General features: G+C 56.6%; 44 protein-coding genes and 2 pseudogenes (2 of these 46 running past the window's edge). 24 read left to right on the top strand and 22 right to left on the bottom strand.

Annotated elements, in window-relative coordinates:
* The 3 genes in view from I6J23_RS10585 to I6J23_RS10575 are tightly spaced (at most 3 nt apart) and all read right to left on the bottom strand, a layout consistent with a single transcriptional unit that may run on beyond the window.
* A protein-coding gene (locus I6J23_RS10585) for a phage portal protein (protein WP_204582029.1) crosses the window boundary here: on the bottom strand, positions 1-1367 show its 5' portion. The gene continues 112 nt to the left of window position 1, outside the view; 1367 of the gene's 1479 nt are visible here — the first part of the coding sequence; its start codon is at positions 1365-1367; the stop codon falls past the left edge of the window.
* Positions 1364-2980: a hypothetical protein gene (locus tag I6J23_RS10580; RefSeq protein WP_204582028.1), complete on the bottom strand. Its 1617-nt coding sequence runs from the start codon at positions 2978-2980 to the stop codon at positions 1364-1366. Before I6J23_RS10580 ends, I6J23_RS10585 begins: the two co-directional genes overlap by 4 nt.
* A 3-nt stretch (positions 2981-2983) precedes the next feature.
* Positions 2984-3448: a hypothetical protein gene (locus I6J23_RS10575; protein WP_204582027.1), complete on the bottom strand. Its 465-nt coding sequence runs from the start codon at positions 3446-3448 to the stop codon at positions 2984-2986.
* 412 nt (positions 3449-3860) lie between these two features.
* Between I6J23_RS10575 and I6J23_RS10570 the strand changes: the two genes are divergently transcribed.
* The gene (locus tag I6J23_RS10570; protein WP_204582026.1) at positions 3861-4148 is read left to right on the top strand and encodes a hypothetical protein; all 288 of its coding nucleotides are present in this window, start codon (positions 3861-3863) and stop codon (positions 4146-4148) included.
* A gap of 321 nt (positions 4149-4469) precedes the next feature.
* On the opposite strand, the gene I6J23_RS10565 is transcribed toward I6J23_RS10570, so the two are convergent.
* The 3 genes from I6J23_RS10565 to I6J23_RS10555 form a co-directional block, all read right to left on the bottom strand.
* Positions 4470-5591, bottom strand: a complete 1122-nt coding sequence (locus I6J23_RS10565) for a hypothetical protein (RefSeq protein WP_204582025.1) — start codon at positions 5589-5591, stop codon at positions 4470-4472.
* Positions 5592-5872: 281 nt separating this feature from the next.
* Positions 5873-6016, bottom strand: a complete 144-nt coding sequence (locus tag I6J23_RS10560; protein ID WP_204582024.1) for a hypothetical protein — start codon at positions 6014-6016, stop codon at positions 5873-5875.
* A gap of 232 nt (positions 6017-6248) precedes the next feature.
* On the bottom strand, positions 6249-6563 hold the full coding sequence (locus I6J23_RS10555; protein ID WP_204582023.1) for a DMT family transporter: 315 nt from the start codon (positions 6561-6563) through the stop codon (positions 6249-6251).
* A 44-nt stretch (positions 6564-6607) separates the two neighbouring features.
* On the opposite strand from I6J23_RS10555, the gene I6J23_RS10550 reads away from it, so the two are divergent.
* Positions 6608-8398 carry a formate--tetrahydrofolate ligase gene (locus I6J23_RS10550; protein WP_239454918.1) on the top strand — a complete coding sequence of 597 codons (1791 nt, stop codon included), beginning with the start codon at positions 6608-6610 and terminating at the stop codon, positions 8396-8398.
* Positions 8399-8472: 74 nt separating this feature from the next.
* On the opposite strand, the gene I6J23_RS10545 is transcribed toward I6J23_RS10550, so the two are convergent.
* Positions 8473-9252 (bottom strand): HAD hydrolase-like protein, encoded by a 780-nt coding sequence (locus I6J23_RS10545; RefSeq protein ID WP_204582022.1) that lies wholly within the window; start codon positions 9250-9252, stop codon positions 8473-8475.
* An 84-nt stretch (positions 9253-9336) separates the two neighbouring features.
* Between I6J23_RS10545 and I6J23_RS10540 the strand changes: the two genes are divergently transcribed.
* On the top strand, positions 9337-10551 hold the full coding sequence (locus I6J23_RS10540; RefSeq protein ID WP_204583084.1) for a TIGR03364 family FAD-dependent oxidoreductase: 1215 nt from the start codon (positions 9337-9339) through the stop codon (positions 10549-10551).
* Positions 10552-10638: 87 nt separating this feature from the next.
* Here I6J23_RS10540 and I6J23_RS10535 read toward each other — a convergent pair whose 3' ends face one another.
* The 4 genes from I6J23_RS10535 to I6J23_RS10520 form a co-directional block, all read right to left on the bottom strand.
* Entirely contained in the window at positions 10639-11268 is a 630-nt protein-coding gene (locus I6J23_RS10535) for a DUF402 domain-containing protein (RefSeq protein WP_204582021.1), read from the bottom strand.
* A 43-nt stretch (positions 11269-11311) separates the two neighbouring features.
* The gene (locus I6J23_RS10530) at positions 11312-13255 is read right to left on the bottom strand and encodes a VWA domain-containing protein (protein ID WP_204582020.1); all 1944 of its coding nucleotides are present in this window, start codon (positions 13253-13255) and stop codon (positions 11312-11314) included.
* 66 nt (positions 13256-13321) lie between these two features.
* Entirely contained in the window at positions 13322-14257 is a 936-nt protein-coding gene (locus I6J23_RS10525; protein ID WP_204582019.1) for an ATP-binding protein, read from the bottom strand.
* 20 nt (positions 14258-14277) lie between these two features.
* Complete coding sequence (locus tag I6J23_RS10520) at positions 14278-18054, bottom strand: cobaltochelatase subunit CobN (RefSeq protein WP_204582018.1); 3777 nt, start codon at positions 18052-18054, stop codon at positions 14278-14280.
* Positions 18055-18266: 212 nt separating this feature from the next.
* On the opposite strand from I6J23_RS10520, the gene typA reads away from it, so the two are divergent.
* From typA to dapC, 6 genes and pseudogenes are all read left to right on the top strand, one after another.
* Complete coding sequence (gene typA, locus I6J23_RS10515; RefSeq protein WP_204582017.1) at positions 18267-20189, top strand: translational GTPase TypA; 1923 nt, start codon at positions 18267-18269, stop codon at positions 20187-20189.
* 30 nt (positions 20190-20219) lie between these two features.
* Positions 20220-22247, top strand: a complete 2028-nt coding sequence (locus tag I6J23_RS10510) for an ABC transporter family substrate-binding protein (RefSeq protein ID WP_204582016.1) — start codon at positions 20220-20222, stop codon at positions 22245-22247.
* Positions 22240-22728 (top strand): annotated as a pseudogene (locus I6J23_RS10505) (PIG-L family deacetylase); the annotation flags it as partial. The gene I6J23_RS10510 and the pseudogene I6J23_RS10505, both read left to right, overlap by 8 nt.
* 685 nt (positions 22729-23413) lie before the next feature.
* Positions 23414-23971, top strand: coding sequence for a hypothetical protein (locus I6J23_RS10500; RefSeq protein WP_239454917.1), 558 nt, complete (start codon positions 23414-23416; stop codon positions 23969-23971).
* Between the two features lie 244 nt (positions 23972-24215).
* Complete coding sequence (fdxA, locus tag I6J23_RS10495) at positions 24216-24533, top strand: ferredoxin (protein WP_204088261.1); 318 nt, start codon at positions 24216-24218, stop codon at positions 24531-24533.
* A gap of 120 nt (positions 24534-24653) precedes the next feature.
* Positions 24654-25802, top strand: a complete 1149-nt coding sequence (gene dapC, locus I6J23_RS10490) for a succinyldiaminopimelate transaminase (protein WP_204582015.1) — start codon at positions 24654-24656, stop codon at positions 25800-25802.
* A gap of 320 nt (positions 25803-26122) precedes the next feature.
* On the opposite strand, the gene dapD is transcribed toward dapC, so the two are convergent.
* Positions 26123-27112, bottom strand: coding sequence for a 2,3,4,5-tetrahydropyridine-2,6-dicarboxylate N-succinyltransferase (dapD, locus tag I6J23_RS10485; protein WP_204582014.1), 990 nt, complete (start codon positions 27110-27112; stop codon positions 26123-26125).
* A gap of 83 nt (positions 27113-27195) precedes the next feature.
* Positions 27196-28599, bottom strand: a complete 1404-nt coding sequence (locus I6J23_RS10480; RefSeq protein ID WP_204582013.1) for an amino acid permease — start codon at positions 28597-28599, stop codon at positions 27196-27198.
* A gap of 236 nt (positions 28600-28835) precedes the next feature.
* Between I6J23_RS10480 and dapE the strand changes: the two genes are divergently transcribed.
* The 7 genes from dapE (at position 28836) to I6J23_RS10445 (ending at position 35010) form a co-directional block, all read left to right on the top strand.
* Positions 28836-29969: a succinyl-diaminopimelate desuccinylase gene (dapE, locus tag I6J23_RS10475; RefSeq protein ID WP_204582012.1), complete on the top strand. Its 1134-nt coding sequence runs from the start codon at positions 28836-28838 to the stop codon at positions 29967-29969.
* Between the two features lie 37 nt (positions 29970-30006).
* Complete coding sequence (locus I6J23_RS10470) at positions 30007-30942, top strand: TIGR00730 family Rossman fold protein (RefSeq protein WP_412523845.1); 936 nt, start codon at positions 30007-30009, stop codon at positions 30940-30942.
* Positions 30943-31006: 64 nt separating this feature from the next.
* Positions 31007-31879 (top strand): dihydropteroate synthase, encoded by an 873-nt coding sequence (gene folP / locus I6J23_RS10465; protein WP_430516403.1) that lies wholly within the window; start codon positions 31007-31009, stop codon positions 31877-31879.
* A gap of 38 nt (positions 31880-31917) precedes the next feature.
* Positions 31918-32514, top strand: a complete 597-nt coding sequence (locus I6J23_RS10460; RefSeq protein WP_204582011.1) for a DivIVA domain-containing protein — start codon at positions 31918-31920, stop codon at positions 32512-32514.
* A 133-nt stretch (positions 32515-32647) separates the two neighbouring features.
* Positions 32648-32815 carry a DUF3117 domain-containing protein gene (locus I6J23_RS10455; RefSeq protein ID WP_204582010.1) on the top strand — a complete coding sequence of 56 codons (168 nt, stop codon included), beginning with the start codon at positions 32648-32650 and terminating at the stop codon, positions 32813-32815.
* 76 nt (positions 32816-32891) lie between these two features.
* Entirely contained in the window at positions 32892-33764 is an 873-nt protein-coding gene (locus I6J23_RS10450) for a methyltransferase domain-containing protein (protein WP_204582009.1), read from the top strand.
* Between the two features lie 361 nt (positions 33765-34125).
* The gene (locus tag I6J23_RS10445; RefSeq protein ID WP_204582008.1) at positions 34126-35010 is read left to right on the top strand and encodes a MarR family winged helix-turn-helix transcriptional regulator; all 885 of its coding nucleotides are present in this window, start codon (positions 34126-34128) and stop codon (positions 35008-35010) included.
* A 103-nt stretch (positions 35011-35113) separates the two neighbouring features.
* On the opposite strand, the gene glgA is transcribed toward I6J23_RS10445, so the two are convergent.
* Entirely contained in the window at positions 35114-36292 is a 1179-nt protein-coding gene (gene glgA / locus I6J23_RS10440; protein ID WP_204582007.1) for a glycogen synthase, read from the bottom strand.
* 113 nt (positions 36293-36405) lie between these two features.
* Here glgA and glgC point away from each other — a divergent pair, with 113 nt between their 5' ends.
* Positions 36406-37641, top strand: coding sequence for a glucose-1-phosphate adenylyltransferase (gene glgC / locus I6J23_RS10435; protein WP_204582006.1), 1236 nt, complete (start codon positions 36406-36408; stop codon positions 37639-37641).
* A gap of 83 nt (positions 37642-37724) precedes the next feature.
* Here glgC and I6J23_RS10430 read toward each other — a convergent pair whose 3' ends face one another.
* The gene (locus I6J23_RS10430; protein ID WP_204582005.1) at positions 37725-38381 is read right to left on the bottom strand and encodes an O-methyltransferase; all 657 of its coding nucleotides are present in this window, start codon (positions 38379-38381) and stop codon (positions 37725-37727) included.
* A gap of 315 nt (positions 38382-38696) precedes the next feature.
* Between I6J23_RS10430 and sigE the strand changes: the two genes are divergently transcribed.
* The 3 genes from sigE to I6J23_RS10930 all read left to right on the top strand — a co-directional run bounded on the left by sigE (position 38697) and on the right by I6J23_RS10930 (position 40733).
* Positions 38697-39281: an RNA polymerase sigma factor SigE gene (sigE, locus tag I6J23_RS10425; protein ID WP_204582004.1), complete on the top strand. Its 585-nt coding sequence runs from the start codon at positions 38697-38699 to the stop codon at positions 39279-39281.
* A 117-nt stretch (positions 39282-39398) separates the two neighbouring features.
* Positions 39399-39956, top strand: a complete 558-nt coding sequence (locus I6J23_RS10420) for an anti-sigma factor family protein (RefSeq protein ID WP_204582003.1) — start codon at positions 39399-39401, stop codon at positions 39954-39956.
* Positions 39957-40037: 81 nt separating this feature from the next.
* On the top strand, positions 40038-40733 hold the full coding sequence (locus tag I6J23_RS10930) for a twin-arginine translocase TatA/TatE family subunit (protein WP_204582002.1): 696 nt from the start codon (positions 40038-40040) through the stop codon (positions 40731-40733).
* Between the two features lie 208 nt (positions 40734-40941).
* On the opposite strand, the gene I6J23_RS10410 is transcribed toward I6J23_RS10930, so the two are convergent.
* From I6J23_RS10410 to I6J23_RS10400, 3 genes and pseudogenes are all read right to left on the bottom strand, one after another.
* Positions 40942-42078, bottom strand: a complete 1137-nt coding sequence (locus I6J23_RS10410; protein WP_204582001.1) for an Mrp/NBP35 family ATP-binding protein — start codon at positions 42076-42078, stop codon at positions 40942-40944.
* A gap of 12 nt (positions 42079-42090) precedes the next feature.
* Complete coding sequence (locus I6J23_RS10405; protein WP_204582000.1) at positions 42091-42678, bottom strand: DUF1003 domain-containing protein; 588 nt, start codon at positions 42676-42678, stop codon at positions 42091-42093.
* 249 nt (positions 42679-42927) lie between these two features.
* Positions 42928-44196, bottom strand: a pseudogene (locus I6J23_RS10400) (magnesium transporter MgtE N-terminal domain-containing protein); the annotation flags it as partial.
* Positions 44197-44251: 55 nt separating this feature from the next.
* On the opposite strand from I6J23_RS10400, the gene I6J23_RS10395 reads away from it, so the two are divergent.
* Entirely contained in the window at positions 44252-44773 is a 522-nt protein-coding gene (locus I6J23_RS10395; protein WP_204581999.1) for a general stress protein, read from the top strand.
* Between the two features lie 66 nt (positions 44774-44839).
* Here I6J23_RS10395 and corA read toward each other — a convergent pair whose 3' ends face one another.
* Complete coding sequence (gene corA / locus I6J23_RS10390; RefSeq protein WP_204581998.1) at positions 44840-46078, bottom strand: magnesium/cobalt transporter CorA; 1239 nt, start codon at positions 46076-46078, stop codon at positions 44840-44842.
* A 93-nt stretch (positions 46079-46171) separates the two neighbouring features.
* On the opposite strand from corA, the gene I6J23_RS10385 reads away from it, so the two are divergent.
* Together I6J23_RS10385 and I6J23_RS10380 are read left to right on the top strand one after the other, a co-directional pair.
* Positions 46172-46528 carry a hypothetical protein gene (locus I6J23_RS10385; protein WP_204581997.1) on the top strand — a complete coding sequence of 119 codons (357 nt, stop codon included), beginning with the start codon at positions 46172-46174 and terminating at the stop codon, positions 46526-46528.
* A 19-nt stretch (positions 46529-46547) separates the two neighbouring features.
* Positions 46548-47330 carry a hypothetical protein gene (locus I6J23_RS10380; RefSeq protein ID WP_204581996.1) on the top strand — a complete coding sequence of 261 codons (783 nt, stop codon included), beginning with the start codon at positions 46548-46550 and terminating at the stop codon, positions 47328-47330.
* A 107-nt stretch (positions 47331-47437) separates the two neighbouring features.
* On the opposite strand, the gene I6J23_RS10375 is transcribed toward I6J23_RS10380, so the two are convergent.
* The 3 genes from I6J23_RS10375 to I6J23_RS10365 all read right to left on the bottom strand — a co-directional run bounded on the left by I6J23_RS10375 (position 47438) and on the right by I6J23_RS10365 (position 56445).
* Positions 47438-51292, bottom strand: coding sequence for a multifunctional oxoglutarate decarboxylase/oxoglutarate dehydrogenase thiamine pyrophosphate-binding subunit/dihydrolipoyllysine-residue succinyltransferase subunit (locus tag I6J23_RS10375; RefSeq protein ID WP_412523843.1), 3855 nt, complete (start codon positions 51290-51292; stop codon positions 47438-47440).
* A gap of 180 nt (positions 51293-51472) precedes the next feature.
* Complete coding sequence (locus I6J23_RS10370; protein ID WP_412523842.1) at positions 51473-55336, bottom strand: ABC transporter ATP-binding protein; 3864 nt, start codon at positions 55334-55336, stop codon at positions 51473-51475.
* 215 nt (positions 55337-55551) lie between these two features.
* Positions 55552-56445: a hypothetical protein gene (locus I6J23_RS10365; protein WP_204581993.1), complete on the bottom strand. Its 894-nt coding sequence runs from the start codon at positions 56443-56445 to the stop codon at positions 55552-55554.
* A 203-nt stretch (positions 56446-56648) separates the two neighbouring features.
* Here I6J23_RS10365 and I6J23_RS10360 point away from each other — a divergent pair, with 203 nt between their 5' ends.
* On the top strand, positions 56649-57671 hold the 5' portion of the coding sequence (locus tag I6J23_RS10360) for a glycine--tRNA ligase (RefSeq protein ID WP_204583079.1). It continues 360 nt past the right edge of the window; only the first 1023 of its 1383 coding nucleotides appear in the window; it begins with the start codon at positions 56649-56651; the stop codon falls past the right edge of the window.

Here is a 57671-nt window from a genome sequence, read left to right as displayed (position 1 = left end):
GTCTTGGATGCAGCCATGACCTTCGCGAGAGCAGACAGGCGCTTACTCCGGTTTTCCTGCTCAATTCGCAGACGATCAGCAGCAGAGAAATGCAGGTTTTCGAGCAAAACCTGAGAATCAGGGGAGAGGACACCAGCGGAGAGGAGTTTGAGCGCCCAGTCGGCATCTGCGGCTTTCGACGCTGTCGCCGGGTCTCTCCAATCCACCTCGAGGCCATCGGCTAACCGATCCGCATCCACCTCATCATCAAATTCAGTCAGCGAAGCGAGCACCTGAGCGAGCGCAATCAAATCCGGGTTCATCAGCTCGGTTTTGATTTCTGAGGCGCGAATAAGCTGCTCTTTCCACACGCGGATGGAATCACCCGATGGCGGGTTTTGCGTCATGAATCCGAAATACTGAGCCGGGATTTTCGATTCCGAAGAGATGAGCTGAGAATAGGCCCTAACCTGCTCAATAAATGGGGTCGGGGGTGAAGAAGCAAATTGCCCGACACTCGGCTGCTTTTGGTCATCTTCATCGCCATTGAGGACGAGCATCTTGCCGATGGACGTGCGCCACCCCATCTCAACGCGGTCAAATTCAGACATGCCGTCAGGGTCGTAACCAAAGTCTTCGGGTGAGGCCCCCGTAGCCCACCTTTGAGGTGAGGCATAGAACTCGGAATTGTATTCCATGTTTTCCAGGGTGCGGGCGGCGGCGTCGGTGAGATATTGCACGGCTGGCGTGATTTCTGATTGCCCTGACCAGTGGGAGGTGCGTAGCCTGTTGCGCAACCTGAACATGGGGAACCCGTTGTCGGGGATGGGGTATCTCTGGACTGATTGAATCCGGGCCGTATCCTGCAGCACGATGACGATTTGCCCACGTAGGTAGAGGACTTCGCGATAATAGCCTTGTGAATCAACCCCGGACCGTCGGTAGCCAGCCACTGGGCTATTGGTGGCATCATCCCACAACAGTGATCCGGACATGGGGGAGACCGAGCGCAGTCGGAATTGGCCCGTCGTGTCTGGCTCGACAGCAAGTAGGCCTAGCCCAAAGATCAGCATGTCTAAAATGGCTTCTGAGACGCGCAGCGGAACGTTGAACCGGCGGGTGATGGTGCGCATCTGGTCGGGGTAGTCAGGAGAGATAAAGCCGTCCATGCGTAGCAAGTCGCCATAGGTATCGACAATGGTGGCTGGCCAGCCCGACACCACCCCAATGTCCCCGAGGGTGCGTGGCACGGCCACACCGATTCGCCGGACTCGGTGTGTGCCGTCATAGTAGGCAGCCAGCCGATCATTGCTGGCTCGGTGTGATCCGACCTGACTGCTCAGTAGGCTTAGAATGTCGTCTTCCGTTTGCGTTAGTCCACCGGTCATAGGACAAATGACCCCCTCTTCTTTTTCTGTTTCGTTATCCCCCGTGACACAGCGTCGAGATAGCATTTATAGGCCATGACCGCTGCATATGCTGCATCGATTTTATCAGCCGACTCTGGCGATGATTTGTAGAGCAAATATCCGGTTCGTACTTCTCGCCGCCGCGCATTAAGCAAGTGAGCTCTTAGATAGGGGCCTCCGTCGTAGCTGATTTCGCGGTGGACAACGGCTTGTCGGAATTGAGTCAGTGATTGATACACTGAAGCGGTTTTCCCACGTGGCCACGCCATCATGGGGTGATCCGAGGTGGCCCTGACCTTGAGTTTGGGTGAGAATTCCGCCTCCCAGCTTGAGACATGCTCAGTCCACCCTGACGGGTCGCAATACATGCCGACGACCCGGTAGCGGGAAAAGCACCCTCGAATAACAGCGTCGACTTGCTTGGCATCTGGTTCCCAGGTGGGATCACGGGGAGTTGGTGATTGCCACACTGCAATTTCAAAAAGGTGCCCGTCCGAAACGCGCATCCCCACCAGGGCGGTTGCGTCAGCGTTGCCTCGGACACGGCCTCGTGATCCGTCGAAACCGAGCACGACCTTATCGCCTGGCTGGATAGCCTTGTTGCGATCCTCGATGGCGTCTACCTCAAGGTGAGACAGATACGAGTCGGAGGCGGACACTATCTGGTTAAGATAAAACTGTCGGGCATCGGACGGGTCGGTCGACGGGTCCCAAATCTCAGTAATAATCCGTTCAATATCTACCCAGCCTCCCCGATCTCGCGCTGAGTCCCCGTAGGCATAGACCAACCCTTGATAGAGGGAGTCGTGGTCGGAAAGATCAGTGTCGGCGGGGGCTTCCCTGTGGTCAACCAGGATGGTTTCCCGCTTGAGCCGCCCCTGTTTTTCAAGTTCGACAGCCTGGAATGTCTTCTCTGCTACGGAGCCTGATCCGGGGCGGAATGCATTCGGTGTTTCAATGGAGTGTCCTCCCACCTTCCCGAGGTTGCGTCGCAAAGTGTCGGCGAGCGCCACACCACCATTCGACCGTGTCCATGATTCCGTTTGGTCGAGAGCCGCCCACACTGGCCTGCCACCCTCCTTAGATAAAGCGCCGGAGGTGATGAACTCTATACGACCGCGAGGTAGGGCGATGAAGCTTTCCATAGGGTCGATGTCGTAGTTGTTTACTGCTGGCCCGTCACGGAGCATTTTGAGGAGTGGGCCGTAGGCGTTTTTTGACTGGTCTTCGTTAACAGCTGCGAATTGGATGCGTGGTGTGACGTGGTGAGACCAGGGGACACCGACCGGTTGTCCGGCTGCGTCCCACCCGCCGAAACAAACAGGGCCGAGCGCTTCGAGTGCTCCGATAGCGCCCATGAGTGGGGACTTTCCGGAGCCTTTGGGGCGTGAGAAAATCCCGCGCGTGTATATCCGTTGCCCTGTTTCCGGGTCAAGCCGGTAGTAGTGGATGAGGAAGTTGGCTTGGTCTGGGGTGAGGATGAGTGGCCTGTATTCGGCGGAGTCTGGTTGTGCGAGGTTTTCTTCGATCCAGGCTAGACATTCCCATCCGAGGGAGGGGAATTCTCCGGCCTCGCTGGGTTTAAATGGCATGAGTTAGTCAACTGCTTTCAGGCTTCTGTAGCGGCCTCGGACGTCGGCGGCGGCTCGGGAGGCGCGGCGTTTGTCTTCTGCTTCGTCAGCGGTGGCCATGGTGATGCGGTGGCGTGCCAGGCTGTCGGGTGTGATGCCGTACTGGGCGAGTTGTAGTCGTCGTTCTGGGCCTAGCCGGGTGTCGCCTCGGTTGAATGCGTCGTCGATGACCATGGTGCGGGCAAGGTCGAGCCATTGTGTTTGTTGGAGGCCTTGTGTCTTGAGTGGTGGGAAGGTGGCGAGGGTGTCCCAGAATTGGAGTGTTTGGTCTGTCCAGGGTTGTTGGGTTGCTGGGTTGGTGTCTCCGTAGATGTCTTCGAGTGCGGGTTGTGGGACGAAGGAGACGACGATTTCTCGTTGTGGGATGTTTTGTTCGTTTCTTCTCGCACGTGTTTTCGGGTTTTTGGGTGCTGGTCCTCGGCCTGGCATAGGTTTACCTCCATTGTGGGTTATGTCATTCGTATGCGTGTTCGATTATAGTGTGCTATGTTGGTATTGCAGCTGCGCTAGGGGGGAGAGTGGCCTCGGGCTTTTCGGCCCGGGGCCATTTCTTTACATATAGGGGTTTGCGTCGGGGTGGCTGTGCGTACCGGTTCTGTTTTGTGTTTTAGGGCTGTGGCGAGGTGTGAAAAGTCCGCAAAAAGTCCGCACGAGGTCCCGTAGCCACCGTTTTAATGAAAATAATCAGAATTACTATAATCCTCTGACCAGCAACAACGATAAAGTAGCAGGTTAAACGAAAATACGAAAAACATTACGCAGATTTACGAGGGAACGAACCAGATCTGCCGCATGGTCATGGGGCGACAGATATTGAAGTAGGCGCCCAAGGCGGCGAACTATGAAGCAAATCCAATCTGTTCTTCGCAAGATAAGACCATTCTTATGGGTCGTCGGCGCAGTATGCGTTGTAGGAGCGATCTGGTTTGCAGTGAAGCGCAATTATGCCATGGCTACCAACCTAGGCCTGGTAGCTGGGCTCGTTGTCGTGGTTCCGGAACTGCTCAGTCAAAACGTAAAAAAGAGCGACAAGCCCATGCTAAGTAGTGAAAAGATTGCCCAACACCAAAAGCGCCACCCGACCGCTACGCTCGCCGAATCGATCAATGATCTGCGTGATGAGAAGTAGCTCTGCTATACGTTGGTCAGTGTCAGCGCCGGTGCAAACTTGCCACGGTAAGGACCGGCTCAAACTAAAAAGGGGCGCTATATTCCCGTCGTGCTCAATATACGTTGGGTACGTCGGGGCTTAGATCTAGGGACACTACTGTGTCATTACTCATCGATCAACCCTATTGGCGTGGGAATGCAGGACAGAACAAACCCCGGCCAATGGGGTTGTGTCGCTACCGTAGAGATCGAAGGCTGCGTTGTAAGCGCTGTTGGAAATTTCGGGAAAATAAAAACAAATCAAGCGTCTGCGATAAAACCCTTAAAATTAATTCGATAATTATCGATTGATCAGATTATATATGTTGGCTCCTAACAACTGTGCTAAAGCGGTGCCTAAAGAGGCCGAGAGTGAATATATTGCGACTATCAAAGCCCGGTTATGGTCTGATCCCGCATTATATTGGATATCCCAAGCAACCACGGTTGCAATCGTCTGGCCCGTGTGAAACGTGAAAATAACAACGACCATAGCCAAGGAAAATGGAATTAACCCAGCAGAGAACCAAATGGCTGCTGACAAGATAGATAAGGCAGCTAAACCCATTCCGCCCGCTGCGGCGAGCTGAACATGATTTGTATATCGATTAAATGATCTTTCCTTGGTGGAAATGATTCGATGAATTGCGATATTGATTATAATTCCAACAACAGAAGAGAATGTGATGAGCCACGACGTCTTACTTCCCCACGAACTAATAGCATAGGGAGTAATTGAAGCGCTTACTGAAATAATTGAAAAAATTACGAAGAGGGCAAACCATATTCTCCACTCGCTGAGTGAGAGTGCTTTAAGTGTGGGGCTAGGATTCGTTACGTTTGTGCCCCTATTTGGCATATAAGAAAGTTGTAAAGTTGAAACTACACAAGAACCGTACGAAGCTATGCCAACGAGGACTATCAGCATCTCCATACGAAGATGTAATGCGGCCACGAGGGACACAGTTATAGAAGCTAGAAAGACGACAGTGAGAGTGATGGTGCGTAATTTGGTTTTAAACTCTAGGAGCTGTTCGCGCTTAAGGTATAGAGGCGGTAGAGTCCCCCGTAGAGGAGAGACAAGTCTTCCAAGGAAGAAAATTAGGAGAATGGATGTGAAAATACTCGCTGGATTTCTCGGTCCGAAACCTAAATAGATATAACAAGCGATCTGTAAAAACTGTACTCCGGCTAAAAGCCTCACGGTGCCGAATAGGTCTGCCATTCTTGCTATAGCTAACGACGAAAAAGTTCCTAATAGTACACCTATTCCTACGGCGCGCATACTATAACTAGCGCTAATAAGGGATACCTCTGCCGTGTAGTAGCCGATGCCAGCCGTGAATAGTGAGGTCGCGAAAGCATCAGATACAACATTGAGTGATATCCAGGATTCAGCGTTGCCTTTAATCCGGATTTTCATTAAAGAAACCTCCGATTACAACATCCAAGAAGTTTATTGGAACTGCTCCTTCGTTACCGAAACCCCTTATAAGCTTGCTTTTTTCTTTCTTTAATAAACAACCATCCCATGTTGAACGAGACGTGCTCGTGTGGTTTTAGCAAGCCGTTGTGGGGCTTCGGTCGTAGTATTGGCGGGAACGCTCGTGGTTTTTGATGCTGGCGGAGGCAAAATACCATTGGCGCTTCAGTGTTCTAACCAGGGTATACGACATTAGACGGTGCGGGCACTTTTTGGACAAGTTAAGCCGCCATCCTCCGGCGGTGTTCTTTGATAGTCAGTCTGCCGAGTGTGTTCGTGATGCGATTGTTGTTGTAGAACCAGAGATAGTTCTCCACAGCTGGAGCTAGCGTGGTGGCAAAAAGAATAGTGGGTCGGCTTTTCATGGCGAAAAGATTTGGGCTTTCTTGTTCGTCGATTCCGAAGCGACGTGTGCAGTGTCCATCGCCCCGGATAACCCAGCACCCGTAAGGGCTTGGTGACTGCCCGGATCTGATCGAAGTCCTTTAAGTCAGCCTTTTTCTCCGCCGGGGAGCGCTAAGGGTCAGTCACGAAATCATAATGCTTCAGGATTCTGTCCGCACCGTCTCTGACCAGCGGATATCATAAATTAACTGGCTAACCCGTCGCTTTAAGGCCGGCCACACCGCCGATGATCATGCACAGGAATACGATCTTGAGCAAAGAGACCGTCTCTTGCCCCGTGGCCATTCCCCATACGACGGTGCCAACGGCTCCAATGGATACCCATACCGCATAGGCCGTGCCGACGGGGACATCGCGCATCGCCAGCGACAGTCCCACCATGCTCAACGCGGCGGCAATAACGAAAATGACGGAGGGCACGAGCCGGGAGAATCCCTGCGACTCGTGGAGCGCTACGGCCCAGGTGGTCTCGAATAGGCCAGAGACAATCAGGATGATCCACGCCATGGTGTCCGTTACCTCTCTTTTTCTTCAACTGCCCTCGGGTAGGCATGGCCCTAGGTATTCTGGGAACCGTGTCTGCACCTGAACAAAAACCCTCGAACCCGTCCTCGTCTGATCACACAGAAGCGTCTGCTCACACCAGCAGCCAGCCTTCTGACGTTTGCATCGCTCAAGCTCACCAATTAGAACCTATTGCCGACGTCGCTCGGCGTGCCGGAATTCCCGAAGAAGCTACGGTGCCTTATGGAACGACGAAGGCCAAGGTGACCGTCGGAAAGTTAGCACAGAGTGCAACGAAGGGGAAGGTTGTCCTGGTGACGGGCATGTCTCCGACGCCGGCGGGGGAGGGGAAATCAACTGTCCTTATTGGTTTGGTTGACGGGCTGGCGTCGGCGGGTGTGAAAACGATGGCCGCTCTGCGCGAGCCGTCGTTGGGGCCAGTGCTGGGTATGAAAGGTGGCGCTGCGGGTGGGGGATACTCGCAGGTCGTCCCCATGGAGGATATTAACCTGCACTTCACGGGGGATCTTCACGCGATCACGTCGGCTAATAATGCGTTGGCCGCGCTGATCGATAATCACGTTCAGCAGGGGAACTCGCTGAATCTTGACCCACGGAAGATCGTGTGGCGACGGTGTCTGGATGTGAACGACCGTGTCCTCCGAAACATCATCACTGGTTTGGGCGGCAAAGGTGGCGGCGTGCCACGCGAAGCCGGATTTGATATCACCGCGGCCAGCGAAGTGATGGCGGTTCTGTGCTTAGCGCGGGATCTCGCCGATTTGAGGGAGCGGCTTGGCCGTATGCTCATCGGCTATACGCGCGATAATGATCCGGTCTTCGTGCATGATTTGGGCGTGGAGGGATCCCTTGTTGCGTTGTTGCGCGATGCGATGTCGCCGAACCTTGTCCAAACTCTGGGTGGGGCACCGGCGCTGATCCACGGGGGACCATTCGCGAATATTGCGCATGGTTGCAACAGTGTCATCGCCACTAACACCGCACGTGAATTGGCTGATGTTGTGGTGACAGAGGCCGGGTTCGGAGCCGATCTGGGTGCGGAAAAATTCACGGATATTGCCTCGGTGGCCGGCGATTTTGCCGCGGACGTGGCAGTCATTGTGGTGACTGCCCGGTCGCTGAAATACAACGGCGGTGTGGCACGCGGCGACCTCAACGAGGAGAACGTGGAGGCCGTGCGGTCCGGTCTGGCCAACGTGGAACGCCATTGTGCATCACTAAGGCGGCTGGGAATGCAGCCGATTGTGGCCGTCAATAAGTTCATCACTGATACCGACGCTGAACTGTCGGCTATCAAGGAGTGGGCGGACGACCATGGACTTCGTGCGGCCGTAGCCGATGTGTGGGGTGAAGGCGGTGCAGGGGCCGCTGACTTGGTAACCCAGGTTCGTGAAGCGCTAGCGGACGAGCCGGTGCGGACCGATACAGGCCAATCAGGTGCAGCAGAGACGCGTTTTTACGATCCGCAACAAGGTGTTAAGGCAAGCATCACGACCATTGCGCACGACATTTATGGCGCTGAGCAGGTCGAATACTCTCAGCAAGCCGGTAAAGACCTGGCTCAGCTGAAGCGTCACGGGTGGGATACGTTACCGGTTTGTATCTCCAAGACTCCGTATTCATTTTCTGACGATCCGTCGCTGCTCGGGGCACCGAAGAATCACACACTGCATGTTCAACGGCTGATCCCCAAGCTCGGCCCTGGATTCGTGGTGGCCCTCACCGGAACAGTTTTCACAATGCCGGGGCTGCCGAAGCACCCGGCTGCCATGGAGATTGATGTCACCGACGACGGAACCATTACCGGGCTGTTTTAGACGCGTTCGGGCTGCTTGGGTGCCCGGGCTGCGCGGGCGGAGTGAAGCGAGATCCCCGCGTTTAGCCGTTCGGTTTAACCATTGAGTTCGGTCACGGCCTCGCCTGCAGCATTAAGAGCTGACAGTGATTCCGATGAGCCCAGGTCAGCCAGGGAGTCCAGCACGATGGTGTGCGGCCGGGCCTCCAAAACATCACGTGATAACGACCCCGTGAGAACGCCAACTCCGCGCACCCCTGCATTCGTGGCGGCATCCAGATCGGCGGTGGTGTCGCCCGCAGAAATCACCTCAGCGACGTTCGTCACGCCGGTGAGCTCCATGGCGTGATGAATCAGGTAAGGCGCGGGACGGCCCGCCCGCACGGTGTCGCTTGTCACCAGTGCGTCGACGGAAAATGGGGCGTTGTCTGCGTCGTCGATAAGTCGAGATGAAACGGTTGTTTCATCCGGAGCCATAGACAGAGCACGGGCACCCCACCCAGCCGCGGAGAGGACAATCTCGGCAATCGAACGCTGAAATCCGGTGGTCAGCGCAACTTTTCCGCCCGTGCGCTGGAATTCCCGTAAAAGCTTTTCCACTCCGGGGATAGGCGTCGGCGGGTTATTGGTGTATTCGGTCTGCAGCCCTTCGAGGAAATCGTTGTATGCAGTGGTGATGGTCTCTTCCGACGGGGTAAAACCGCCGGAGCTCAGCAGCGTGATAATCGCGCTGCGCTTTTCCGTTCCCTTGACCTGGTTAACCTGATCAGGCGTGACAGTGATGCCTTGTTTCTCCACGCTTTCGCGCAATTGGCGGTACACGACTCCGCCTTCGTCGATGGTGGTGCCAGCAATATCGCATACAAGGAGGGTCATGCCTGAACCCTAACAGTTTTCGCGTTGTGGTTAAGGAAAACTCGACAGATCGTAGTAACGACGACCACCATAGAGACTATGGATATGTTTAGGTCAGCCGAGAAAACACTGTCTCACGAGAACGGAGTGGGTAGTAAAACCGATCTCATTATCGTGGGCGCAGGCATCGTAGGCCTTGCTACTGCGTGGCGCGCTCATCACCAGGGACGGCGAGTTCACGTTATTGATCGTGCTAACCGTCCGGTCGGCGCCTCTATTCAAAACTTCGGCCACGCGTGCTTCACTGCCCAAGCTGACGCTATTCAGGATGTCGCGGCAGACTCGCGTGATGGGTGGAAAGCAGCCGCCGCTGAAACTGGCTTGTGGGCAGCGCAACCCGGCACAGTCGTACCCGCTGTGAGCGAGACCGAGATGACTGTGCTCCGGCAGTTCCACGACCACCGCGGGTCTGAACAAGTCACGCTCTTGAGTGCGGACGACACGCGTGAACGGTTGGGCCTCACGGGCTCCGGCAGTAGCGGCAAGGGGGACATCATCGGCGGGGCACTTTTACCACTTGACATGAGGGTCAATCCTCGGGAAGCCGCGCCGCGCCTGGCAGAATGGCTAGCGGCGAATGGCGTCGAATTTAGCTGGAACACGGCCGTTCACCATGTGGGGGACGGGCAGGTTGATACCTCCCGTGGAACATTCTCAGCCGAGGAGGTCGTCGTCTGCCCGGGGCACCATGTCGGAGAAATATTCCCCGATATTGCGGAGCGCAACGGGCTGAGGACCTGCATCCTGACCATGGCGTTGATTGACCGCCCCGACCATATCCCCGCGGACCTCGCGATGCTGACGGGAACGTCGCTCGCCCGTTATGACGGCGTTGCTGCCATGCCCGGTGTGCCGGATCTGCGTGAAGAATTATTAGACACGAAGCCCGAATTAGTGGGATGCATTGCCAACCTGATGGCCACTGCTTTACCGGAGGGCGCGATCCCTGGCCTCAACTCCAGCGGTAGCGGAATATTTATCGGCGATTCCCACGATTATGCGCAATCTCCTGAGCCCTTTATTCAGCAGAGCATCGCGGACCTGCTCATGGACAATGCGTCCGCATATCTCGGCATCGAGTATCCCGTGGTGCGCCAGCGCTGGCAGGGCCGATACGCGGACAGCCCGGACACCAACCTTGTTCTTGAGCGGCCCGACGACCGCACCACGGTGGCCGTCGTCGCTTCTGGTATCGGGATGACCTTGTCGTTCGGGATCGCAACTTTGATTACTGAACACCGCGATGCGCCTGCCTTTTAACCGTTAGTTTTAGTACAACGAGCCAGACGGTGGCTGCTGCCGTTTTATTGTGGGTAATTGCTCACGCAATGTGTCTATTAGCGACGATTAAGGCGCAGGTGTCAATGAGATATCGTCGGGGTTTTCCCACGTTAAGGCGATATTGAACTGCTCTAACCAGGAGTCAATATTCCCGTAGGTCGTCAGCCCGTCAACGACGGTTGCTGTGACGGATAGAGCGTGAGCCAAGTCGGTGGCAGAGATAAAGCCTTGAGTGTAGGCGTCTTCGAGTTCGTCTAGATCCAGAACTTCCATGGAATAGCGGTCATGCGCGTCGCGATCCCGGTTCAGCTCGCCTGGATCGCCGTTGTAGAGAACGATGTCTGCGTAGTAGTCGGTGGTCGTCCAGATTGGGCGCTCGCGATCACGCGCGTTGTGTGCGATGTCGATATAAAACTCTTGCCTGCCGGTGAGCGGGTCGCTGGCTTTTGTTTCTGGCCGAAAGTGGAATTTTGTGATTCGGATATCCGGTTCGCGCAACAACCAGGCTTCGATATATCCGAACCGTGGGTGGTCGGCTCCTCTAGCCATGTATAACCCGAATGATGTTTCGACATACTTATCGACGGTGCGCGTAAAGCCTTTAGGGTCAATATTTGTCTTGCTGTCGATATCGAATGTTTCGTGTTTGGGCGAGTGGGTAGCTCCGTGATGGGGCTGAGTAGTTGGTGATTGCATAGCCGTCCTGCGTGAAATGTGCTGGTTTGTTAATTGTGCCGGTTTAATTTCGACGATTGCGGTTGCGGTTACGGCGTCGCCGTCGAGACCGGCCCCGGGAGGACACCGGTATGCACGTCACCAATGACACCACGGCATCGAGTTCATACTTGGCCTTCTCTGCATCCTCAGTGGGGGTGCCGTGTGAATGGGGAAGGCCGACGTTGGCACGGCCGTCGGAGAGTTCGATGACGCGGACTAATTCGGGCGGAAACCGTCGGGCGATACTGGCTGCTCGGAGCCGCGCCGATGCTAGGGGAGTGCCACCACCCGTGGGCAGTGAGGTGAGGCATCGTCGGGCTCGTGACAGGCTCCGAGTGACGGGCAACCCGATAGCTGCTTCATGTCCCCGGGCGACGATGATGCAGACTTTACTTCTGTCGCGATAGCTTGATTGCAGAACCTCTAGGGCGGTGGATTTTGCCGTGCGGATGGCGCCGCGGCCCATGGATCCGGATGCGTCAACAATGATGATGACTAGTTCGCCGCCGGCAGATTCGCGCTGAGCCGTGCGGAGATCATCGCGAGTGAGGATGATCCGACGCTGATCGTGTCGATTGAGCTGATCATCCTGATGACGGTGCCGAAATCGCTGCCATGGCGCAGCTGCAGCGAGAGTGGGAAGAATCGCAAGATCGGTGTCATGTGTTCGCGCTGGCATAACTCGACGAACACGACCGCGGTGAGAAATCCCACGAGGCCCATGACGGCCAGGCCATACCGTGGTTGACGTCCGCCCCCGGCGGGGGACGTGGGGGATGGCTAAGGGCTGGTCATCAGGCTTATCGACGGGGTCAGTGTTTCGTGCTTCCGCTCCCGTGGAGGCGTCGTCATTATGGGGAGGAACGTTGCGATCCTCGTGCGATGTGTCACCGGAGTCGCCGCCACCTGGTGAGGAGTTCTCGGAGGAATCATCGGCGCCAGGCTCCTCATCGGCGGTGGTGTCAGTGGTGTCCTGGTCGTCTGGGGAATGTTGTGCGTCAGCATCCTCCGGTTTCGTCGCAGACGGAATGGCGTTCTTATTTTCCTCGCTATTGTCTCCTTCCTCGCGGTTCTGGTCGTCGCCGTCGTTATCGCGTGGGTGATCGTCAAAGTCCGAGCCGTCGACGTCGTCCGGGAGTCGAGGTCGGATAAACATATCGACGATGGCTTCGTGTACGTGTTCCGTGGCGTGCCCGAGGCTGTGCGCAGCATGCGCCATATATATGGCGTTCAGAAGTAGTCCCGGCGTCGCTGCACTCCCGAGATGCGACATGAGTGCTCTGGCCACCCATTGGCTGAGCTCATCATCACCATCGACGGGCTGAGTGCCGTCGTTCCCGGTATCAGAATCTTTAGTGGCGACGTCGGCACCGTCGAAACCATCACCATCGGCGGCATCGTCATCCTTATCGACTATGGTCGTGCGGGAAGGACCAGCCGGCATATAACGCGACGCGAGTGTGGCAATCAGGGCGGGGTCGGTGGTGTAAGGAGCCGAAAGGATCGGGCCGACATGATCGAGTATGACGGCGGGTACCTCATCGAGTGTCGCGGTTTGGCGTGAATCAGGCACAGCAGCAATGACGTGGCATGCCGAGAAGTGCTGGGCGACGGCTGCGGCGGTATCCACCTCAAGAAGATGGGCATTGTGAATGATGACGAGAACATCACCCTCAGTCGCACTGCATTCGGATGCATCACCACTACGCGCAACCCCGTCTTCTTCCGTGACGTCGGATCGATCGTGTATGAAGGACGCGCTCATCCGTGTGATGTCGGTGGGCGTCATACTGGGGCTTATGCGGATCACCGATTTATGCTTCGTGTCCGCCCAGAGTTCCCCCAGTGTGTCTAAGGACTCGTTGATGCGGACGGAATCGCCGGTGAGCAACAGCCACGAAGGGCAGGCCTGAACCCATACCTGTAGTGCATCAATGGCGTGTGCCAAAGAGTCAGGATGTGCCATGGTGTCACCCTCGTTACTGATCGAGCTCATTACTGGTCGGAAAAATAGCTACTCACACCAGACAAGTTATTCACATACCTGGTGAATAGTGCGCGTCAACCGCGAATCAATATCGCCGGGGGCTTCGAATGCCTCGGTTGGCACGCGATGCCGGAGCGCCGCGAGGGCCACCGCACCAACATCCTCCCTGGTCACAGTGTTGTTACCGTGGAGGGCAGCCCGTGCACGTGCAGCACGGGTGATGACCAGCTCGCCCCGATGCCCCACGCATCCCGTTTCAGTACAGACCTCAACGGCAGTAAGCACAGCATCTTCACTGAGCTCAATATCACGGACGCGGTCACGCGCCTGCTCAATAGACGTGGCCAATTCCTGCTCTTCTTCCTTGGCGTCATCAAGAAAAGCCTCAGGGTCCGCGTCGAAAGCGAGTCGCTCGCGAACAATAGTCATGCGCTCAGTCGGATCGGTAAGAGTGTCCACGCGCAAGGCAAGACCGAACCGGTCCTGCAATTGTGGCCGTAAATCGCCCTCTTCAGGGTTGCCCGACCCCACCAACACAAATCGCGCCGGATGCGTGTGACTAATGCCGTCGCGTTCCACAATGTTGACCCCAGACGCCGCGACATCGAGTAAGACATCCACCAAATGGTCATCGAGCAGATTAATTTCGTCGATATAGAGGAACCCATTGTTGGCGTCGGCCAATAATCCCGGGCGAAACCGCGCCTCGCCCGTTGTCAGTGCGGCGTCGATATCAAGCGAGCCAATCAGGCGATCTTCAGTCACGCCGAGGGGAACGTCGATAACAGGTGTGGTGTTGGACGAAGACTCACCGTGATGTGACAGCAATTGGCCTAGTGCGCGGACTGTCGTCGTTTTTCCTGTTCCCCTGTCGCCGAAAGCCAGCACACCCCCGATGCCGGGATCAATTGCGCAGAGGATTAGTGCTTCTTTGAGCTCATCTTGTCCGTGGATGTGTGTAAAGGGATACACGCGGTTCATTCGGTTACCTACGATTCGCGTTAGTGCCGGGCGGAAGACATCGGAGTAACACCTTCGACGGTCGCATCCAGGCTATCTGAAATATCTTCCAATTGGTCGAGTAGATCGTCGTCTGTGTCCCAGAGGCCACGGTCCGCGGCCTCAAGCAGACGCTCCGTCATCGAGAGAACAGCTGCAGGATTGTGCTCGGCTAACCGTTCGCGCATGTCATCGTCGGTAATAAATGTGGACGCAGTTCGGTCAAAAACCCAATTATCGACGACGCGGGCCGTAGCCTGCATACCGAACGTGTTTTCAAAACGGGACCGGATGTTCGCCACACCCTGATAACCATGCTTGAGCTGGGCTTCATACCAGGCGGGATTGAGCAGACGCGTCCGAGACTCCAACCTCATCGCATCATCCAGCGACTCAACATTGGTCTCATGCTGCCAAGCGTGAGAAACCTTCGCGGATGGCCGTGCACCCGATACCGTCTCGACGACGCTCGACACACCGCCCAGGAACTCGAAATAATGGTCGACGCCGGCCAACGAAATCTCAGTCGAATCCACATTCTGGAATGTGGCGGAAACACGAGACAGACTGGACTCCAAGAGAGCCCGGTTCTCCTTGCCCTTAACGTGCTTGCCCCACGCGTGTCCCATTCGTTGCAGATACACTTCAGCCAAATCGGAATTGTCATCCCACTCCGAGGACTGCACGAGCTTATTAACACCGGTCCCATAATTGCCCGGCGCGGTCGCATAAATGCGGGTCGCGGCCGAATCGAGGTCCAGGCCAAGTTCTTCCGCCTGTTGCATGGCGTGGGCTCGAAGGGGATTATCCGCGGCTTCTTCGGGTAGTGACGCGATGGCGTGGATGGCATCGTCAAGCAGCTCCATGGGGCCCGCGAGAAGATCTCGGCCGACGCCCGACATGGTGCAGACGACGTCGACGCGCGGCCGTCTCAACTCCTCGAGGGGGATGATCCGGAATCGGCTGACGCGTCCCCGCTCGTCGGTGAGAGGCTCTGCACCGATCAAATGAAATGCTTGTGCAATGCCTTCGCCGTTGGTTTTGACGTTGTCCATTCCCCAGATCACCATGGCGATGGATTCGGGGTAGTGGCCTTCTTCGTGCCGTATTTGTTCGACGAGTGCGTCGGCGGTGGCCGCGCCGCGTCGGGCCGCAGTGGGCGTGGGCATGGTGGCCGGGTCGGCGCCATGTGTGTTCCGGCCAGTGGGGAGGGATTCAGGGCGTGATGCGGGTTCTCCTCCGGGTGCAGGGGGAATATAGTTTCCGGATAGTGCCGCGAGGAGCCCCTCGGTTTCCTTCGACGACGTTAGTTGGGAGTGGAGCCGACGGAGGTGGCGGAACCACGACGTCGGGGTTGCAGTTGTGGTCTCCGCATCACTATCGAATGCGCCCGCCACGAGGGAAGTGAATCGCGCGAAATCGTCATGGACGACGGCGTTGACGGCCGCCGTGATGTGTTCTTCGTCCAGGTGATCAGCAAGGGGATCGGACGTCGCCAACGGGTAGGTGCAGGCGAGGCTCAGTATCCGTCCAGTTTTATCCTCGCTGAGAGGCTCGCCGAGAGTGTGAAGGCCTTCTGGAATAGGGGTACGGCGGATCCGCTCTGCGGTAGCGGAAACGTTACTGACCCATTCATGCCAGAGATTGTGGGAATCGTCGCCCCCGCCGTGTTCTACGTTCCCTGTATCGCCGTTCGCTCTATCGCCATTCCCTGCATCGTCGCTGTTGGGTGGGGGATAGTCGGTCAGATCCGCTTCGGCGGCCAACGTGACCAATTCAGAACAGGTCTCAGCATTCAGCTCCGTCGAGCCGTCCTTTGCCGACGTTAACAGCCTGAAGGCTTCCTCGGCGGCCGCGGCGAGGGCACCGTGGAGGCCAGCGTCGATAAGTTGGGGAGTGAGGTAGCTGATTAACCCCGCGAAGGATCGACGTTTCGCGATCGTGCCCTCAGCGGGATTGCTCATTGCGTACAAATACGAATGCGGGACGCTGTCGGTGAGGAGCAGCGGCCAGTCATCCTTGATCAGCCCGGTGGAACGCCCGGGCATGAATTCCAACGCCCCGTGGGTCCCCCAATGGAGCATGACGTCGTGGCTGAATTCGTGTTCCAGCCAGAGGTAATAGGCGGCGAAAGAATGTGAGGGGGAGGCTTCGGGCGCCATGAGGACGTTGAGGGGGTCCGCGACATCCCCAAAATCTGGTTGTACGCCGATGAACACATTGCCAAGGCGAACGCCGCGGATGAAGAGGTCGCGGCCGTCCGTGTCGATCATTCCTGGGGTCCGCGTCCATAGTCGATCGATCCGGCTGACTTGCGACGACGTTAACGCCTTGTTGTACTCCGTGGCGGGCCATGTTGCTGCGACATGGCTCGTATTGCGGTTACCCGCGTCGGAATCGAAAAGGCTATCGACCAGGGCCTCCGGAGATTCGGGGATATCGACGGTATAGCCCTCGGCGCGGAGGTGGTGGAGGAAGTTCCACAGCGAGCGGAACACATCGAGATGTGCGGCGGTACCAATTGTCCCGTCGGCGTCGTGGCCAAAAATGGTGATGGAGAGTTTTCGCTGACCCGCGGGCAGGCGGCGGAGTGCCACGGTTCTGATGGCGCGGTTCACCACGAGTGCGCACATGTAGGGGTCGGGAAGCATGCGCTCGACGGCGAGTCGCGGGTCGACGGGGTGATCGGGGTCAGCAGAGTTAACGGCCGGAATACCACGCCCACCGATCACCCATGGAGCTATTCCTGATTCGAATTCAGGAATAGCGATATTCATTGATACCTGGCCCGCTGTCAAACCAGGCAGATCCGACGTTTGCCACCGATCCAAGGGCATCCGCAAGAGGGGGACCGGGGTGATCATGGGAACGCCGGAGTCTGTAAGGAACTCGACGCCATTATTGACGCGAGGATTCGCGTGCGTTCCCGCAAGCGTGAAACCGGTGAGGTTCATCCATGCGTCCACGGCTGGTGGAGGCTCGACGCCATCGGGCACGTCGGTGGGATCTCCTGCCCACACGATGGCTGTAGCGCCACTGGCCTCAACGAGTTTCGCGATATACGAGACCGCGAGGGTGTCGTGGCTGGCAACTTGGAATGGGCTGGCGGCAATTCCAATGCGTACGCCCTCTGGAGCGCGAACGATCTGGGGGCGGTGATCCCCATCGGCCGAAGTTTCCCCACCCGTCGGACTCACGGAATACCCGCAGGCGCGCAAGAGGTCATCGTCGTCAAGAGAAATGATGCCGTGCGGCCGTGACTGTGCGAGAGAACCAGGATCGGGTGCCCCGGCTAAGACGGTGCGCACCAGGCGGATGGCGTGGCACATTCCACCGGGCGTGAGTTGCCGGAGCGCTTCCCGCAGACGCGCTGTGATTCCTGGCCGAGGTGAGGTTGCCCGGTCAACGATGGGGTCGGCACAGGGCACCGATGCAGAGACGACGAACGCACGCCCGGACTTGTGCGTTTCCTCAATGGCCGTGTCAAGGGCTGTCCCCAGAGCGTCGATATCCTCTGGCGTCATCGGACCTTGGACGAACACGGCATCAGCTGCAGCCAGTTGTGCATCAAGATCGTCTGCGGTTGCTAGGGTCCCGGCGTCGAAAGGCCGGTGACGTAAATCAACAGGTTCAGTACCACCAGCATCGCCAGCACCAGCCCCAGCGGTCTCGTCGTCGGGGTCCGCGGTGTCTGCGGCATACTTCTCGCGGAATTCGTCCCATGCGGAGTGCATAGTGAGCGCAATGGAGCCACCGAATCCGAGAAAAAGAATGCGCATGACAGTGTCCTAACGAGAAGTTGGCGTGATATCGAACCAAGGCTGTACCACCACACAGCATAGGAAAGATGAAAGGGATAGGGGGAGGTGGTAGCCTGAGCACGATTCGCACGTTCGGGTGCCCCATGGTGTGACCGGTGGAGATGCCGCGTCACCCTCGCTCACCGCCCTTGACCTACGGTGAGTTTTTCTACCCCAGGAGATTTTGCTCAGTGAGCCATCCAGAGTTTCGCAATGTTGCCATTGTCGCCCACGTTGACCATGGCAAAACCACACTTGTTGATGCCATGCTTCAGCAGTCAGGCGTGTTCGGCGATCATGACGAGGTCGTCGACCGGGTCATGGACTCGGGGGATTTGGAGAAGGAAAAGGGTATCACCATCCTTGCCAAGAACACGGCTATCCATCGCAAGGGGATGGGCAAAAATGGCACCGATTTGATTATTAATGTCATTGACACCCCCGGCCACGCCGACTTCGGCGGTGAGGTCGAGCGTGGACTATCCATGGTTGATGGTGTCGTCCTCCTTATCGACGCTTCCGAGGGGCCTCTTCCTCAAACGCGTTTTGTGTTGGGCAAAGCGTTGGAAGCGAAGATGCCCGTCATCATCGTCGTGAATAAGACTGACCGTCCCGACGCTCGTATCGACGAGGTTGTCGACGAAGCCCAGGACCTTTTGCTCGAATTGGCTGCGTCCTTGGATGATCCGGAGGCTCAGGAAGCTGCCGAAAAGAATTTGGAGCTGCCTGTTCTGTATGCGTCCGGTCGCGCCGGGAAGGCGTCCACGGAGAATCCCGGTAACGGGAATGTACCCGACGCTGAGGATCTTCAAGACCTGTTCAACGTCTTGTATGACGTTTTGCCAGAGCCATCTGCTGAGATTGACGCTCCTTTGCAGGCGCACGTCACCAACTTGGACTCGTCCTCGTTCCTGGGGCGTATCGGCCTCGTGCGCGTGTTCCGCGGCATCCTGAAGAAGGGGCAGCAGGTCGCCTGGATTCACCACGATAGCGACGGAAACTCGCATACCAAGACCGCGAAAATTTCGGAACTTCTGCGTCAAGACGGCGTGAAGCGCGTCCCCACTGACCAGGTCATCGCCGGCGACATCGGAGCCGTCGCAGGTATCGATGAAATCATGATTGGCGATACCCTCGCGGATCCCGAGCACCCCGAAGCAATGCCGCCGATCACCGTCGACGAACCAGCGATCTCGATGACCATCGGTGTGAACACCTCGCCCTTGGCCGGTCGCGGTGGTGGCGACAAACTCACCGCTCGCTTGGTGAAGTCCCGCCTGGAGCAAGAACTCATCGGTAACGTTTCGTTGAAAGTCTTGCCGACCGAGCGCCCAGATGCGTGGGAAGTTCAAGGCCGCGGTGAAATGGCACTATCCGTGCTGGTGGAAACCATGCGCCGCGAAGGCTTCGAGCTGACCGTCGGCAAGCCACAAGTGGTGACTCGCACTATCGATGGCACCCTTCACGAGCCCTTTGAGCACCTCGTTATCGATGTCCCGTCGGAACATCAAGGGGCCGTCACACAGCTCATGGCCGCCCGGAAGGGCACGATGCTGTCCATGGACAACGGTGCCGGCGGGTGGATCCGCATGGAATACTCCGTGCCTGCGCGTGGTCTCATCGGGTTCCGAACCACGTTCATGACAGAAACCCGCGGTACGGGTATCGCAAACTCCTACAGCGATGGATACAAGCCGTGGGCTGGCGATATTAAAGACAGGGCGTCAGGGTCCTTGGTTGCTGACCGCGCCGGGCAGATCACCGCTTACGCCTTGCAGCAGCTGGCTGACCGGGGTCAGTTCTTCGTCGAACCTGGTGTGGAAGCCTATGAAGGCATGGTTGTTGGTGCGAATAACCGCGAAGAAGACATGGACGTCAACATCACGAAGGAAAAGAAGCTAACCAACATGCGTTCCGCGACGGCGGAAACGACGGTCACCCTGGCCAAAGCTCATACCCTCTCCTTGGATGAGGCCATGGAATTCTGTGGTGGCGATGAATGCGTCGAAGCCACACCGAAGAACATCCGTGTGCGGAAAGTGATCTTGGATGCCAAAGAACGAGGACGCGCTGCTGCACACGCTAAGCAAAAAGCGAAGCAGGGGAAGAAATAACGACAGTAGCCTTAATGGCCGCGATGGATAATGAACACAACGCGTAAACGACACCGACCCACCATTCGGGTGCGCTCTCATGCTCATCCGAATGGCGTGACGTCCACTGCCCTGAGGGCGGTTGTGGCTGCTAGCGTTGCAGTCGGTGTTGCGTCTACATCTGTGTTGGCCGGCTGTAGCGCGCGCCCCGGGTCGGCACCCGTCGTCAATTCCGGCGATGGGAATAAAAACAACGACGACACCGCGTCCCGGCAATCGGAAAAAATTACGTTTGCGGTCAGTGATGTCAGCCCGGGGTTTAATCCACATCTGGTTTCCGATGACACTCCGTTGGTCGACCATATGGCCTCACTGGTGCTGCCCAGCCCGTTCGTCGAAAAGGATGGTGGGGAACTGGAGCTGAACCAGGACCTCCTTGACTCTGCCGAGGTAGTGGAAGGCAGTGGGACAGTATCCTCAGGATCGGTATCGCCCTCAGAGTCGGCGGCGCCGTCAGAATCAGCGTCGCCACAGCCGTTTACGGTGCGCTATACCATTGCCTCAGATGCGCAGTGGTCGGATGGCACTCCGATCACGGGCGCTGACTTTGAATATTTGTGGAAGCAAATGATCTCGCAGCCGGGGGTTGAAGATCCGGCGGGGTACGAAGCAATAAGCAGCGTGACCTCGACTGAGAGCGGCCACCAGGTGGACGTTCATTTTGATCAGCCGTACGTAGCATGGCGTTCACTGTTCACTAACCTGCTGCCCAGCCACCTGTACCGCTCGTCCAGTAACTTCCAAACAATGTTAAGGGATTCGGTTCCCGTGTCGGGGAACCGATTTTCGGTGGAATCCATTGATAGTGGCCGTGGCATTGTGACATTGGTGCGCAATGACCGTTATTGGGGAAGTAACCTCGCGAAGACAGATAAGATCGTTCTCCAGGCCCAGGACAATGCTGCCGAGGCTGCGGAAATGTTACGTAATGGGCAGGTCCAAGGGGCGGCGTTGCGTCCGAAAGCAACCACGCAGCTGTCGCTGGATTCGGTACCGCATTCCGTGGTGCAAGTATCGCCGAAAAACCGCTATCTGATGTTGTCGCTGAACACGGCTGCACCGCATATGGATGATGTGGGGGAGCGCGCGCGGATACTTAACAGTGTGGATCGGGATACTGTTGCCCGCATTGCTGGGGAGCGGATGGAAGTGAGCGCACCGCATGATGAGGCCACGATTTCAGGCACCGCTGTGCCCGGTTCGGAGTCTGCATTCCCGGCTTTGTCCAGGCCTTTCCGGATTGCCGTTGATCAGTCGGATGATGCAGCAGTGACTGCCGCGCGTACGGTGGCTGACCAACTCACGCAGGCTGGTTTTCCCGCGAAAGCGCTCGTTTTGCCGGCTCTTGACATCGTCGAATCTGTTCTTCCCTTCGGTCTTGCCGACGCGACCGTCGCGTGGCAATCGGGTGATACCACTGCATCCGCGTTGGCGAGCCATTACGGGTGCACATCGGCTGATCGACCGTCGAAAGAGATGGATTCCGATAAAAGTTCGGAATTGATGGAGCCGGAGAGTTCAGCTCCGTCATCGTCGTTATCTGAACCAGTTCCGACGTCGGGTAACGCCACGCCTAGTGCCACGGAGGGCGGGGACGCTCGTAAGTCGAGGGAGAAAAAGTATGCCCGAGCAGCCAATATGTCTGGTTTGTGTGACTCTGAGATCGATAATGAGGTGAAGGAAGCCGCCGAGGGGTTCGCCGATGTCGATGGCATGAAGCAGAAAGTTATTGAGAAAGTGAACTCCCAGGCTGTCAGTCTAGCGTTACTTCAGGACACCGAAGTGTTCGCGACGACCCCCGCCTTGGAAGCCCCTCGCTTGCCACTCAAGTCGGGCGAGCTTCCCACGACGGAGCGCGGCGGAATTTTTGTGACTGCGCCGCTGTGGACGCGTAACGAGGACTACTCAGTGCTCCAGCCTGGTAGTAGTCAGACCGCCGAGAACAAGGACAATCCGAACGTCGAAAGCAAGAACGATACAAAGGACGACAATAAGGAGGATGCCTCCAGTCATGAGTGATTTGCGTGGCCTCCGAGTGATGGCTGTTCATGCCCACCCTGACGACGAAGCCCTGTGGACGGGTGGTTTGTTAGCGCACCTTTCCCGGCGCGGGGCTGATGTTTGTGTGGTCACTTGCACGTTGGGGGAGCAGGGCGAGGTCATTGGTGAGCCGATGCAGGGCCTCATTGCCGATGAAGCCGACATGTTGGGAGGCTTTCGTTATCGAGAGCTCGAGGATTCGCTCCGCATCCTGGGGGTGAATGGTGTTCATCACCGCCCGTGTGTGCTGGGCGGTGCGGGACGCTGGCGAGATTCGGGCATGGCGGGAACACCGTCTGCGGACCATCCGCGAGCATTCGTGAACTCCGGGCAGCAGGCTGTTGATGCGCTCAAGGCTCTGATGAGGGAGTTTTGCCCCGATATTGTGGTCACGTATGGGCCTGATGGCGGCTATGGGCATCCCGATCACATTCGTGCTCACGAGATCACTCATGCGGCCGTCTCGGGGCTGCCCCATACGTCCACGCCTGCGTTAACCGACGAATTGCCTGGCGATGGGATGGATCTGTTTTCTGCCGTATTGGCACGCCGTCAAGGTGGTCGCGAGACCTCTATGGACCAGAGCATTCCGGATCCTGTTGTGTTATGGACAGTTCGGGGTGAGACAGCTCTCAAACGGGCGGGCCACACAATCTCCCGTATTCCCGAAGGATGGGTTTATCCGAGTGGGATGAATTTCAGTTTTTCCGACGACGTTACGGGCGCCGGTGATGCTGCGTCCTCGGATACGACTCCGGATGAGTTTACTGAGCCGGATCTTGCCTTCGTCCCGGATGAATTGGTGGACCTCGCCGTGCAGTTAAGTGATGCGGACAGTCAGGCACAGGTGAACGCGATGGGTGCTCATGCGACGCAATTGTGGATCGCGGATGGCCGGCAGAGTTGGATGAACCCAGAATCCGCGTGGGCGGTCAGCGATCCCGCTGTGGTCCCCAAGGTGTTTGCACTGTCCAACCGTATTGCTCAACCGCTGATGAGAGAAGAACACTACGTGGTGGCGTACGGTGGACGCGGCCCGTGGGAGAAGACTACTCCGGCCCGCGACGCATACGATTCCTCAGTCGTGCGTGCACGAGGGCGGAGCGCGTTTTCCTTAGATCAGCCCCATGAGGGAGAAGAGTACGATGCATCCGAGCGGCCTGGTCAGCGTCGATAAGCGGGGAAGAACTATGGAAAAACATTGGGGAGACCCCAACCATTCCCAGCCGCGTGAAGACGTGAGCAAGGGGGAGCGCATTGCAGGCATCGCCTGGTTGACTGTCGGGTCTGCACTGTCGTTCTTCTTGGAGATGGTGTACCTGGGCAGTCGAATTACCATCGGCGGCCACACCTACCCGTTCCCTTATATGATTCTCATCGCAGCTGGCTTCAACTATGTCCTCGGGACGACGGCGCTGCTGTGGACGAAAAAGTTGGCGTGGGCCAGCCTTCCCGGTGTGACGTGGATCGTGCTCTATTTCATCGCTGTCACGTGGCCGTCGCTGCCAGGGACGCGGGGAACAACGTGGATCGTGCCCAACCTCGTGGGAGTCGTATTCATGATCGCCGGTGTCGCGGGTGCGGCGTGGCCGTTGATGCGGTCGGTGGTCTCGTCGATGGATCAGGTCAATCCACCCCCATCCACCACGACGACGGGTGGCAAACGTCCCAAGGAGAAAAATAACCCCACAAAGAAAAAGTAAATAGACTGGTAATGGCCATAAAACGCTGCCCCCGCAGACGAAAAGTAGACAGATAGGTTCATTTTTTGTTTGACGCGTGGCATCATGGAACCGCTTGACGACATTGGGCGCGCCCTGACCCCAGTTCGGACAACAAGAACAGGCATGGCAAGACCAGCCACGGCGCAGCGATCCGACGGTGACGACGTCGTAACACTGCACAACAGGAAGACAACGGGAAGAAAAGGCGAAAGAGGAGGAGACTATGGCTTACACCATCGCGGAACCCTGCGTTGACGTGAAGGATAAGGCATGTGTTGAGGAATGCCCGGTTGACTGCATCTACGAGGGCGTTCGCAGTCTATACATCCACCCCGACGAATGTGTCGATTGCGGGGCGTGCGAACCGGTGTGTCCCGTGGAAGCGATCTTCTACGAGGATGACGTCCCCGACGAGTGGATCGACTACAACGACGCGAACGCCGCGTTCTTCGACGATCTCGGATCGCCGGGTGGTGCTGCCCGTCTGGGGCCACAGGATTTCGACGCGCCCCTCGTCGCAGAACTTCCGCCGCAAGCCTAGGGTTTCACTCGGGTTCCCGAACGCTATTGTTGGGATAGTATCGGGCTGTCCGATGATCGTATTTTTCTTCCTGTCCACTCGCGTCCCTGTGTCGCGTCCGTTTCTGCTGTGAGGCTTTGTATGGCGCACCCGCCCCGTATTGTTCGTTCGTCTTTGCTTCCGGATTTCCCGTGGGATTCCCTCGCGGATGCTCGCGCGAAGGCCGAATCGCACCCGGATGGGTTCATCAACTTGTCGATGGGAACACCCGTCGATCCGGTTTCTCCTGCTGCTCAGCTGGGCCTGGCAGAGAATTCGGGGGCTCCTGGTTATCCGCAAACTGTCGGCACGCAGGAGTTGAGGCAGACTATTGTCGACGCGATGACTCGTCGCTACGGCATCATGTCCCTTGACCCTGAGCAACAGGTTTTACCGGTGATCGGGACGAAAGAAGCGATTGCGTGGCTGCCATTCCTTTTGGGGCTGGGCGAAGGACATACAGTCGTGATTCCGGAACTCGCCTACCCGACGTATGAGGTCGGTGCGTTGTTGGCGGGGACGTCGGTTGTCCGGGCGGATTCCACATTCCAGCTTGGCCCGCAGGCTCCGACGCTGATGTACATCAATTCGCCCTCAAACCCGACGGGCAAAGTTCTGGGCCTCGAGCACCTGCGGAAAGTTGTGTCGTGGGCTAGGGAACGTGATGTCATCGTCGTCTCGGATGAGTGTTACTTGGGCCTGGGTTGGACGACGAACGCTAACGGTGTTCGTGGTGAACGGCCCACGCCGCCGGTGTCCCTTCTTCATCCCGATGTCTGCGATGGGGACACAACCAACCTGATCGCGGTTCATTCGCTATCGAAGACTTCGAACATGGCATCGTATCGCTCTGGTTGGTTGGCGGGCGACGAGCATCTCATCCACGAGTTACTGGCGGTCCGTAAGCACGCGGGGTTCATGGTTCCCCAACCGATTCAGGCAGCCACTGTTGCCGCACTGAATGATGACGGTTTTGAGCAGCTCCAGCGGGAAATTTATCGGAATCGGCGTGAGATCCTCGCTGCGGCTCTTCGCGACGCGGGATTCACCATCGACAACTCGGAAGCTGGCCTGTACCTATGGTCCACCCGCAATGAGCCATGTCGAGAAACAGTTGATTGGTTTGCGCAGCGGGGCATCCTCGTTGCCCCGGGGGAGTTTTACGGTCCGAAAGGTGCCAAGCACGTTCGCGTTGCACTGACGGGCACGGACGAACAGATCACTGCGGCGGCCCAGCGGATTGCGGGGTAGAGGTCACCAGCGCCCCGACCTGTCCCTCCACACGCGTAGGCCGAGCCCCACGAGCAGGCTTATCATCACGAGCGCAGCAATAATTTTTATGGCTGTGTAGGGGACGAATGCACACGCCACACACACCACCAGCACAACGACGAGACTGGTTGTTTGTGCTCGGTCTAATTCAGTGGGCCGTGGGGGCTTGTTTTGCTTTGTCATGCGTTCGCACAACCTCGTTGTCGCCAGTGATTCGGTGTCGCCAGTGCCTCGGTAGGGCACAGTGGGCGCGCATCTATGCGCACTTTAAGGGTCGACCAGTTTAAGGGTCGACCAGTCTAATTCTTGTGAAGGTCGTCATTTAGCGTCACCGTGGAGGACTGCCAAGCAACGGCTTCCACGGATCCCGACAGGGAATTGCGGCGGAACAGGATGTTATTCGCGCCTGAGAGCTGGGCAGCCTTAATCGGTGAGCTGTCTTTCAGTCCCATGGCCTCTGCGACGGGCCCGCGAGCTACGACCTTGGTGCCGTAGGTGATGTATAGCCCGGCTTCAATAACGCAGTCATTACCAAGGGAAATTCCGACACCGGAGTTGGCGCCCAGGAGGCAGCGCTCTCCGATCGAGATGACCTCTTTGCCACCGCCGGACAGTGTCCCCATGATGGAGGCTCCACCGCCGATATCGGTGCCATCATCCACAACGACACCGCCAGAGATTCGCCCCTCCACCATAGAGTGTCCGAGTGTCCCAGCGTTGAAGTTAACGAAGCCCTCGTGCATAACCGTAGTGCCGGCCGCTAAGTGTGCCCCTAGGCGGACGCGGTCGGCGTCGCTAATCCGGACACCGCTGGGCATGACGTAGTCCACCATGCGCGGGAACTTGTCCACGGAAAACACAGTGACGGGGCCACGGGCTGATAGCCGCGCGCGCGTCGATTCGAAGTTTTCGGTGGAGCAGGGCCCGTAATTAGTCCACACGACGTTGGTTAGTGTGCTGAAAATTCCCTCCACATTTACGCTGTGGGGGCGTGCGATGCGGTGAGATAAAAGGTGGAGGCGTAAGTACGCGTCGTAAGCATCGGTGGGCGGGGTTGATAGGTCTTTAATCTGAGTGCGGATCGCTACACGGCGCACGTGGCGATCCTTGTCGCTGTGTGCCGCCGCAGCGAGTTCCTCGGGGGCGTCAGAACCGAGCTCAGCAGTGGTGGTTTCGTTGATGTCGTCGCTCAGGGATGGGGACGGGAACCATGAATCCAACACGATTCCGTCGTCGGTGATGGTCGCAAGTCCATCAGCAATGGCACCTGTAGTTAAAAATGAAGTCATAGGGGACACAATACCCAAGCGTTGCGACAAACGACGTCGAGGTGCGCAGTGGCCCTAGTACAGTGCCTACTTCAGTACAGTGCTTACTTAGTAGGAACCACCGATGCATTGTGTCGACGGGAGACCGCCGACAAGGCAACCAGCGCGGCGAAGAACACACCAACGGCAATGACCTGGGGTCGCGCTGAGTTGTCGAACAGCATGAGAACGGTCAATGCGAGCAGACCAATCAGAGCGACATAACTCATGTACGGATATCCCCACATTTTCACAGGCAATGACCCTTCTGCTTCCATTTCGGGCCGCAGTTTGATCTCTGAAGCGGCGATCATAAACCAGAGCACCAAGAGCGAACCACCGACGATGTTAAAGAACAATTCAATGAGGTTCGCTGGACCCCAGATCTGAAGTGCCACAGACAAGTAGGCCAGCGCCATGGAGAGGCACACTGCCCGCGTGGGAACCCCTTCGTGATTTGTCGCGGTGAAGAATTTAAGTCCGTCGCCCTCTTTGGACATGGCGTAGATTACTCGGGAAGTAGCGTAAATCTGCGCGTTGAATGCCGACAACAGCGCTAACGTGATAATTATTTCCATGAATCCGACGACACCGGGGATGTCGGCCTGGGCGAGGACCCGGGTGAAGGGGGAATCGGCAGCGCCCTCTGCTTTGCCCAGAGTTGAATAGGGCAGAAGGAAGATAATAACCAGCACAGATCCCAGGTAGAAGACGGATATGCGCAAAATTACTGAACGCACAGCGGTGGCGATGGCACGGCTGGGATTCTCAGACTCGGCGGCCGCGATGGTCACAATTTCGATTCCACCGAAGGCGAAGGCGACGGCGAGCAGACCGGCAGCGATCCCACCCACTCCGTTCGGGGCGAAGCCGGATTCCCTCACATACTTCAATCCGACCATGGAGTGCCCGGGGAGAAGCCCGAATATCAGGAGAACGCCGACGACGAGGAAAAAGATGATGACCGCGACTTTGATGAAGGCGAACCAGTATTCGAATTCGCCGAAGCCACGGACTTTAGCTATGTTGATGAAGGTGAAAATGATGACACAGATGAGCGCTGGAATCCAGCCGTCGACACCAAACCAATTACCAATAAACGCGCCGGCACCGGTGATTTCAGCACCCATGACCATGACCAGCATGAACCAGTACAACCAGCCGGTGGAAAAACCGGCCCATTGACCGAAAGCTTGTCGGGAATATGCAGAGAATGTTCCTGTATTGGGTCGGGCGGCACCGAGTTCACCCAGCATTCGCATCACCAGAACAACAAGGAATCCGGCAACAATATAGGAAATTAATACTGCCGGTCCGGCGGCTTTAATACCGACGCCTGTTCCAAGGAAGAGCCCTGCGCCGATGGCGGAGCCCAACCCCATCATCGTGAGGTGCCGAACTTTTAACCCATGTCCCAGTTGCGACGTGGAATCGGAAGATTCATCGCCCTGTGAAGCATTGTTCGTCATGAAGTGCCCTTTGGTATTGGGGGAGCAGTGAGCTACGTGCCCATGCTGATACATCTATTCGATCTGTTCAGAATAGCGGGTTCGTTACTCAGCGGTGACCAGGGTGTCCGGAAAGCGCGGGTTTACCGACGTGGAACCGTGGCGAAATGTGGAACCGCGGCTCAACCAAATCCCGCGGAATCTCGGACAAATGCATCGCGCATGCGCGTGTCCGCCCCGGCGGTTACTCTGGTGGCGTGATTGACCTGACTCAGCACCCCATTGATCTCACCAGGGCTCTCGTTGATATCGAGAGTGTCTCTAAGAAGGAAAAAAATATTGCCGACGCCGTCGAGGCAGCGCTACGAGCCGTCGCTGCGTTGTCCGATGAGGCGCATGGCATAACCGTTGAGCGCTTCAATAACACTGTGATGGCTAAAACTAACCGGGGTTTGCCCTCACGGGTGGTGTTGGCAGGCCACCTGGACACTGTGCCCATTGCTAATAACGTTCCCTGCACACGAGGCAAAGATAAAGACGGCCGCGATGCACTCTTCGGCTGCGGAACCGTCGACATGAAGTCGGGGGATGCGGTTTTCCTTCACGCCTTCGCCCAATTAGCCGAGTCACCAGACCTGACCCGCGACATGACGATCATCATGTATGAGGCGGAAGAAATCGCGGCCACAGAAAATGGGCTGAGGAAACTAGCTGAACATTCTCCCGAATGGCTACAGGGCGATATCGCCATCTTGGGAGAGCCCTCGGGCGCCGTAATCGAGGCGGGGTGCCAAGGCAGTGTCCGCGTCAAAGTGACTGCCCTGGGGGAGCGCGCTCACTCAGCCCGATCGTGGCTGGGGGATAACGCAATGCACAAGCTAGCCCCAGTGATTGCGCGCGCTGCTGCCCATGATGGGGACAAAATCGTCGAGATCGACGGCTTGCACTACCACGAGGGCTTCAACATCGTGATGTGTGAATCGGGAGTGGCCACGAACACAATCCCCGACGAAGCGTGGATGTTCGTGAACTACCGTTTCGCGCCGGGAAAGTCGACACAACAAGCGCTGGATGAGACGTTCGCGATTGTGGGCGTCGGTACCCCCGATAATCCGGAACCTGGTTTCCGCCTTGATATCGACGATGAATCTCCGGGGGCGCTACCGGGCTTGCATCACGCCGCAGCTGCCGAGCTCATTGACGTGACCGGTGGGAACGTCCGAGCGAAATATGGATGGACGGATGTTGCCCGCTTTGCGGCGATGGGAATTCCCGCGGTGAATTTTGGCCCCGGCGATCCGGCCTTTGCCCATAAGAAAGACGAGCAGTGCCCAGTAGAGATGATCACTGGAGTATCAGACCAGATCATGGCTTATTTGACGAGTAAGTGACGGGAAGGACAGCACGATGGGGCATAAGACATCCCGCATGATGGGCGGGAAGGACGACGATCGAGGCCATCTGCGGTTCCGTGGCCCAGTGGTGTTTCGTGATCGCGGTGGCAAAGCACATGACCACACTCATGCACGATCCACCACCGATCAGCGTCTTTTGGATGTTCAGAAGGATGCGGACTGGCTGCACACCGATCCGTGGCGTGTCCTGCGTATTCAAAGTGAGTTCGTAGAAGGATTTGGCGCTCTGGCCGAGATCCCCCGCGCGGTCACCGTATTTGGTTCGGCACGCGCCGAAGTAGATTCGCCATATTATAAAAAGGGCGTTGAGGTTGGGCGCGCGCTGCATAAAGCCGGTTATGGTGTCATTACTGGCGGCGGTCCGGGGCTGATGGAAGCGGCGAATCGTGGCTGTGCAGAGGCTGGCGGATTGTCTATTGGCTTGGGCATAGAACTTCCCCATGAGCAAAATTTGAACGCCTGGGTCAACCTTGGTTTGAATTTCCGCTACTTCTTCGTCCGCAAGACAATGTTCCTGAAATACTCCCAGGCATTCGTGTGCCTCCCAGGGGGTTTCGGGACGATGGACGAGCTGTTTGAAGCGTTGGTCCTAGTCCAAACCGGGAAGGTGACGCGGTACCCGATTGTGTTGATCGGGACGGAGTTCTGGTCGGGCTTGGTGGAGTGGATTCGGGATCGCCTGATTACTGAAAAGATGGTCTCGCCCGAAGACCCAGATCTTTTCCTCGTGACGGACGACGTCGAGGAGGCCGTGGGCTACATTACGACGAAGCACGAGGGTTTCGTGGAGGAACTGGGGCGTCGGCTAGAGGAAAACAGCCTTTCTCATTCGCAGCGGGCTGGGATTTTGCGCCGTGTAGGCAAGCTCGCCGAGGACAGTGATACCTCTGGCCAGGACGCTTCCGATGATCACGATCCCTCTGATGGCGGCCCCTCTCGTGACTCATAATCATCACGGGGCAGAGTTCCATCGCGAGAACTTGGATTCCGATACCACTCGACGGGAAAACGCGATGTCCGGCTCTGGAGGCTATCCCCGCAGCTTTTATCAATCTAGCCGTCGACCAGCGATGATGGCGATCGTCAATCGCACTCCAGATTCTTTCTATGACAAGGGATCAACGTTTACCGACGATGCCGCGCTGGCTCGCGTGAGAAGTTGTATTGATGCTGGTGCGGAAATCATTGATATCGGCGGCGTCAAAGCAGGCCGGGGCGATCCTGTCTCGATCGCTGAGGAGATCGATAGGGTGGTGCCCTTCGTTTCTGCTGTGCGTGCGGAATTCCCCTCGGTTTACATCAGTGTGGATACCTATCGTGCCCCGGTCGGTGAAGCCGCGATTATCGCTGGTGCTGATCTTATTAACGATACATGGGCAGGGGCTGATCCGGAGCTAGTAGACGTTGCTGGCCATTATCACCGAGGCCTGGTGTGCTCGCATACGGGAGGGATGGAACCGCGCACGCTCCCGCGTCGTGTTCATTATGACGACCTGATCGGGGATGTGATTCGTTTCACGACCCAACGCGCAGAACACGCGGTCAACTGCGGTGTTCCTGAGGATAAAGTCCTGATCGATCCAACCCACGATTTCGGAAAGAACACGTTTCATAGTTTGGCCCTAGTGCGCCATGCCCGGGACCTCGTGTCGACGGGGTGGCCGGTGCTGATGGCCTTATCGAACAAGGACTTTGTGGGAGAAACCGTCGGCCGTCCGGTGGATCAGCGGTTGGCAGGCACGCTGGCGGCAACTGCCTTGGCAGCAGCCCAGGGTGTGTCAGTATTTCGTGTTCACGAAGTGGCCGAGAACTTAGACGCGTGCCGCATGGCGTTGGCAGTGCAGGGCATTATTCCTCCGTACGCGACGACTCGCGGTGTGGAGTGAGAACGTATCGAACTCGGGACAATCAGTAGACTATGCACGTGCTGTATTGGATTGTGACCGTCGTTGTCCTCGTCGTCGTCTCTGCTGGTTTGTGGTGGGTGTTCTCGTCGTTATTTGGTCGGGGGGAAGAATTAGGCCCCGCCGAACGTCCTGATGAGCGGAAAGACTTGGAACCTGGGGCCACTGTTGGTCCTGATGAACTGGCGACGATGCGGTTTTCTTTATCCTTTCGCGGTTATTCTCCGCGCGAAGTTGATCTGGCGATGCAACGAGCCAGGGAACACATGATAGAGCTGGAGCATGACCGAGACCGTTATCGACGTCGTGCCGATGACGCAGAAAAACAGTTGACAGCGTCGGATGCTGCCACGGTCGCAAGCAGTGGCACAGGTGCTGTCGAGGGCACCGTGAACGCGGGAAGCGAACCTGTGGGAACACAATCGGACGGGGCTCAGTCCACGAATGGGCCGGCCACAAGTGCAGGTCATGGAAAGCCACCACAGTCCGGAGACATACCCGTTGGCAATCACCGTTCAAGCTCCGGCCGTCCGAACTCTGCTCGCTCGAATTCAGCGAAGACTAACCGTGCCCAGGGGAAGCGGAAGAAAAAGCGGAAGAAATCGAAGCGCCGTTAACATCGTCGGTAGTGGCGTCGGGGACGGTAGGAGCATGGTCGCAGAGAAGCGGATTGGCGGTTGTCGCTACGTTTTCGGGAAAACAGGGCTACTCTGGAGTTATCAAGCTTTTTTTAGTGAAGGGATTTCGCCCATGGCAGCAATGAAGCCCCGGACCGGTGATGGCCCGATGGAAGCAGTTGAAGAAGGACGCAAGATTGTGATGCGTATTCCAACTGATGGTGGCGGCCGTTTGGTCGTTGAACTTAACCATGAGGAAGCCGGTGAGCTTGCCTCGGTATTATCAGAAGCTGCTAGTTAGGCATCGTAATCGCCCGATGTCGGGTGCGCTGGCTAGAGTAGAGTCCACACGTTATCGATTGAAGATGAGGTAGACCTTGCTCTCCGACGTTCTTGATGTTTTATCTGACCCCATCGACGGTTCTTCGCTCCACGATGGTGGTAATTTAGCCACCCTTGTCTCTGATACGGGCCATAGTTACGACGTTGCCCGTCAGGGGTACGTGTCCCTCGTGGGGGGCCGCGGCCTGAGGTATAAAGGCGATGATGCCTCGATGATTCAGGCCCGCGAAAAATTTCTGGCCAGTGGCCATTTTGGCCCATTCGTTGAGGCCGTAACGGGGAATGTACAGGATGTTCTGGATGATGCGGGGGTTGGCGACCATGAGCATCCTGTCGTCATGGAAGTGGGCGCGGGGACGGGATATTACTTAGCTCATACACTCGACGCCGTTCCCGGTTCGCGCGGAATCGGGATTGATGTTTCCGTTCCTGCTGCGAAGCGCATCGCTGGCTGCCACCCTCGTGTGGGCGCTGTTATTGCTGATGCGTGGTCGAGGCTTCCCGTCAAAGATAAGTCCATTGACACGATTACCGTTGTTTTCGCGCCGCGTAACGCGGAAGAATTTGCGCGAGTTCTTACCGACGAAGGACAAGTTGTTGTTTTGACAGCTGCTCCCGGTCATTTAGCTGAGCTTCGCGAGCCTCTTGGAATTATTGACGTTGAAAAGAACAAAGTTCACCGAATGATTCAGCAGGCGTCGGGGCACCTTACCCCTGATGGGGAGCCTGAGGAGGTTGAATTCGAGATGAATCTGGGCCGTGATGCTATTGAGGCTCAAGTTGGGATGAGTCCCTCTGCTCGGCATATTCGTCCGGAGGATTTAAAGGAAAGAATTGCGACCTTGCCTGACTCGATGACGGTGACTGCGCGCGCCACGGTGACGAGGTTGAAAAAGAACCATAGGTAGCTCCCCTTAACGGTCTTTGTGTGCTATGGTTTATTTCATTCGGGGGGGATACTCCGAAAGTACTGCCTGTAGCTGACACGTACTCGTGGAGTTCCTGGCTTTACAACAGGGCTCACGCACGGGTTCGTAAGAATATGTTGGGGGAGTCCGTTCTTAACCACAAAAAATTGGTTGTTAGGTGTTAACAAAAAAGCTGCAAAAGCGAAATAATAAGTGAGGTTCCTCTAACCAAGGAACACGTACTATCGCACCTTCACTGATTCATGTGGTTGCTATGTGGTCGCTTGATTGCGTCATCATGGCCAGCTGGGAGTCTCACTGAACTCACTGACCACATCGAATCATGGAGGAACTTACTGACATGAAGTCTGTCACCGTTACTGCACCACAATTTGATAGTCCTCGACATCAGATGTCCGACGACACTTCAGTAGATGCAGTAGATACTGCAGTTGTGGGTTACTCATTGGCGGACCCACGTGGTGCGGATGACGGGAAGTCTCTCAGTAAAGAAGCGATTAGTACGGCACTAGCACGTGGTACGACCGGGTGCGATGCGTCGGTTGGCGCACCTGCCGGAAGCACCGCGCTGGACAGTAGCGTTTTGAGCACTATCGCGGAGAGTACAACCCTAACGATGAATCCTGACAATAGTAATTCTCATGAGACGTCGGTCGCAGGAGCCAATGGGCGCACGGATATGCGCCGTGGCACAGCTTCTGGCGGCTTCGACGGACCCATCGGTCATGGCACGGGCACGGTGAACTCATCAGTTGGATCGAGCATCTACGAACCAGGTTCGGCAGTTCCGTCCGATGCTTTGGAAACTCCTGCCTTTGCGGCAGAAGTTGCGATGATGTGTTCGCGCGTCATTCGGACCGCACTGTATCGGGCAGGAATGGCCCCCTCGTCTGCTACATGGAGAGTGGTTCGTTTCATTCAGAATAATGGCCCCGTCAGAATTTCCGACGTTGCCCGCCGCGAGCGGTCGACGATGGCAACAGTGTCCACACTCGTCAATCGCCTGGTCAAGCAGGGATTGGTCAATAAGGAAAAGGATACTGCCGATGCACGCCAGTCGTTGTTGACTGTGACACCCAAGGGGCGCAACTTGTGCAATGAGTGGCAGGATCGCTTGGGCGAAGCTGTGGCGGAAGATTTCGCGTCGTTGTCACTTGATGAACTGACGGTCTTGGCTGAAGCGCTTCCAGTGATGCGTAAGCTGGTCAGCGAAGGCGAGCGCTAAACACGGCGTGATCGCCCCCGGAGCCAATCGGGGGGGGCTAAAGGACCCTGCCTGTGGCCCCGGCCCTCAGGTACCGGGTACACGTGATGTAGTCCGGGGGATGCTACATCAATGATCGGTACACATCGAGGGTCTGCTGTGCGATCGTCGACCAGCTAAATGTCGTGACTGCCCTCTCTCGTCCTGCCTTCGCCATTCGGCCCGCAAGGTCAGGGTTTCCAGCAATACGATTGACAGCATTGGCCAGCCCTTCTTCGAATGCACCGATATCGTCGGCATCGTAGTGGACCAGTTCACCTGTTTCACCGTCATTGACGACCTCGGGGATACCTCCCACATCAGAGGCGACGACGGCGGTATCGCACGCCATGGCCTCCAGGTTCACAATGCCCAGGGGCTCATAGATAGACGGGCACACGAAAACTGAGGCGGCGCTGAGGATTTCCTGCAGTGAGTCGTGGGGGAGCATGTCACGCACCCAGAACACGCCGTCGCGAGTTGATTTCAACTCCTCGACCAGGTTGGCGATTTCAGCCTCAATTTCCGGAGTGTCCGGTGCGCCAGCACACAAAACGAGCTGAATGTCCTCGTCGAAGTTGTGTGCGGCTTTCACTAGGTGAGCCACACCCTTTTGCCGCGTGATTCGCCCTACAAAAGCGACAATGGGCTTATCTTCAGCAACACCCAGCTCAGCCAATATCGAATGCTCAGCTTCGGCAAACGTTGGGCGAGGGCGCCAGAGTTTGGTGTCAATACCGTTGAGAACGACGTGAATGCGGTCCGGATCGATACGCGGATACGCATCCAGGATGGCGTCTTTCATTTTCCGCGAGACAGCGATCAGCCCATCGGCGTTTTCCATGGCGTTCTTCTCTGACCACGATGACACGTCATAGCCACCCCCCAACTGTTCACGTTTCCATGGCCGGTGTGGCTCGAGGGAGTGTGCCGTCGCTACATGGGGAATCCCCTTCAACAGTCCGGTCAGATGCCCGCCCAGCCCCGCATACCACGTGTGTGAGTGGACAACATCAATGTCTGCAGCTGACGCCAGGTTGGCCATCCGTAGCCCCGTCGACAAGGTTTTGAGGGCGGGGTTAGCGTCGGCAAGAGCATCATCGGAGTTAGACACGTACACATTTGCTTCGTCACGTGGTCCGCCCATGCAGTGAACATCGACATCGCACAGCTCGCGCAAATGCCGGGTGAGCTCAGCCACGTGGACACCGGCGCCACCGTAGATTTCCGGGGGGTATTCTCGAGTCATCATCGCTACGCGCATGACTGTGAGCCTAGTCGGTCGGGGTGACACACTGCCCGCCGAGAAAGGCAACGGGGGAGAGAACAGGGGTACTTGTCCAGCATAAATAGCGAGGACTGAATAAATTAGTACCCATGAGGAGCCAACCACACGTCCTATCCATTGTCCTCGCGGGCGGCGAAGGGAAGCGACTCTTCCCCTTCACAGCCGACCGTGCCAAGCCAGCTGTTCCTTTTGGGGGTTCATATCGTTTAATTGACTTTGTCTTATCTAACCTGGTCAACGCCGGGTATATGAAGGTTTGCGTCTTAACCCAATACAAATCTCACTCGCTCGACCGGCACATTTCACAGTCATGGCAACTCTCTGGATTGGCAGGTGAATACATCACCCCGGTGCCCGCTCAGCAGCGCCTGGGGAAACGGTGGTTCACGGGTTCAGCTGATGCCATTTTGCAATCCCTCAACCTCATTTACGACGAAGATCCCGAATATATCATCGTGTTCGGCGCGGACCATGTGTACCGCATGGACCCCGAACAAATGGTCAAGGAGCATATCGATTCGGGAGCTGCATGTTCTGTCGCCGGAATCCGTGTGCCACGCAAAGAAGCAACCGCATTCGGCTGCATTCAAGCCGACGATGATGGCACGATTACCGAGTTCCTAGAGAAGCCAGCCGATCCGCCGGCCACCCCAGATGACCCCGACGTCACCTTCGCCTCCATGGGCAACTATGTGTTTACAACTCAGGCGTTAATCGATGCGCTGAAAGAGGATTCCGAAGACGAAAACTCGGCGCATGACATGGGCGGCAACATCATCCCGTATTTCGTGAACCGGGGCGAGGCGCACGTTCACGATTTCTCTCGCAATGTTGTGCCCGGGGAAACGGATCGTGACCACGGTTATTGGCGCGATGTTGGTACTGTCGACGCGTTCTATGAAGCTCACATGGACCTCATCAGCGTTTATCCGGTCTTCAACTTATACAACCGGAAGTGGCCTATCCACACGGCCGACGATAGTAATTTGCCGCCGGCGAAATTCGTTAAAGGAGGAATTGCACAGTCCTCCATCGTGGCTGCCGGGTGCATTATTTCCGCTGGGACCGTGCGTAACTCAGTTCTTGGCCCGGGCGTCGTTGTGGAAGAAGGTGCCAGTGTTGAGGGATGCGTCCTGATGGATGGTGTGCGCATTGGAAAAGGTGCTGTGGTCCGCCACGCCATTTTGGATAAGAACGTTCACGTTGGGGACAACGCGCTGATTGGCGTCGATCGCGCTCGCGATGCTGAACGGTTCACACTGTCCGATGGCGGTGTGGTGTGCGTCCCGAAGAACTATGAACTCCATAGCGCTGGCCAAGATTAATACTGGCCAAGATTAATAGCTGACTCTTGTCGCGGCGCAGGCTGCGTGAGCCTAGGTCATCAAAGGACCTAGGCCGTGGTGGGCTAGCTTGCAGGTGCGTCTTCTTTCCGCGAAATCAGGACCATTCCAGCACCCAGCGGTAGGCGGGAGAGGTAAATGTCCTCGCGGTCACGGAGCGACTGATCGAGGCGTCGGGCCGCGGCGGTATCGCGATCTTTTCGCGCAGGATTCGCGATCGTGCCGTCGAGAAGAATGTCCGCAAGGATAATCAGCCCGCCCGGTTCGAGGAGTTCTAGTGCCTCGTCGACCAGGGTTGACGCGTCGGCAGGGGCAATTTCGGCGTAGATAAGGCTGTATGAGCGCGCTGCTAGCCGGGTCATGACCTCTAGCGGACGCGAGGGAAGAAAACGGTATTGGTTCGAACGTATGTTGGCTGCGGTGAACGCCTGGCGGGCAACACGTTGGTGGATTGCTTCTGTGTCAATGCAGGTGACGTGACCGCTCGGGCCTATTCCGGCAAGGATGGCTAAGCCGGACACGCACGCGGAGGGGGAGACGACAACTGCCGATTTATCCCTGCAGTATGCGGAACTTATCGTTGTTAAAAACGACGCCGTTAGTTCGTCGGGGGTGGTGAGGCCGAGTTCGTCGGCGGCATCGCGTGCAAAACCCATCGCGTCGGGTTCGTCGGTGGTGGCGTTAATAAAGTCAGTCATCAGGTCAAGAGCAGAATCGGTCACAGTTATTCATGCTAGTGATGGAAACGGATTAAAGGGTGTGGCTCGCCCATAACTGCGACAATGAAGCAGACATACGTGGCTTTTACTGCGTGAATGATTTAAAATACCCTTCGTGGAATAGCCCTCGTGAGTCCGTGATTTCAGTCATTTCACCTTCACAGGAATTTCCCAGGCGGTATTCATACTCCGGAAACAAATGCATGTGACAGTTAAATCATGACACTGGCGTCAGGCGCTTTTCACCGTTCCGAACGGAACACACCTACTCGCAATACTTCAGCTTCGACGATCGATCCACATGAAGGCGATGATGTAATGGCTAACCCCCCTACGGGGAGCGAACCTCGCACTGGTACCGCAGCATTTGATGCCGGATCGGGGGATATGCCTAGCTGGAGTGAACTTGTCTCGGAGCATGCGGACGGCGTGTACCGCCTTGCCCTTCGCCTGAGTGGTAATACTCACGACGCGGAAGACCTGACACAGGAAACGTTTATGAGGGTTTTCCGGTCGCTTAAACGGTACAAACCGGGAACATTTGAGGGCTGGCTCCACCGGATCACAACCAATTTGTTCCTGGACATGGTGCGTCGGAGGCAGACAATCCGGATGGAGGCGCTGCCTGAGAATTACGATGCGGTGCCCGGGACCCGGAATGACCCCGAGCAGTCCTATATCGACGCCAACATTGATCCGGAACTGCAAAAAGCCTTGGATTCGTTACCGACCGATTACCGCGTCGCTGTCGTGCTGTGTGATGTTGTCGGCATGAGCTACGACGAAATTGCAGACACCTTAGGGATCAAAATGGGGACTGTGCGTAGCCGCATTCACCGCGGTCGCGCTCAGTTGAGGAAGAGTTTGCAGTCATCCGAAGGCATTTTGCACTACGTTGGGTAGAAAGAGTTCATCGACGCACCCATCGTCGGGACATAAGTTGATGGTGCAGGTGCCTCGTCGATAATTCTCGCGCTGTGCCTGGCCGGCCGAATTGTAGTGTGCAAGGGGTGATGTCCAATGGGCCGTTCGTCGAAGCCACGACAATTCTCTTCGATTGAGCATCTTTCAGAAGAAGCTGTGGCCGCATTTGTCGACGGTGAAATGCCCCCGCGTGCCCAGCGTCGAGTTCTCCGCCACCTCGTGCATTGCGATGAATGTCGCCGTGATGTCAAAGCGCAGCGCGATGCGGCCCAGCGCATGAGGGAAGCAGCTAATGAACCCGTCCACATGTCGACGGAACTCCTGCACAAGCTGGCTGCGATCCCGACCAGCTGTGACCCGCAAAACACGAGTGGGACCCCAGCGAAAACCGAACACCCGCGTCAAGAGAATAGAACTCGGCCGACTAGCGACGGTCCTGACAATGCCGGTTCCCATCGCTCCGATGGATATGAGGCAGGCAACGAACTGAGCGAACGACGACATGAAAACGCGTTGAGCGCTGCTAAAAGCGCTGCCTTTGTGATGATGCGCACCGTAGAGAACGGGGCGATGAGTGCCATGGACACGGTCGGTGAATACGCAGACCACCTACGATGCGCATGGAAAGACCGCAGCAACTCGCCGAAACGGTGACGGATCATTACCCCGGCAGGCCGGTAGGGGTCTCGTTGCCAATCCTCCGTCTCATTTGCCAAGCTCTGTACAATATCTGACGTGTTCTCAAGTATCGGTTGGATGGAAGTCATCATCATTGTGGTGGTGGGCTTCCTCATCATCGGTCCCGACCGTTTACCAGGCGTTATGAAGGAAATCCGCGCGGTTCGGCTGGCCATTAAAAACGCCGTCGCAGATGCGCGGAAACAAATCGACGGCGAACTAGGCGAGGATCTCCGAGAATTTAGCGAGCCGATCAAAGAATTTAGTGAACCTCTCCGGCAATTTAATTCGTATCGATCAATGGGTGCGAAGGGATTCATCGCCAAAACTCTCTTCGATGATGACACCACCGATCTTGATGCGACGAAAGACGCCATCGACAAGCCCTTGCAGACTATGAGGACAACAACCCCACAGCGGGCCATTCAAGACTATTTCGCCGCTGAAAACACGTCATCGGCGAAGAATGCTGACGATGCCTCGTCGCCGAGGAAGTCTGGGGCGGGATCGCAAGCGTCGGGCACCTCGGGGGAAAAACAAAACCAGGGTCGTGAAGGTAGCACCATAGCGAGTTCTCCACTTAGCTCGCAGGAGCCTGTGGACGACCAGGGGCCCGTGGAAGGCCAGGGAAAGGCAACAGGAAAGCCAGAAAAGTCAGGGGCCGAATCCGGTGAGGGAAAACCCCAACAACACCCCTTCGATGGCAAGAAGCCGGTGTATGGCTCCTGGAGCGGGTTTGACGAAGTTCTGTAAGCCGGGAGAGGGTACACGGTTGTCTCTGGTGCATCGCTGTTTATCGTCCACACTGATAGCGGTCAATAGAGAGCCCCGGTCATGAGAGAGCTCCTAGCGCGCTGACACGGGTCAGTGGAGTGGAGCACAGCGGCACTAAAGGCATTAGGAGGGGGAGTAGAGGGAGTAGGGGGAGCGCCACGCTGGAGCACGGCTTTAGAGCATCGCGCTACGGTGTCACCCCGAGGCCCAGCGATTTACCCGCCAAGGACGTTCGACGGTGGGTGAGCTGATCCGCGATGGCATTCAGCGCCGCACCAGTTTCAGATTCTGGGGAAGAAATGGCGATCGGTTCGCCACCGTCGCCACCCTCGCGCAAAGCAGGATCAAGAGGAACCTGTCCCATCAGGGGCACTGTAGACCCCGTGATTCGGGACAGTCGCTCAGCGACAATCTCGCCGCCACCTTCGCCGAAGATCTCATTATGTGAGCCATCAGGCATGACGAAGTAGCTCATATTTTCGATAACACCGGCGATGCGCTGTTGAGTCTGCTGTGAGATGGAACCTGCCCGCTCAGCGACTTCAGCTGCGGCCATCTGTGGCGTCGTCACAATGAGGAGTTCGGCATTCGGTATGAGCTGGGCGACCGTAATCGCAATATCACCGGTGCCGGGGGGCAGATCGAGAAGCAGAACATCAAGATCACCCCAAAAAACGTCGGCAAGGAACTGTTGGATAGCTCGGTGCAACATCGGGCCACGCCACACAATAGGGGAGTTGCCTTCAATAAAGTGGCCAATGGAGATCATCTTGATGCCATGTGCTTGTGGCGGCATGATCATGTCATCGACCTGATAGGGGCGGTCGTCTGATCCCAACATTCCGGGGATCGAGTGGCCGTAAATGTCGGCATCAAGTACCCCGACATTCAACCCCTTCGCGGCGAGCGCAGTGGCAATATTGACGGTCATCGACGACTTACCGACACCACCCTTGCCGGAGGCAACAGCGTACACGCGAGTGTGGCAATCGGACTTGCTGAATGGAATTTCCGGCTCGTCGACACCACCGCGGGCTTTTTTCCTCAACTCGCGGCGTTGCTCATCGTTCATGACATCCGTGGTGACGGTGACGTTGCCGATACCTTCGATGCCCTCGATGGCCGCGCGAGAATCGTCGACAAGCTTATTTTTCATGGGGCAGCCGGCGATGGTGAGATATATCTCCGCCGAAACATCAGCGCCCTCGACGGCTATCGATTTCACCATGCCCAAATCGGTCAACGGCATACCGATATCGGGGTCTTTGACCTGGGCTAATGCGTCGCGAACAGTGGATTCGGTGATAGTAGATTCAGATGCCATAACGTCACCATCCTACGATGATTCATTGTGTTGGCGGCCAGGGCTGTCTAGTCCTGCATGACGCTCATCATCGCCCATGTATTCCAGATCCACCGGCGCATCCGCGGCAGCGTCATCCAAACGGCCCTCAATGCGTTGAAGGACGGTGGTGAGATCCTCAAGCTCGTGCCGCAGGTAGTCGCGGGTCACAGTTTCTCCCAGGGCGATACGAACCCCAGCTAGCTCTCGTGCCAAGAATTCCGTGTCCGCCTTGGTTTGGGCCGCACGACGGCGATCCTCATTGAGCGTGACTCGGTCGCGGTCATCCTGGCGGTTCTGCGCTAACAAAATCAGGGGAGCTGCGTATGCCGCCTGCGTGGAAAAAGCGAGGTTGAGAAGAATGAATGGGTACGGGTCCCAGTTCCACCACATTCCGCCGATATTCAGGAGAATCCAGGCCGTCACGATGATGGTCTGCCAGCCTAGATATTTACCGGTTCCGAGGAAACGAGCGACTTTTTCTGCAGCAACACCGACCGCATCACCATCCATTGACAGTAACGAGCGGCGCTTAGCGCGGACCGGAGTGTCCAGGTCAGTCCGAGCAAACGAATCAGCCATATAATAAGCCCCTCCCGTGGGTTAGTTTGAGTGAGAAGTCCCTGCTGACGGCCTGTGCGGAGTGGATCCCTGCGGCCCAGAACCTGACGACGACGGCCCTGCACCCTGTTGGCGGTCGCGTCGTCGTTCACCAGCTTTCTTCACGATGACCGACCCCGCCTTCTGGGCACGAGAACTGCGGCCGGAAGCACCGTGGGCTCCAGAAGCACGCCTTACCTTGCCAGCGTGATGGCCTGATGAACCTGCCTCGGGTCGGATTTCTTGCTCACGCCACCCTTCGGGGAGAAGATGATCAAGCAAATCGTCCACCGCGACGGCACCGAGGAGGTGATTGTCCTCATCAAGGACCGGACCACACACCAGGTTATAGGTCGCAAAATAACGGGCAGCCGTCTCGTGGGTGTCGTCGGCAAAAAGTGGAGGAAGATCCGGATCTAAAATACTGGACACTAGGGTCGACGGCGCTTCACGCAACAGCTTTTGGATGTGAACCGTCCCCAGGTACTTACCCGTCGGAGTTGCTTTCGGAGGACGCACGACGTATACCATCGAACTTAGCGACGTCGACAAATCAGGGTTACGCGCATGAGCAAGAGCTTCGGCCACCGTGGCCTGCGGAGTCAGGATGATCGGCTCCGATGTCATCAATCCACCCACCGTCTCTGGGGAGAAACTCATCAGACGACGAACAGGCTCTGATTCTTCTGGATCCATCAATTCAAGGAGGACATCGGCCTTATCATCAGGCATCTCGCCCAGGAGGTCTGCGGCGTCATCGGGATCCATCTCTTCCAAAACGTCAGCGGCACGCTCGATGTCGAACGTTTCCAAGACACCCATTTGCTCGTCTTCAGGAAGTTCCTGGAGTATATCGGCCAGGCGGGCATCTTCCAGCTCAGAGGCCACATTATTCCGTGTGGTATTAGGAAGATCATGCAGGATTTGAGCAATGTCGGCGGGGCGCATGTCGTCGAATTCGGCGAGGATTTCCGCCGTCGCGTCAGCAGGGCCTGCACCTGAGACAGATAAACCATGAACATGGTTCCACTCCACAACCGAAAGAGGTGGCCGACGGCCAAAACGGTTGCGCTCTTTAGACACCGCCACGCGGCTGATGATCCAATCACGGGTACGTGACTTTTCAATCTCGACGTCCGCGATATCCACCGGGCGACCATGCAAATCCTCATGCTCAGGATCGTCAATGTGGATTTTGGAGCCGACTAACTCGGACATGACCCGTAATTCACCTGCGCGGGATTGATACGGGCGAAGGTTGACAGAACCCGAAACGAGGGTGATTTCCCGCGGATCGATCGACGCGACGCGAAGCATAGGAACAAAGATCTGTCTATTTTGCGCAGCAACTTGAACAACTAGGCCAATCGTGCGGGAAGCCATGCCACGGGGCCGGATGGTGACGACGATATCGCGGACGCGACCAATCGATTCACCATCGGGGCCAAGGACAACCATTCCCGCAAGGCGACCAGCAAAAACTCGATTCACGGCACTCACGTCCGACAGTGTACTGGGTGTTTACCTCATAGCCGTATTTCAGTAGGCTGGGGACATGACTACACCCTCTGCCTCAGGTTTCGGTGCCACCTTAGGCGCACAAGGTTCTCAAGGGCTACCTCAACGCCCCGAAGGATGGCCCATCGGTAGCTTCGAGGATTACGAATCTGCACAACGCGCGGTGGATTCTCTCTCCGACGAGGAAGACTTCCCGGTGGATGACATCACCATCGTCGGTGTGAACTTGATGCAGGTTGAACGTGTCACCTCACGCTTGTCATGGGGCAAAGTGCTCTCTGGCGGTGCGATCTCAGGCGCGTGGATGGGTGTTTTCTTTGGCCTCCTCGTCGGATTATTTACCAACGAGTTTCTTGGCCCTCTCGCGTTGGGCGCTGCAATGGGCGCCCTCTTCGGCCTGATTTCCGTTGCTATTCCTTATGGTGCGATGAAGGGACGTCGGGATTTTGCGTCGACGACGCAGATCGTTGCTGGCCGATACGATGTTCTGAGTAAACCTCGTTCAGCGCAACGGGGACGCGAAATTTTGTCGCGCAAGCACTGGGCAACCAGGAAGTAGCGGGATTTACTCGGCCATGGAGAGAATAGAAGCCACGCAGAGCTGAAGCCACGTGGTGGAAGGTTCTTACAGCCACTTGTTCCGGCGAAAAATGAGCCACAAACCGATGCACGCGGACAGCATGACTATAAGCACGATGTAATAGCCGTCCGCCCAATGCGTTTCCGGCATATTGTCAAAGTTCATGCCATACACACCAGCGATAAGAGTAGGAACGGCGGCCATCGCAGCCCACGCGGATATCTTTCTCATATCCGTATTTTGTTGTAACGACACTTTAGCCACAGCGGAATCGAGCAGTGTTGATAGGCGTTCGTCATAACTAATGATCCGGTCAGCTGCGATGGTGTGGTGATCCAAAATGTCACGGTACAACGACCGCACGGTTTTGCCTGAGATGCCCTTGGTTACTGTCAGGGTCTTAAGAACTGCGGTCATGGGATCAAGAACATGCCTCATCTCTAAGTTTTCCCGTTTGAGCATATAAATCGGTTCAATATGGACTGGAGAACCCGGTGTGAACACCTCGTCTTCCATGGTGTCAACCTTTTCTTCCAGATCCTCTGCGATGTGGAGATAATCATCAACAATCCAGTCCAAGAGGGCATATGCCACCGAAGCTGGACCCACTGATGTCAGCTGCGGGGAGCGTTCAAGCCGGTGCCGTACATCGTCAGGAATAGGGATGTGCCCGTGTCGGATGGTGATGACGAAATCATTGCCCCTAATGATATGTAGCTCATTAGTTTCAATAAATTCGTTAGTACTGTCTACTGGAGAGGGATCGTAGTGAACGGTACGAGCAACGATAAATACATAGTCGCCCAGAATCTCGAGCTTTGGCCGCTGTTGGGCCTGAACGATGTCTTCGACTGTCAAGGAATGTAGATGGAAAAGCCGCGCAATTGGTTCCATGTGCTCGATCGTCGGGGAAATGAGTGACACCCACACAAAAGCTCGCTGTTTAGCGCCATGTGTGGAATCTGAGGAGCTGGCAGTCGAAGAGTTTTGACTATTCTCCTGGCGAACACGTTCAATAGCCGACGCAATAGTGAAGGGGCCATCGACTTTGTGTCCCTCAACGAAGACCGCGCACCTAGCCACAGGATGATGTGACAACTCATGTGAATGGGTAGCGTCGGGGGTATTAATAATCCAGTCCGGTGCATTCACAACGGCCTCATGTTCCACAGCCCGAACTAGTTCACTGGTATCAGGGTATTCATGGTGGTGAGATGGAATTGCTCGACCATTAACCTTCCGTGACGACGAAGGGGTATCTGACGTCTCATCATTCCGGGGCATACTTACCCATGCTACTGATTTCAGAAGAAAAAACTCTTATCACCGTGGCGACCGTTAAGCGGGTTGAAATATGTCGAGCCGTAGGTTGGTTTAATGGCCGGGTTGGCTAAACTCGAGACGATGGTCGGACAGTATGACGTAGCGGAAACGCGGCATTGGTATCAGAAAACTCGGGTCACCCCTCTCGTGTCACTAATTCGTGGCATAGCCGCAGGACTAGCGTCGGGAATGATGCTGGCTACTGTGGTCTTAATCGTGGTCCAGCTTTTGCCGAGCACCGAGTGGACAACCCATGGGGGACAAATGGTTGTTGCCCATGCCGTGGGCGCGGTTGTGTCCGTTCTCATGGTTCACCGCGCGGATCGCTCCCGGAATCTCGGAGCGGCTCTCTGGTCGGTGGGAGCGCTCGTCATTATTGCAGTTATTCTGTGGTGGATGTGGTGGTCATAGCATGAAAAAAGTCACCAAAATGACAAAGAGTGTTACCACCGGTGTAGTGGCCTTTCTCGCCCTCAGCAGCTTGACATCGTGCCACGTCAAGGCGAATTTTGGCGACAACGACAGTCAATCAGGGAGCTCATCGACCGCGGTCTCTACTGTTCAAAAGCTCCCCTATACCGATGCCGACCCCGTGCTGATCTCAACAGCTGTCGGAAAATACGACGACATTACCGCAGCGCTCTATGACCAGGTGTTCGACACAACCAACGCCGGCCGCTCAACGCCACGGAAAGCTAAGACGCAGGCGTCGGAAGATAATGTGCAGGACGCGATTGAGTCATTGCGCGCCGGGAAAAATACGCTCGTCCTGGTGTGTGCTGGTGATTTGCTGAACTATCTAGACAGCAACGCGGCCAGCACAATCCTCGGCCAGATGCAGAAGAATGTCCGACAGGGTAAAGCCCCGGGCAATACGATAGGCACCGTGTGGGAAAAAATTGCGCAATCCCTGCCCTCTGATATCAGCTTGACGGAGGCATCGAATGCGCAGTGCTCCACAGGCACGGAGACGCGTAATGCCAGTAGCGATACTCCCGAGGACGAGGTCACCCTGCCGCAGAACATCGTGCCGGTTTATCTCAAGCCAACGATGAGCACTGAGGATCGACGCTCTCTTACGTGGGTATCAGGCAACCTTAGTTCCACGCGTGACCTGGATAAGCTCTACAAGAAAACAGAGTCTGCGCCCGCCGACCGTGTTGCGAAAAACTATCTGCAGTCACAAGGGTTGGCTTTTTCCAATGAAGACTAAGCGCATCCTGCGCAGCCGGTAGGGCATACTCCGCATCAGAACAGACGAAAGGCCCGCCACGGGGTACGTGACGGGCCACCACTTTCGTGAAACAGAAGTGCGGTGTTCTAGTCCGCGAAAGCTTCCTCGATCAGCTGTTTCTCCTCGATCTGGTGAACCTTCGATACACCGGTCGCCGTCGAGGATTGAGCCCTTCGAGATACACGCCTCATGGGGAGCATGTCGGGGACAAGCTCAGGTAGATGCAGCGCAAGGAATGGCCACGGTCCCTGGTTGGCGGGCTCATCCTGGCAGAACCGAATCTCGGTGGCGTTCGGGTACATGTCGAACGCTTCTTTCAGCCGACGGAACGGTACCGGGTGCAGCATTTCCAGGCGAATAATGGCCAGATCGTCACGGCCATCTTTTTGACGCCGCTTTTCCAGATCCCAGTACAGCTTGCCGGACACCAATAGGATCTTCTTCACCTTCGACGTATCACCGGTGGCGTTGCCGTCGGCATCGACGAAGTTCGGGTCATTAATCACTGAGTGGAAGCGCTTGACCTTCGTGAAGTCCTCCACCGAGGAGGTCGCCATCTTGTTACGTAACATCGACTTCGGTGTCGCAACGATCAGCGGACGGCGAAGATCTCCCAAAGCATGACGCCGGAGAAGGTGGAAGTAGTTCGCAGGGGTGGACGGCTGAGCCACAGTCATGGACCCCTCAGCGCACAGCTGCAGGTAGCGCTCGATACGCATGGAGGAGTGATCCGGGCCCATGCCCTCATACCCGTGTGGTAACAGGAGGATCAAGCTAGATTGCTGGCCCCACTTGGCCTCACCCGACGACACATACTCGTCGATAATTGTTTGCGCACCATTGGCAAAGTCACCGAACTGTGCTTCCCAAGCGACGACGGCATGGGGATTGCCGACGGAATAGCCGTATTCAAATCCCATCCCGGCGAACTCGGTGAGCGCGGAGTTGTAGACCAGGAAGCGGCCACCGTTGTCACCGTCCTGCGCCAACTCCTGCAACGGGTTGTATTCGTCGGAATTTTCCGCGTCGATGTAGACCGCGTGCCGCTGGGTGAAAGTACCGCGGCGAGTGTCTTCACCGGCCAGACGAACGAGTTTGCCCTCACGTGCGAGCGAACCGAGCGCGAGCAGCTCGCCGAATCCCCAGTCGATCTTGCCGTTGCGTGACATCTCGCCACGTTTCTTCGCCAGGGGAGCGACGCGCGGGTGGAGATGGAACCCTTCGGGCGGATTGGTAAAGACGTCACCGATAGCGGCAACTTCTTCTTCCGTAATTGAGGTATCCAGCCCACGGGGCAGCTCTTGAGCCGAGGTGATACCCGATTGTTCAGCAGGTTTGCCACCCTTCTCGGCAGCGCGGACATCATTAAACACGGTTTCCAGCTGCTCGCGGAAGTCACGCTTGACGATCTCGACCTCGTCCTCGGAGAGGTCACCACGCCCGACTAGGCTGCGGGTGTAAATGTCACGGACAGTCTGCTTGTTATCGATGATCTGGTACATCTCGGGCTGCGTCATCGACGGATCGTCAGCCTCGTTGTGACCACGGCGGCGGTAGCAGATGAGGTCAATGAACACATCTTTACCAAACTGGCGTCGGTACTCGACAGCCAACTTGGCAACCCAGACCACAGCTTCCGGGTCATTTCCGTTGACGTGGAACACGGGGCACCCAAATGCCTTAGCCAGATCCGTCGCGTATTGGCTGGAGCGGCCGGAGTCCGGGGTGGTCGTGAACCCGATTTGGTTATTCACCGCGATATGGACAGTTCCGCCAACCGTGTAGCCACGAAGCTGTGACAGGTTGACGGTTTCTTGCATGATGCCCAGGCCTGTCATAGCGGCATCTCCGTGTACCAGGATGGGCATCACAGAGAAGCCTTCATCGCCACGGTCCAGGATGTCCTGCTTGGCTCGTGCGATGCCTTCTGCAACGGGGTTCACAGCTTCCAGGTGGGATGGGTTTGCTGTGAGCGTGACGTCCACTTCACCGTCATTGAACATGGAGATGAAGTGGCCGGTTTCACCCAGGTGGTACTTCACGTCGCCGGAACCACCGGGTGAGGCGGGGTCAATATTGCCCTCAAACTCGGTGAAGATCTGCGAAAACGGCTTGCCGACGACATTCGCTAAGACGTTGAGTCGCCCGCGGTGAGCCATACCGATGACAACTTCGTCGAGCCCCTGTGCAGCGGCAGTGTCAATGGCGGCATCCATCAGTGGAATGAGGGACTCCGCGCCTTCGAGGGAGAACCGCTTTTGCCCGACGTACTTCGTCTGGAGGAAGTTCTCAAAGGCCTCAGCAGCGTTGAGTTTCTGCAAAATGTACTTTTGTTCAGCCCGTGACGGCTTGGGCTGGCCCGCTTCAATGCGCTCCTCCAACCAGAGGCGCTCGTCGCGGTCCAGAATGTGGTTGTACTCGTACCCGACTTTGAGGGTGTAGGCAGACCGAAGGGTGCTGAGCACTTCGCGAAGCGTCATGACTTCTTGTCCAGCGAATCCACCAACATGGAAGCGTCGGTCCAGATCCCACAAGGTCAGCCCGTGCGTCGCGAAATCGAGATCGCGGTGGTCGGGGATGGGAAGCCCCGGCTGGTGCCACTGCAGCGGATCGGTATCCGCGATCAAGTGACCACGCGACCGATACGCCTCGATCAGCTGCATCACGCGCGTATTTTTATCTACCCCAATGTTGGGCAGATCCTGCTCCCACCGGAAGGGGACATACGGGATCTTCAGGGACTTGAAAATGTCATCCCAGAACTCGTCGTTGATCAGGAGACGGCCGAGTTCACGGAGAAATTCTCCCGACTCCGCTCCCTGGATAATCCGGTGGTCATAAGTAGAAGTGATAGTGACCAGTTTGCCGACGCCTAATTCTGCGAGCCGGTCTTCTGACGCGCCTTGGAATTCCGCAGGGTAATCCATGGACCCGACGCCGACGATCGTTCCCTGCCCCTTCGTCAACCGTGGAATCGAGTGGCGAGTACCGATGCCACCCGGGTTGGTCAGCGAGATGGTGACGCCCTGGAAATCTTTCATCGTCAGTTTGCCATTGCGGGCACGGACGACAATGTCTTGGTAGGCGTCGACAAACTCTGAGAATGACAACGTCTCTGCAGCCGGGATGGACGCAACAACCAAATTGCGGCTGCCATCCTTATTCGTCATGTCGATGGCCAGGCCCAAATTGATGTGCTCTGGTGTGACGATGGTGGGTTTGCCGTCGACAACCTCGTAGCGATTGTTCATCGACGGGTGAGCTAAAACAGCTTTGACCAGCGCGTACCCAATAATATGGGTGAAGGAAATCTTCCCACCACGCGTGCGCTTGAGCTGCTCATTAATCATCGCGCGGTTTTCGAACATGAGCCGCGCAGGCATATCGCGAACCGACGTTGCAGTCGGAATCTCTAGCGAGATGTCCATATTCTTTGCAATGGCCTTTTGCGGCCCACGTATCTTCTTCGAACCAGCCTCAGGCAAGGACGAAGGAATATCGACGTGGTCACGCTTCTGGGAGGGCGCCTCTTTCTTGGCCCGTAATTCGCGCTGAACTTGTGCGCGTTTATGAACCTTCGGTGCGTCGTGACGGGCGGGCTTCGCCGCGGCAGGTGCCGATGCTTGGTTCGTGTTCCGGGCGTGGGCTGAAGGCTCCTCAATGTGTGACACTGTTCGGTCGGCCGTCTTTTCGGCCACGTTTTGTTGAGAGGGTTTCTTCTCTGCGGCTTTGTGTTCAGCGCGCTTGCCCTTAATAGTTTTTGCTTCGTCAGATGAGGAAGAAGCGTTATCAGATTTCTTTGCAGCAGTATTGCTATTGGTACCTTTGTGAGCTCCGGAGGGTTCGGTGCCAGCCGACGATTCGGGGGCGCCATTTTTCTCAAAGAACTCGCGCCATTCCTTATCCACTGACTCCGGGTCCTTCGTGAACTGCTGGTACATGTCGTCGACCAGCCACTGGTTCTGGCCGAAGGAATTATCGCTGTTCACAGCGGGTGCTCGCCTCATTTCGTCGATTGTGACTCACTTCTCTACAGAGTAACCGCTTATCCCTTTTGTCGCCCAAAACGGGACCCTTTTGGAGGTCTTTTCCGCACAAGAGGGTGCCCCCGTTGGTGTGAACTAGGTGTCGCTCCCTCCGGAGGTAGAATGTTTCCACAGGTCAGCGTAGATTCCCTGGCAGGCGAGAAGTTCATCGTGATTCCCAGTCTCGACGATTCGCCCCCCGTCCATCACGAGAATGCGATCCGCTTGAGCAGCGGTAGCCAAACGGTGGGCTACGATCACGCTCGTTCGATTCGACATCAACCTCGTACTAGCGGAAAGAATGGTTTTTTCCGTGGCCGGATCAAGCGTCGATGTGGCCTCGTCAAGAAGCATGATCTGCGGTTTTACCAGTTCTGCGCGCGCTAGCGCGATGAGTTGACGCTGGCCGGAGGATAGCCCGCGCCCATCTTCACCCACCGGCGCAAGGAAGCCCCCGGGGATTGCGGCGATGGCGCGTAGGGCCCCAATGCATCGCGCAGCATGGATGACGTCATTCGGTGTCGCGTTGGGCTTGCCATAGGCGATATTTGACGCGATAGTCCCTGCAAAAAGGTGTGATTCCTGCGGGACGAATCCGAGCGATCCACGCCATGCTGTCAAGGTGATATCGCGGATATCTGTATCCACTGCTCGCACCGCGCCAGCCGTCGGGTCATAAAACCGCGCCAACAACTTCACGATGGTCGATTTACCCGCGCCCGTCGCTCCAACGACCGCCACCGTGGAGCCCTCGTCGATAGTCTCTGAAACATCGTGGAGGACGTCCACACCGTTCGAATACGCGAAGGTGACGTCGTCTAATGACAAGGAGCCCTCCGGAACGTGGGTTTCCTGCCCAGTATCAGGAACTGACGTCGACTGAGACAACAAATCACTAATACGTCGCAATCCAACCTCGGCCTGCTGATACATGTCGAAAACCTGAGATAGCTGCTGGATGGGTGCGAAGAGGAGGTTCATGTAGATCATGAAGGCCACAAGCACACCAGCCGTCACCGTGCCATTGAGCACCATGACTGCACCCACTCCCACGACGGCAGCGGAGGCCAATTCGGAGAGCGCATTGATGCCAGGGAAATAAATGGAGACTGCGGTTTGCGCCTGCATACGCAGCCGTCGATACTCCAGCGCGCTATGTGTGAAACGCTCAACATCCGAGTCCTGCTGGTTATACACCTGCGAGGTGCGGATACCATTGACAAGTTCCTGAAAATCCGCATTCACCGTCGAAATTTGGCCGCGAGCCTCCGAATACAACCGCGACGAAATCCGCCGGAAGACCACAGTGGCCACAATGACAATGGGCAACGATGTCAGCGCCACCAAAGCCAGGCGAGGGGCTGTCACAAGCAGCATGATACTGACACCGATTAAGGTAGCCCCCGAAACGATGGCCTGGGCCAAACCCGCTTGAAGGAACTTCGACAGGGAGTCGATATCGGTGGTCATGCGGGTCATAATCCGCCCGGATTGAGTAGTTTCGAAGTAATCAAGCCCGAGGCGCTGAACATGGGCAAAGGACCGTAAACGGAGCCCATAGAGCAGGCGTTCGCCCGCCCGCGACGTCAAAATAGTGTTGATCGTGCTGGCAATCCATGCTGCCACCACGATAACCAGCCCCAACACGGTTGCGGTGACCAGAGCGCCCGTATCTTTATTGCCGACGCCGTCGTCAATGGCATGGCGCACGAGGGAGGGGAAGACGACGTCGGCAGTAACGGACACAAACAACGTGAGAATGATAGCTATTAGCAGCCACTTCACCGTGCCGAGTAACCCACGCAAACTGAATGGGGTTGAGTCATGTCGGAATGATTCCGCATCGACCTTGGGTTTCTCCGTAGCCGGAGGAAGTTTTTCGACCATCGCCAGTACCTCAGGTGTAGCGGGCATCCCGGAGGTTGAGCTTCCTTGGCCCAGGCCAGCACCTAGGCCACTGCCAGCTAGTGCCGCCCCCGACTCCGACAGGGCATCTCCTGCGGCGGCTGCCGCGCCGGGCTCATCCATGTCTTGATCCGCTGGCCAGAGCGTCGCGACGTCCGGTTCATCTCCGTCGTCGAAGGGAAGGGGTGCGTCATCATCGTGGCGTGGCAAGGCCATGAGCTGGGAAAAGTGCGGGCTTGACTCCTGGAGCTCCTCCAGAGTTCCGTACGCGGTAACGGTGCCAGCCTCGATGAGCGCAATGTGGTCTGCCAACGCAAGAGTGGAATGGCGGTGCGCGATAAGGAGCAGAGTGACGGATCCTTTCCGCGCCTTCAACGCCCCGATGATGGCAGCCTCGGTCGTGGCGTCGATAGCCGAGGTCGCGTCATCCAAAATAAGCACGCGGGCGCCGGAGACTAAGGCGCGCGCTAATGCAATACGCTGGCGCTGCCCACCCGATAGTGTCAGGCCACGTTCCCCAGCGACAGTGTCGTAGCCATCCTCCAGCTCCATGATGAAGTCATGGGCACTGGCATCCTTAGCTGCGGAGATGATGTCCTCATCCGTCGCCCGCGGGTTCGCCAGCGCAATGTTTTCGCGCACAGACCGCGAATAGAGGAAGGGCTCATCGAAGACAGCGGAAACCGCGTGCCGTAGGTCGCATTTCCGGATATCCGTAATATCGACGGACTCATGGTCGGAGGCAGATCCGTCGGTGGGAAATTCGTGTGTGCCGACGCCCGAGCCGTCGCTGGTGCCGTCGTGAGTAGGAGAGGGGTGCCTTGAAGTTGTTAATCGAATTGTTCCCTCTGAGGAGGGGTAAAACCCTTCGGCTAGCTGGACGAGCATACTTTTACCCGCGCCGGGTGGGCCTACCAGCACAGTCGTCTCGCCTGGAGCAACGTCAAGGGAGAAGTGATTGAGAATGCGGTCGCCGGTGGTTTTCGACGAGTTCACCGGATCATTATCAACGTCCTTCTGCGGCTGGGAGAAGGACACGTTATCAAAGGAAATCCCAAGCGGCCCGTCGGGTATACGTGAGGGGGACGCAGGATCAGAATCCGCGTCCAGATCGACAACATCGAAGACGCGGGAAACGGATGACAGAGCCATCTGCATCGAGATAGCCATATTGGACAACATGCGGCAAATGCCGGTGAGCGTCGTCAAATACGTGGAAAAGGCGAGGAAAATACCGATGGTGATATGCCCGTTCAACGCGAGCCAACCGCCGATTGCCACATTGGCAACCAAAGCGAGGTTCGGCAGCTCAGCGAGCGTCGGTAGGAATTTGGCTTGTTGGTGAGCAGCGCGCATTTGCAGCGCGTACAGTGTCCGGCCAAGTTTGTCCAGAGTGGTAATCTCGCGTTCCTCTTGCGCGAATCCCTTAACCACTCGCACACCCGTCACGGTTTGCTCAACATGAGTAGCAACATTCGCGGCCTGCTGCTGGGCTGTCCAGGTCGACGCGAAGATTGAGCGTTTACTCCATAACCCGACGACGACCAGGATGGGCGTCACAATCACCGCAGCCAGCGACATCTGCCATGACAGAGTGAACATCACCGCAAGAATGATGACAAACTTAACGACGCTCCCTGCAGCGAGAGGAAACATTGCGAGGAGGCCCTGAACCATGTTGAGATCGGAAATAGATCGGGAGACAACTTGTCCCGTGCGTATTTCGTCTTGATCTTTACCGCCGAGACGGACAAGGCTGCCGAGGACACGAATCCTGAGCTCATGTTGTGCCCATTGGCTCATTTGTCCTGCTAGGTAGCGTCGCGAGAACTGGAACGCGTATCTCAAGAGCGCGATAACCACCATGACAACAACCACAGCGGTGAGTGGTGTCCACCCGGTCGATGCGGTTATCCACGACCACAAGGCGGTGGGACGCGCTTGTTCTGTTGCTGTATCGACGGCCCGTGCAGTGACAAGCGGAATTAAGATTTCTGCGATGGTGACGGCCAATGTGGCCACCATCGCTCCCCACGTGTAGTACGGGTGGATCATGCACACATGGAAAAGGCCACGCAGATCATGATTCCGTGGGGCTTCGGCATCAGTCTTCTCACTGGCGACGGCGCCAGTGAAGTTGTCCTTGGTGTTCGTCGTTGTCGTGTTCCTTGCTTCCAACAATTGTGAGGGTTGCTTCTGCGAGATGCTGGTTTTTAATGGCTGGTTAGAGTAGTGGGGCTATTAGATCAGAGCCCTCAGCGCTCCGACTATTACTCTTTGTCCGTGTCGCTGTCACTGGTGTTCTTGTCACCACTGCTCTGCGCCATCTTTTCCCATGCGTTTTCTAACGCCGTGGCAGCGTCGGATGTTCCGGAGTCACCTTGCTCCAGGGCACGGGTAGTGTCGGGCCACACGAGTGGCGGGTCGCCTAGCGTTGCACTGACGTGCTCTATGGCTTTCGATGCGATTTTCCTATTGAGGGTACCGCCCATGAGAGCGCCAATTCCCAGCGGAAGAGCCTTGGCAACCATGCTGGTGGCAGCCCGTTTACGGATCTTCTTGAGAGCCATCGAGGCTAGTTGGTTATTGACTTGTCCCACAGCGGGTTGGCTCAAAGACTTTAACCGGAAAATGCTTCCGCTACCCAAGACTGTTGCGATGGCTTCGTTTGCCGACGACCCATTGATCGCGAGCAAGACGAGGGCGGTGCGGTCCTTGTGACGCGAAATATCGATTCCGCGAAGATACGCCGAGGACAGGGTGTACCACGTGGTGAGCTCGAGGAATAAGAACGCATCACCCGTCGAAACACCTAAGGATACGAGTGTGCCAACGCCGGGAACGGCAGCCGACGCTCCGGCACCCACCCCTGTCGTCGTCGCGAGGCGTCGGAAGTGCTTATTAATGACTTCTTGGACGTGGGCGGGGCTTTCGCCTTCGTGCTTGGATTTCACCATGTCGACATAACGCGCAATGGGTCTCACCTGGATTTCTGCGGCGCGCTCGACTGCGGAAAGGATCCGCGACGGTTGCTCTTTATTTTCGATGTTGCCGCTGCGGTCGAGCTCGTCGTTAGAGGGCTTGTCAGAGTGTTTGTCAGAGTGCTTTTTTGATGGGAAACGGTCTTTTATCGCGTCGGGTACAACGTTAAGTAATGAAGCCATAAAGACAATTCTATTAGGAGTCCGTGAGGGGCGGGTTCTCCTGTGTCCGTCTATGGACGTGTCGTGCCTGTGGGCTAGGCTGGTGGACGCGATTATGTGTGGTGCGTCGACGGCTTGTCGTCGGGCGCATGACGCAGCATGTACCGGAAGTGAAGAACGCGTCGTTCGGCGTACCGCGTCGTGTGAAGTACAAGGAGATTTGCGTGGCTGCATCGGTAATTGACACTGTGGTGAACCTGTGTAAACGCAGGGGCTTGGTGTATCCGAGTGGTGAAATCTACGGGGGAACTCGGTCGGCGTGGGATTACGGTCCGCTCGGCGTTGAACTGAAGGAAAACATCAAGAAGCAGTGGTGGCGGACATTTGTTCAGTCCCGCGGGGACATGGTGGGCCTTGATTCGTCCATTATTCTCCCGCGTGAAGTCTGGGTGTCTTCGGGCCACGTGAAGACTTTCACCGATCCGCTGGTGGAGTCCTTGCACACGCACAAGCGGTACCGGGCTGATCATCTTCTCGAAGCTTATGAGGCTAAGCATGGTCACCCGCCGGCTAATGGACTTGCGGATGTTCCCGATCCAGAGACCGGGCAGCCGGGGAAGTGGACTGAGCCACAAATGTTCTCCGGCTTGATGAAGACCTATCTTGGTCCCGTCGACAATGAAGAGGGGTTGCACTACCTCCGCCCGGAGACGGCCCAGGGCATTTTCGTGAACTTCAAGAATGTTCAGACGACGTCCCGCAAGAAGCCGCCATTCGGTATTGGTCAGCTGGGCAAAGCGTTCCGCAATGAGATCACCCCGGGGAACTTCATTTTCCGTACCCGCGAGTTTGAGCAGATGGAGATCGAGTATTTCGTTCCGCCTGCTGATGCCGCACAGCACTTTGATCGCTGGGTTGAGGATTGTTGGAACTGGTTTACGGACCTGGGCATTGATCCTGATCACTTGCGGAAGTTCGATGTTCCAGAAAATGAGCGCGCTCACTATTCCGATCGCACGATTGACCTGGAGTATCAGTTCGGTTTCGCGGGCTCAGGCTGGGGTGAGCTCATGGGTATTGCGAACCGCACCGACTTTGACCTGCAGAGCCACATTAAAGGCTCGGGTGAGGACCTCAGCTTCTTTGATCAGCCGACGGGGGAGCGCTATGTTCCCTATGTCATTGAGCCGTCGTTTGGTCTGACGCGATCGTTGATGGCTTTCCTTATCGACGCTTACCACGAGGAT

This window comes from Corynebacterium kroppenstedtii (genome assembly GCF_016894245.1).
GTDB lineage: Bacteria > Actinomycetota > Actinomycetes > Mycobacteriales > Mycobacteriaceae > Corynebacterium.
This window is presented reverse-complemented; position numbering and strand designations above follow the sequence as displayed.

Excerpts from the sequence above, each read along its gene's own strand:
- corA (WP_204581998.1), bottom strand. The coding sequence starts at position 46,078 with ATGCCCCGGAATGATGAGACGTCAGATACCCCTTCGTCGTCACGGAAG.
- I6J23_RS10570 (WP_204582026.1), top strand. The coding sequence starts at position 3,861 with ATGAAGCAAATCCAATCTGTTCTTCGCAAGATAAGACCATTCTTATGG.
- I6J23_RS10545 (WP_204582022.1), bottom strand. The coding sequence starts at position 9,252 with ATGACCCTCCTTGTATGCGATATTGCTGGCACCACCATCGACGAAGGC.
- I6J23_RS10380 (WP_204581996.1), top strand. The coding sequence starts at position 46,548 with ATGACAAAGAGTGTTACCACCGGTGTAGTGGCCTTTCTCGCCCTCAGC.
- I6J23_RS10555 (WP_204582023.1), bottom strand. The coding sequence starts at position 6,563 with ATGGCGTGGATCATCCTGATTGTCTCTGGCCTATTCGAGACCACCTGG.
- I6J23_RS10565 (WP_204582025.1), bottom strand. The coding sequence starts at position 5,591 with ATGAAAATCCGGATTAAAGGCAACGCTGAATCCTGGATATCACTCAAT.
- I6J23_RS10510 (WP_204582016.1), top strand. The coding sequence starts at position 20,220 with ATGAACACAACGCGTAAACGACACCGACCCACCATTCGGGTGCGCTCT.
- I6J23_RS10410 (WP_204582001.1), bottom strand. The coding sequence starts at position 42,078 with ATGGCATCTGAATCTACTATCACCGAATCCACTGTTCGCGACGCATTA.
- I6J23_RS10535 (WP_204582021.1), bottom strand. The coding sequence starts at position 11,268 with ATGCAATCACCAACTACTCAGCCCCATCACGGAGCTACCCACTCGCCC.
- I6J23_RS10395 (WP_204581999.1), top strand. The coding sequence starts at position 44,252 with ATGACTACACCCTCTGCCTCAGGTTTCGGTGCCACCTTAGGCGCACAA.
- I6J23_RS10370 (WP_412523842.1), bottom strand. The coding sequence starts at position 55,336 with ATGATCCACCCGTACTACACGTGGGGAGCGATGGTGGCCACATTGGCC.
- I6J23_RS10500 (WP_239454917.1), top strand. The coding sequence starts at position 23,414 with ATGCATCCGAGCGGCCTGGTCAGCGTCGATAAGCGGGGAAGAACTATG.
- I6J23_RS10520 (WP_204582018.1), bottom strand. The coding sequence starts at position 18,054 with ATGCGCATTCTTTTTCTCGGATTCGGTGGCTCCATTGCGCTCACTATG.
- I6J23_RS10550 (WP_239454918.1), top strand. The coding sequence starts at position 6,608 with ATGGCCCTAGGTATTCTGGGAACCGTGTCTGCACCTGAACAAAAACCC.
- I6J23_RS10365 (WP_204581993.1), bottom strand. The coding sequence starts at position 56,445 with ATGGCTTCATTACTTAACGTTGTACCCGACGCGATAAAAGACCGTTTC.
- glgA (WP_204582007.1), bottom strand. The coding sequence starts at position 36,292 with ATGCGCGTAGCGATGATGACTCGAGAATACCCCCCGGAAATCTACGGT.
- glgC (WP_204582006.1), top strand. The coding sequence starts at position 36,406 with ATGAGGAGCCAACCACACGTCCTATCCATTGTCCTCGCGGGCGGCGAA.
- I6J23_RS10375 (WP_412523843.1), bottom strand. The coding sequence starts at position 51,292 with ATGTACCAGCAGTTCACGAAGGACCCGGAGTCAGTGGATAAGGAATGG.
- I6J23_RS10560 (WP_204582024.1), bottom strand. The coding sequence starts at position 6,016 with ATGAAAAGCCGACCCACTATTCTTTTTGCCACCACGCTAGCTCCAGCT.
- I6J23_RS10455 (WP_204582010.1), top strand. The coding sequence starts at position 32,648 with ATGGCAGCAATGAAGCCCCGGACCGGTGATGGCCCGATGGAAGCAGTT.
- I6J23_RS10445 (WP_204582008.1), top strand. The coding sequence starts at position 34,126 with ATGAAGTCTGTCACCGTTACTGCACCACAATTTGATAGTCCTCGACAT.
- I6J23_RS10405 (WP_204582000.1), bottom strand. The coding sequence starts at position 42,678 with ATGGCTGATTCGTTTGCTCGGACTGACCTGGACACTCCGGTCCGCGCT.
- I6J23_RS10385 (WP_204581997.1), top strand. The coding sequence starts at position 46,172 with ATGGCCGGGTTGGCTAAACTCGAGACGATGGTCGGACAGTATGACGTA.
- sigE (WP_204582004.1), top strand. The coding sequence starts at position 38,697 with ATGGCTAACCCCCCTACGGGGAGCGAACCTCGCACTGGTACCGCAGCA.
- I6J23_RS10540 (WP_204583084.1), top strand. The coding sequence starts at position 9,337 with ATGTTTAGGTCAGCCGAGAAAACACTGTCTCACGAGAACGGAGTGGGT.
- fdxA (WP_204088261.1), top strand. The coding sequence starts at position 24,216 with ATGGCTTACACCATCGCGGAACCCTGCGTTGACGTGAAGGATAAGGCA.
- I6J23_RS10420 (WP_204582003.1), top strand. The coding sequence starts at position 39,399 with ATGGGCCGTTCGTCGAAGCCACGACAATTCTCTTCGATTGAGCATCTT.
- dapD (WP_204582014.1), bottom strand. The coding sequence starts at position 27,112 with ATGACTTCATTTTTAACTACAGGTGCCATTGCTGATGGACTTGCGACC.
- I6J23_RS10580 (WP_204582028.1), bottom strand. The coding sequence starts at position 2,980 with ATGCCATTTAAACCCAGCGAGGCCGGAGAATTCCCCTCCCTCGGATGG.
- dapC (WP_204582015.1), top strand. The coding sequence starts at position 24,654 with ATGGCGCACCCGCCCCGTATTGTTCGTTCGTCTTTGCTTCCGGATTTC.
- I6J23_RS10470 (WP_412523845.1), top strand. The coding sequence starts at position 30,007 with ATGATGGGCGGGAAGGACGACGATCGAGGCCATCTGCGGTTCCGTGGC.
- I6J23_RS10575 (WP_204582027.1), bottom strand. The coding sequence starts at position 3,448 with ATGCCAGGCCGAGGACCAGCACCCAAAAACCCGAAAACACGTGCGAGA.
- folP (WP_430516403.1), top strand. The coding sequence starts at position 31,007 with ATGTCCGGCTCTGGAGGCTATCCCCGCAGCTTTTATCAATCTAGCCGT.
- I6J23_RS10480 (WP_204582013.1), bottom strand. The coding sequence starts at position 28,599 with ATGACGAACAATGCTTCACAGGGCGATGAATCTTCCGATTCCACGTCG.
- I6J23_RS10525 (WP_204582019.1), bottom strand. The coding sequence starts at position 14,257 with ATGAACCGCGTGTATCCCTTTACACACATCCACGGACAAGATGAGCTC.
- I6J23_RS10530 (WP_204582020.1), bottom strand. The coding sequence starts at position 13,255 with ATGGCACATCCTGACTCTTTGGCACACGCCATTGATGCACTACAGGTA.